The organism is Neobacillus sp. MER 74, from assembly GCF_023714155.1.
On record NZ_JAMAUV010000001.1, the window covers coordinates 575,999 to 633,669 of the forward strand.

General features: G+C 37.4%; 64 protein-coding genes and 1 tRNA gene (2 of these 65 running past the window's edge). 21 read left to right on the forward strand and 44 right to left on the reverse strand.

Features of this window, described 5'->3' with window-relative positions:
• A protein-coding gene (locus M3610_RS02800) for an alpha/beta fold hydrolase (protein ID WP_251456394.1) crosses the window boundary here: on the forward strand, window positions 1-520 show its 3' portion. Its footprint begins 284 nt before the window's first position; 520 of the gene's 804 nt are visible here — the last part of the coding sequence; its start codon lies off the left edge, out of view; it ends in the stop codon at window positions 518-520.
• A gap of 104 nt (window positions 521-624) precedes the next feature.
• Here M3610_RS02800 and M3610_RS02805 read toward each other — a convergent pair whose 3' ends face one another.
• The 7 genes from M3610_RS02805 to yknW all read right to left on the reverse strand — a co-directional run bounded on the left by M3610_RS02805 (window position 625) and on the right by yknW (window position 7,376).
• On the reverse strand, window positions 625-1,218 hold the full coding sequence (locus M3610_RS02805) for a YitT family protein (RefSeq protein WP_251456396.1): 594 nt from the start codon (window positions 1,216-1,218) through the stop codon (window positions 625-627).
• Window positions 1,219-1,413: 195 nt separating this feature from the next.
• The gene (locus M3610_RS02810) at window positions 1,414-2,292 is read right to left on the reverse strand and encodes a GNAT family N-acetyltransferase (protein ID WP_251456398.1); all 879 of its coding nucleotides are present in this window, start codon (window positions 2,290-2,292) and stop codon (window positions 1,414-1,416) included.
• Window positions 2,293-2,356: 64 nt separating this feature from the next.
• Window positions 2,357-3,523 (reverse strand): tryptophan synthase subunit beta, encoded by a 1,167-nt coding sequence (trpB, locus tag M3610_RS02815; RefSeq protein WP_251456745.1) that lies wholly within the window; start codon window positions 3,521-3,523, stop codon window positions 2,357-2,359.
• Window positions 3,524-3,704: 181 nt separating this feature from the next.
• Window positions 3,705-4,898: an ABC transporter permease gene (locus tag M3610_RS02820; protein ID WP_251456400.1), complete on the reverse strand. Its 1,194-nt coding sequence runs from the start codon at window positions 4,896-4,898 to the stop codon at window positions 3,705-3,707.
• On the reverse strand, window positions 4,895-5,587 hold the full coding sequence (locus tag M3610_RS02825) for an ABC transporter ATP-binding protein (protein WP_251456402.1): 693 nt from the start codon (window positions 5,585-5,587) through the stop codon (window positions 4,895-4,897). Before M3610_RS02825 ends, M3610_RS02820 begins: the two co-directional genes overlap by 4 nt.
• A complete protein-coding gene (locus tag M3610_RS02830; protein ID WP_251456404.1) occupies window positions 5,584-6,705 on the reverse strand; it encodes an efflux RND transporter periplasmic adaptor subunit in 1,122 nt (373 codons plus the stop codon). Before M3610_RS02830 ends, M3610_RS02825 begins: the two co-directional genes overlap by 4 nt.
• Window positions 6,705-7,376, reverse strand: a complete 672-nt coding sequence (gene yknW / locus M3610_RS02835) for a YknW family membrane protein (protein ID WP_251456406.1) — start codon at window positions 7,374-7,376, stop codon at window positions 6,705-6,707. Before yknW ends, M3610_RS02830 begins: the two co-directional genes overlap by 1 nt.
• 178 nt (window positions 7,377-7,554) lie before the next feature.
• Between yknW and M3610_RS02840 the strand changes: the two genes are divergently transcribed.
• Complete coding sequence (locus tag M3610_RS02840; protein WP_251456408.1) at window positions 7,555-7,758, forward strand: hypothetical protein; 204 nt, start codon at window positions 7,555-7,557, stop codon at window positions 7,756-7,758.
• Window positions 7,758-8,858: an AI-2E family transporter gene (locus M3610_RS02845; protein ID WP_251456410.1), complete on the forward strand. Its 1,101-nt coding sequence runs from the start codon at window positions 7,758-7,760 to the stop codon at window positions 8,856-8,858. Before M3610_RS02840 ends, M3610_RS02845 begins: the two co-directional genes overlap by 1 nt.
• A gap of 91 nt (window positions 8,859-8,949) precedes the next feature.
• Here M3610_RS02845 and M3610_RS02850 read toward each other — a convergent pair whose 3' ends face one another.
• The 7 genes from M3610_RS02850 to M3610_RS02880 form a co-directional block, all read right to left on the reverse strand.
• Window positions 8,950-9,507: a hypothetical protein gene (locus M3610_RS02850; protein ID WP_251456412.1), complete on the reverse strand. Its 558-nt coding sequence runs from the start codon at window positions 9,505-9,507 to the stop codon at window positions 8,950-8,952.
• Between the two features lie 2 nt (window positions 9,508-9,509).
• Entirely contained in the window at window positions 9,510-10,142 is a 633-nt protein-coding gene (locus M3610_RS02855; RefSeq protein ID WP_251456413.1) for an SCO family protein, read from the reverse strand.
• Between the two features lie 119 nt (window positions 10,143-10,261).
• Complete coding sequence (locus M3610_RS02860; protein WP_251456414.1) at window positions 10,262-11,941, reverse strand: cbb3-type cytochrome c oxidase subunit I; 1,680 nt, start codon at window positions 11,939-11,941, stop codon at window positions 10,262-10,264.
• A gap of 14 nt (window positions 11,942-11,955) precedes the next feature.
• Window positions 11,956-12,423, reverse strand: a complete 468-nt coding sequence (locus M3610_RS02865; RefSeq protein ID WP_251456415.1) for a cytochrome c oxidase subunit II — start codon at window positions 12,421-12,423, stop codon at window positions 11,956-11,958.
• A 12-nt stretch (window positions 12,424-12,435) separates the two neighbouring features.
• Window positions 12,436-12,585, reverse strand: coding sequence for a cytochrome c oxidase subunit 2A (locus M3610_RS02870; RefSeq protein WP_098572485.1), 150 nt, complete (start codon window positions 12,583-12,585; stop codon window positions 12,436-12,438).
• 195 nt (window positions 12,586-12,780) lie between these two features.
• A complete protein-coding gene (cyoE, locus tag M3610_RS02875) occupies window positions 12,781-13,725 on the reverse strand; it encodes a heme o synthase (RefSeq protein ID WP_285850887.1) in 945 nt (314 codons plus the stop codon).
• A 211-nt stretch (window positions 13,726-13,936) separates the two neighbouring features.
• The gene (locus M3610_RS02880; protein ID WP_251456749.1) at window positions 13,937-14,920 is read right to left on the reverse strand and encodes a 2-hydroxyacid dehydrogenase; all 984 of its coding nucleotides are present in this window, start codon (window positions 14,918-14,920) and stop codon (window positions 13,937-13,939) included.
• 175 nt (window positions 14,921-15,095) lie between these two features.
• Here M3610_RS02880 and M3610_RS02885 point away from each other — a divergent pair, with 175 nt between their 5' ends.
• A complete protein-coding gene (locus M3610_RS02885; RefSeq protein WP_251456416.1) occupies window positions 15,096-16,013 on the forward strand; it encodes a DNA-3-methyladenine glycosylase family protein in 918 nt (305 codons plus the stop codon).
• Between the two features lie 114 nt (window positions 16,014-16,127).
• Here the strand turns inward: M3610_RS02885 and M3610_RS02890 are convergent, their stop codons facing one another.
• From M3610_RS02890 to M3610_RS02910, 5 genes are all read right to left on the reverse strand, one after another.
• Entirely contained in the window at window positions 16,128-17,051 is a 924-nt protein-coding gene (locus M3610_RS02890; RefSeq protein WP_251456417.1) for a phytanoyl-CoA dioxygenase family protein, read from the reverse strand.
• Window positions 17,052-17,120: 69 nt separating this feature from the next.
• A complete protein-coding gene (locus M3610_RS02895; RefSeq protein ID WP_251456418.1) occupies window positions 17,121-18,044 on the reverse strand; it encodes a phytanoyl-CoA dioxygenase family protein in 924 nt (307 codons plus the stop codon).
• A gap of 34 nt (window positions 18,045-18,078) precedes the next feature.
• Window positions 18,079-19,029, reverse strand: coding sequence for a substrate-binding domain-containing protein (locus M3610_RS02900; RefSeq protein WP_251456420.1), 951 nt, complete (start codon window positions 19,027-19,029; stop codon window positions 18,079-18,081).
• A 28-nt stretch (window positions 19,030-19,057) separates the two neighbouring features.
• On the reverse strand, window positions 19,058-20,026 hold the full coding sequence (locus M3610_RS02905; protein ID WP_396953633.1) for an ABC transporter permease: 969 nt from the start codon (window positions 20,024-20,026) through the stop codon (window positions 19,058-19,060).
• A 35-nt stretch (window positions 20,027-20,061) separates the two neighbouring features.
• Window positions 20,062-21,585 carry a sugar ABC transporter ATP-binding protein gene (locus tag M3610_RS02910; RefSeq protein WP_251456423.1) on the reverse strand — a complete coding sequence of 508 codons (1,524 nt, stop codon included), beginning with the start codon at window positions 21,583-21,585 and terminating at the stop codon, window positions 20,062-20,064.
• Window positions 21,586-21,978: 393 nt separating this feature from the next.
• Here M3610_RS02910 and M3610_RS02915 point away from each other — a divergent pair, with 393 nt between their 5' ends.
• Window positions 21,979-22,866 carry an AraC family transcriptional regulator gene (locus M3610_RS02915; protein WP_251456425.1) on the forward strand — a complete coding sequence of 296 codons (888 nt, stop codon included), beginning with the start codon at window positions 21,979-21,981 and terminating at the stop codon, window positions 22,864-22,866.
• A gap of 160 nt (window positions 22,867-23,026) precedes the next feature.
• On the opposite strand, the gene M3610_RS02920 is transcribed toward M3610_RS02915, so the two are convergent.
• Window positions 23,027-23,959: a DMT family transporter gene (locus M3610_RS02920; protein ID WP_251456427.1), complete on the reverse strand. Its 933-nt coding sequence runs from the start codon at window positions 23,957-23,959 to the stop codon at window positions 23,027-23,029.
• Between the two features lie 208 nt (window positions 23,960-24,167).
• Between M3610_RS02920 and M3610_RS02925 the strand changes: the two genes are divergently transcribed.
• Genes M3610_RS02925 through M3610_RS02940 form a run of 4 tightly spaced genes read left to right on the forward strand, consistent with a single transcriptional unit; the run spans window position 24,168 to window position 28,301 of the window.
• Window positions 24,168-25,766 (forward strand): spore germination protein, encoded by a 1,599-nt coding sequence (locus tag M3610_RS02925; RefSeq protein WP_251456429.1) that lies wholly within the window; start codon window positions 24,168-24,170, stop codon window positions 25,764-25,766.
• Window positions 25,763-26,872, forward strand: coding sequence for a GerAB/ArcD/ProY family transporter (locus tag M3610_RS02930; protein ID WP_251456431.1), 1,110 nt, complete (start codon window positions 25,763-25,765; stop codon window positions 26,870-26,872). Before M3610_RS02925 ends, M3610_RS02930 begins: the two co-directional genes overlap by 4 nt.
• Window positions 26,869-28,080 (forward strand): Ger(x)C family spore germination protein, encoded by a 1,212-nt coding sequence (locus tag M3610_RS02935; RefSeq protein WP_285850889.1) that lies wholly within the window; start codon window positions 26,869-26,871, stop codon window positions 28,078-28,080. Before M3610_RS02930 ends, M3610_RS02935 begins: the two co-directional genes overlap by 4 nt.
• Window positions 28,077-28,301, forward strand: coding sequence for a hypothetical protein (locus M3610_RS02940; RefSeq protein ID WP_098572479.1), 225 nt, complete (start codon window positions 28,077-28,079; stop codon window positions 28,299-28,301). Before M3610_RS02935 ends, M3610_RS02940 begins: the two co-directional genes overlap by 4 nt.
• A 123-nt stretch (window positions 28,302-28,424) precedes the next feature.
• On the opposite strand, the gene M3610_RS02945 is transcribed toward M3610_RS02940, so the two are convergent.
• Window positions 28,425-28,496, reverse strand: a tRNA-Val gene (locus tag M3610_RS02945).
• A gap of 262 nt (window positions 28,497-28,758) precedes the next feature.
• Here M3610_RS02945 and M3610_RS02950 point away from each other — a divergent pair.
• The 6 genes from M3610_RS02950 to M3610_RS02975 all read left to right on the forward strand — a co-directional run bounded on the left by M3610_RS02950 (window position 28,759) and on the right by M3610_RS02975 (window position 33,492).
• Entirely contained in the window at window positions 28,759-28,968 is a 210-nt protein-coding gene (locus tag M3610_RS02950) for a hypothetical protein (RefSeq protein WP_251456433.1), read from the forward strand.
• Between the two features lie 111 nt (window positions 28,969-29,079).
• Window positions 29,080-29,802: an alpha/beta hydrolase gene (locus M3610_RS02955; protein ID WP_251456434.1), complete on the forward strand. Its 723-nt coding sequence runs from the start codon at window positions 29,080-29,082 to the stop codon at window positions 29,800-29,802.
• 111 nt (window positions 29,803-29,913) lie between these two features.
• Window positions 29,914-30,162, forward strand: a complete 249-nt coding sequence (locus M3610_RS02960) for a hypothetical protein (RefSeq protein ID WP_251456436.1) — start codon at window positions 29,914-29,916, stop codon at window positions 30,160-30,162.
• Entirely contained in the window at window positions 30,110-30,622 is a 513-nt protein-coding gene (locus M3610_RS02965) for a YjcG family protein (RefSeq protein ID WP_098572476.1), read from the forward strand. Before M3610_RS02960 ends, M3610_RS02965 begins: the two co-directional genes overlap by 53 nt.
• Before the next feature lie 5 nt (window positions 30,623-30,627).
• The gene (locus M3610_RS02970; protein WP_251456438.1) at window positions 30,628-31,050 is read left to right on the forward strand and encodes a GNAT family N-acetyltransferase; all 423 of its coding nucleotides are present in this window, start codon (window positions 30,628-30,630) and stop codon (window positions 31,048-31,050) included.
• Window positions 31,051-31,188: 138 nt separating this feature from the next.
• Window positions 31,189-33,492 (forward strand): UvrD-helicase domain-containing protein, encoded by a 2,304-nt coding sequence (locus M3610_RS02975; protein ID WP_251456440.1) that lies wholly within the window; start codon window positions 31,189-31,191, stop codon window positions 33,490-33,492.
• 24 nt (window positions 33,493-33,516) lie between these two features.
• Here M3610_RS02975 and spoVIF read toward each other — a convergent pair whose 3' ends face one another.
• From spoVIF to M3610_RS03015, 8 genes are all read right to left on the reverse strand, one after another.
• A complete protein-coding gene (gene spoVIF / locus M3610_RS02980) occupies window positions 33,517-33,771 on the reverse strand; it encodes a sporulation-specific transcription regulator SpoVIF (protein ID WP_251456753.1) in 255 nt (84 codons plus the stop codon).
• A gap of 169 nt (window positions 33,772-33,940) precedes the next feature.
• Window positions 33,941-34,060, reverse strand: a complete 120-nt coding sequence (locus M3610_RS02985; RefSeq protein WP_098572473.1) for a YjcZ family sporulation protein — start codon at window positions 34,058-34,060, stop codon at window positions 33,941-33,943.
• A 107-nt stretch (window positions 34,061-34,167) separates the two neighbouring features.
• Window positions 34,168-34,524: a stage V sporulation protein AE gene (spoVAE, locus tag M3610_RS02990; RefSeq protein ID WP_026566163.1), complete on the reverse strand. Its 357-nt coding sequence runs from the start codon at window positions 34,522-34,524 to the stop codon at window positions 34,168-34,170.
• A gap of 4 nt (window positions 34,525-34,528) precedes the next feature.
• Window positions 34,529-35,554 carry a stage V sporulation protein AD gene (gene spoVAD, locus M3610_RS02995; protein WP_098572472.1) on the reverse strand — a complete coding sequence of 342 codons (1,026 nt, stop codon included), beginning with the start codon at window positions 35,552-35,554 and terminating at the stop codon, window positions 34,529-34,531.
• Window positions 35,555-36,034, reverse strand: coding sequence for a stage V sporulation protein AC (gene spoVAC, locus M3610_RS03000; RefSeq protein WP_098572471.1), 480 nt, complete (start codon window positions 36,032-36,034; stop codon window positions 35,555-35,557).
• Window positions 36,035-36,050: 16 nt separating this feature from the next.
• Window positions 36,051-36,518, reverse strand: a complete 468-nt coding sequence (locus M3610_RS03005; protein ID WP_098572470.1) for a sporulation protein — start codon at window positions 36,516-36,518, stop codon at window positions 36,051-36,053.
• Window positions 36,519-36,665: 147 nt separating this feature from the next.
• On the reverse strand, window positions 36,666-36,809 hold the full coding sequence (locus tag M3610_RS03010; protein WP_180230021.1) for a hypothetical protein: 144 nt from the start codon (window positions 36,807-36,809) through the stop codon (window positions 36,666-36,668).
• A gap of 82 nt (window positions 36,810-36,891) precedes the next feature.
• Window positions 36,892-37,248 carry a DUF1360 domain-containing protein gene (locus M3610_RS03015; protein WP_098572469.1) on the reverse strand — a complete coding sequence of 119 codons (357 nt, stop codon included), beginning with the start codon at window positions 37,246-37,248 and terminating at the stop codon, window positions 36,892-36,894.
• A 131-nt stretch (window positions 37,249-37,379) separates the two neighbouring features.
• Here M3610_RS03015 and M3610_RS03020 point away from each other — a divergent pair, with 131 nt between their 5' ends.
• Window positions 37,380-37,889, forward strand: a complete 510-nt coding sequence (locus tag M3610_RS03020; RefSeq protein ID WP_098572468.1) for a CotY/CotZ family spore coat protein — start codon at window positions 37,380-37,382, stop codon at window positions 37,887-37,889.
• A gap of 44 nt (window positions 37,890-37,933) precedes the next feature.
• On the opposite strand, the gene M3610_RS03025 is transcribed toward M3610_RS03020, so the two are convergent.
• The 3 genes from M3610_RS03025 to M3610_RS03035 form a co-directional block, all read right to left on the reverse strand.
• Entirely contained in the window at window positions 37,934-38,446 is a 513-nt protein-coding gene (locus M3610_RS03025) for a CotO family spore coat protein (RefSeq protein WP_251456442.1), read from the reverse strand.
• 121 nt (window positions 38,447-38,567) lie between these two features.
• On the reverse strand, window positions 38,568-39,338 hold the full coding sequence (gene fabI, locus M3610_RS03030) for an enoyl-ACP reductase FabI (RefSeq protein WP_251456444.1): 771 nt from the start codon (window positions 39,336-39,338) through the stop codon (window positions 38,568-38,570).
• 100 nt (window positions 39,339-39,438) lie between these two features.
• A complete protein-coding gene (locus tag M3610_RS03035; protein ID WP_251456445.1) occupies window positions 39,439-41,295 on the reverse strand; it encodes a monovalent cation:proton antiporter family protein in 1,857 nt (618 codons plus the stop codon).
• An 89-nt stretch (window positions 41,296-41,384) separates the two neighbouring features.
• On the opposite strand from M3610_RS03035, the gene prpE reads away from it, so the two are divergent.
• The gene (prpE, locus tag M3610_RS03040) at window positions 41,385-42,122 is read left to right on the forward strand and encodes a bis(5'-nucleosyl)-tetraphosphatase PrpE (protein WP_098572464.1); all 738 of its coding nucleotides are present in this window, start codon (window positions 41,385-41,387) and stop codon (window positions 42,120-42,122) included.
• 32 nt (window positions 42,123-42,154) lie between these two features.
• Here prpE and M3610_RS03045 read toward each other — a convergent pair whose 3' ends face one another.
• The 4 genes from M3610_RS03045 to M3610_RS03060 are packed head-to-tail and all read right to left on the reverse strand — an operon-like array spanning window position 42,155 to window position 44,951.
• Complete coding sequence (locus M3610_RS03045) at window positions 42,155-43,060, reverse strand: RluA family pseudouridine synthase (RefSeq protein ID WP_251456447.1); 906 nt, start codon at window positions 43,058-43,060, stop codon at window positions 42,155-42,157.
• 18 nt (window positions 43,061-43,078) lie between these two features.
• Window positions 43,079-43,873, reverse strand: a complete 795-nt coding sequence (locus M3610_RS03050; protein ID WP_098572462.1) for an NAD kinase — start codon at window positions 43,871-43,873, stop codon at window positions 43,079-43,081.
• A 51-nt stretch (window positions 43,874-43,924) separates the two neighbouring features.
• Window positions 43,925-44,563 carry a GTP diphosphokinase gene (gene yjbM / locus M3610_RS03055; protein ID WP_098572461.1) on the reverse strand — a complete coding sequence of 213 codons (639 nt, stop codon included), beginning with the start codon at window positions 44,561-44,563 and terminating at the stop codon, window positions 43,925-43,927.
• A 25-nt stretch (window positions 44,564-44,588) separates the two neighbouring features.
• Window positions 44,589-44,951 carry a UPF0738 family protein gene (locus M3610_RS03060; protein WP_251456450.1) on the reverse strand — a complete coding sequence of 121 codons (363 nt, stop codon included), beginning with the start codon at window positions 44,949-44,951 and terminating at the stop codon, window positions 44,589-44,591.
• 120 nt (window positions 44,952-45,071) lie between these two features.
• Here M3610_RS03060 and M3610_RS03065 point away from each other — a divergent pair, with 120 nt between their 5' ends.
• The 3 genes from M3610_RS03065 to M3610_RS03075 all read left to right on the forward strand — a co-directional run bounded on the left by M3610_RS03065 (window position 45,072) and on the right by M3610_RS03075 (window position 47,136).
• Window positions 45,072-45,668, forward strand: a complete 597-nt coding sequence (locus M3610_RS03065; RefSeq protein WP_251456451.1) for a CYTH domain-containing protein — start codon at window positions 45,072-45,074, stop codon at window positions 45,666-45,668.
• Between the two features lie 201 nt (window positions 45,669-45,869).
• Window positions 45,870-46,280 (forward strand): globin domain-containing protein, encoded by a 411-nt coding sequence (locus M3610_RS03070; RefSeq protein ID WP_098572458.1) that lies wholly within the window; start codon window positions 45,870-45,872, stop codon window positions 46,278-46,280.
• Window positions 46,249-47,136: a ClpXP adapter SpxH family protein gene (locus tag M3610_RS03075; protein WP_098572457.1), complete on the forward strand. Its 888-nt coding sequence runs from the start codon at window positions 46,249-46,251 to the stop codon at window positions 47,134-47,136. The genes M3610_RS03070 and M3610_RS03075 overlap by 32 nt, the downstream gene beginning before the upstream one ends.
• 612 nt (window positions 47,137-47,748) lie before the next feature.
• Here M3610_RS03075 and pepF read toward each other — a convergent pair.
• From pepF to spxA, 5 genes are all read right to left on the reverse strand, one after another.
• Entirely contained in the window at window positions 47,749-49,572 is a 1,824-nt protein-coding gene (gene pepF / locus M3610_RS03080) for an oligoendopeptidase F (protein WP_251456453.1), read from the reverse strand.
• Between the two features lie 142 nt (window positions 49,573-49,714).
• Window positions 49,715-50,911: a competence protein CoiA gene (locus M3610_RS03085; protein ID WP_251456454.1), complete on the reverse strand. Its 1,197-nt coding sequence runs from the start codon at window positions 50,909-50,911 to the stop codon at window positions 49,715-49,717.
• 99 nt (window positions 50,912-51,010) lie between these two features.
• The gene (gene cls, locus M3610_RS03090) at window positions 51,011-52,525 is read right to left on the reverse strand and encodes a cardiolipin synthase (RefSeq protein WP_098572725.1); all 1,515 of its coding nucleotides are present in this window, start codon (window positions 52,523-52,525) and stop codon (window positions 51,011-51,013) included.
• A 79-nt stretch (window positions 52,526-52,604) separates the two neighbouring features.
• Window positions 52,605-53,276 (reverse strand): adaptor protein MecA, encoded by a 672-nt coding sequence (mecA, locus tag M3610_RS03095; protein ID WP_098572454.1) that lies wholly within the window; start codon window positions 53,274-53,276, stop codon window positions 52,605-52,607.
• Window positions 53,277-53,580: 304 nt separating this feature from the next.
• Window positions 53,581-53,976, reverse strand: coding sequence for a transcriptional regulator SpxA (gene spxA, locus M3610_RS03100; RefSeq protein ID WP_026566143.1), 396 nt, complete (start codon window positions 53,974-53,976; stop codon window positions 53,581-53,583).
• 562 nt (window positions 53,977-54,538) lie between these two features.
• Between spxA and M3610_RS03105 the strand changes: the two genes are divergently transcribed.
• Window positions 54,539-54,724, forward strand: a complete 186-nt coding sequence (locus M3610_RS03105; RefSeq protein WP_026566142.1) for a hypothetical protein — start codon at window positions 54,539-54,541, stop codon at window positions 54,722-54,724.
• A 68-nt stretch (window positions 54,725-54,792) separates the two neighbouring features.
• On the opposite strand, the gene M3610_RS03110 is transcribed toward M3610_RS03105, so the two are convergent.
• The 3 genes in view from M3610_RS03110 to opp3C are tightly spaced (at most 17 nt apart) and all read right to left on the reverse strand, a layout consistent with a single transcriptional unit that may run on beyond the window.
• Complete coding sequence (locus M3610_RS03110; protein WP_251456455.1) at window positions 54,793-55,731, reverse strand: ABC transporter ATP-binding protein; 939 nt, start codon at window positions 55,729-55,731, stop codon at window positions 54,793-54,795.
• The gene (locus M3610_RS03115) at window positions 55,732-56,829 is read right to left on the reverse strand and encodes an ABC transporter ATP-binding protein (RefSeq protein WP_251456456.1); all 1,098 of its coding nucleotides are present in this window, start codon (window positions 56,827-56,829) and stop codon (window positions 55,732-55,734) included.
• 17 nt (window positions 56,830-56,846) lie between these two features.
• Window positions 56,847-57,671, reverse strand: partial view of an oligopeptide ABC transporter permease gene (gene opp3C / locus M3610_RS03120; protein ID WP_098572451.1) — the 3' portion only. Its footprint extends 204 nt past the window's final position; 825 of the gene's 1,029 nt are visible here — the last part of the coding sequence; the start codon falls outside the window, past its right edge; it ends in the stop codon at window positions 56,847-56,849.

Consider the following 57,671-nt stretch of genomic DNA (forward strand, 5'->3'; position numbering starts at 1 on the left):
TGGGATGATTGCACAAAGATTATCACTATTGTATCCTTCTAGGGTCCGTTCTCTTGTGTTAGGTTGTACAACCTCTGGGGGTGCAACCCATGTCCAGCCTAGTGCAGAAGTCTCGATGCTAATGCTTTCAAGGGGTTCTGCGGTTGCAACACCAGAAGAAATGGCTTGGGCCACCGCTCCAATCCTATACAGTCAGTCATTTATAGAAAAACAACGTGAATTAGTAGCAGAGGACATACAAAGAAGAATAGAGATACCTGTTCTCCCTTACGCCTATATTCTTCAACTTCAAGCCTGCTTAGCTCACGATACCTCCAACGTGATTGACCAAATCGAATGTCCTGTCTTGGTTATCCATGGAGACGAAGACAAATTAGTTCCCTATCAAAATGGGGTAACCTTAGCTGAGAAAATTCCAAATGCTGAATTTTTGACAATTACCGGTGCTGGCCACATTTATATAACCGAGGCCAATGATTTAGTAAATGAAAGAGTAATAGAATTTTTAAAAAATCAATAATGATAAAAAAATGCCCGTTCGCTAATTGAATGGGCATTTCCTTAAATTTGGCGGATTCTATTTTAAGCTTTTATCTAGGAATCTTATCATCTCAAAATACTCTTCTAAGTAATTTGAATAGATAGATCGATCGTTCGATAGGCTACCAGAAAGGTTGCTAAGGAATAGATGGCCTCACTTAACCCAAAGATGAAAATGGAACTCCCGAAAATGAATACATTCAATAACAAGATAATTTGTCCGATTGAAAATGAAGAATGTTTACTTAAGAGGATAGCTATCACTTCTGTTCCATCAAAACAGCCACCGAATCGAATCGTTATGCCGACACCTAGTCCTAAACTTATTCCGCCAAGGACAATTACTAGGAGGGGGTTAGTGGTGAGGACCGGAAGTGAATCGAATATATAGGTTTCAAACGAAAGAATGAGGATGGCGAATATGCTGAGCATAAGAAACCTTCTTCCTAGAAACCGATAGGCAAGGAGGAAAAAAGGTGTGTTTAATACCAACAAAAACAATCCTATTTCTTCTTTTGTAATATGAGCTAGCAGGATACTTATGCCGATAATTCCTCCATCAATCACATGATTTTCCACCAAAAATAATTGTAAGGATAAGGTTACAAGCGTAGCACCAAAAAAAATGAACAATAGCCTTTTATAAAAAGAACATGCCTCTGCTCTGCTTAAATCCATATAAAAGTTCATCCTGTTACTTATCATACTTGTCCCCTTTATCAACCAAATTCCATAGATTATTTGTTTAAATATATTCAATAAACTCGAGAAACATTCTCTAACCCCCAGATATAAAAAAAGAACCGCTAATAGCAAATGGGTAATATGTACTAGCTGTTCTCTAATGGAGTTATCTAATGGTGTCAGGCACCATCATGCCTGTGAAGTAAGCGGGTGTTTGAATTCATTTGGTAACGTGACGTTTGTTTGATTCTTTATAAAAAGGACATTATCGGTTTTATATAGCTGTTTTTCATATCCTAATTCATGCTGATCGGGATGAAAATGGAAAAAGACTTTACTGCAATCCAGCGGGACAATCGCACTTAACACTGTTTGAAAATTTACCTTTCGAGAACTGACAATATCATAAAGGTGGATACAATCCCCCTCTCTTTGAAAGATCACCAGTGCGTTCTCATTCTCAAGATAGTAGAGGTCCTGGCTAAAAACCATAATACAATAAAACATGAGGAGCTCCTCACAATTTGAAGTTCCGAATACTTCCGACAAAACCTTACGATTCCTCGCTAAATTATAGATGTACTCTAAATCATCTGAATTGCTAACATCTAATTTTCTCATTTTAGAAGACGATGGAGGCATATGATGATAGTCCAATATAAATTGCACTTCATCTCTAGAAGAAAATCCAAATTTCGGGTAAAAGTCCAATACTGTTTGATTGGCAAACAAATAAATCATATCAACATGTTTATATTCGTCTAACACAATCTCCATCAAGCGTCTCGACAATCCCTTATTTCGATAATCAGGGTGTGTCATGACAGTACCGATTTGGATTGCTTGTTTAACATCCGCATTTACGACCAAGTTTACAAGATTAACGGATACATTAGCTACCACTCTATTATGAACAACAAATGAATACGGCAGATACTTATCTGTCCAATATCCATTTTTGTACCACGTTTCAAACTCTATTCCAAACGTATCAGTGGCCAATTGATTAAAGCTTTTCCTTAAATACTCATGATCTTTATAACCTTTTATTAATAATAAGTCTTTCAAAGAACTGCTCCCCCTAGAAACAAAAAAGGATGAGCCATTTATCGGCTTATCCTTATGTATATTATTATTTTTTCAACATCCTAAACACCTGCTCAACATCCTTATCACCGCGTCCTGATAGGTTAACAATTAGGACATCTTCGTTAGATAATTCTTTTGCAAGCTTAATAGCATATGCGACGGCATGTGAACTTTCTAACGCAGGGATTATTCCCTCCGTTTTGCTTAACAATTGGAATGCCTCTAGGGCCTCTTGCCCAGTCACTGTTACATACTCTGCTCGCCCGCTTGTTTTCAAATGGCTGTGCTCAGGACCAACACCAGGATAATCCAGCCCCGCAGCAATCGAGTACGTTGGTTTAGGCTCCCCGTTTTCATCAAGTAATGTTAAACATTTAAAGCCATGAATCACCGCTGGAATTCCTTCCGTCAAAGTTGGTGCCTCAGCTGGTTCGACCCCAATTAAGCGCACACCTTTTTCGTCAATATAATGGGCAAAAGCACCAATGGCATTGCTGCCACCTCCAGCACAAGCAATCACCGCTGTCGGCAGTTTTCCTTCTTTTTCAAGTATCTGCTTTTTCGATTCTTCGCTGATAATTGCCTGGAAGTGCTTGACCATGGTCGGATAAGGATGCGGTCCTACAGCCGAACCAAGTAAATAAAAGGTATTTTTATAGTTTTGCACCAAGTCACCCAAGGCTTCATCTACAGCATCCTTTAAACGCCCTTGGCCTTTATCAACAGGAACTACTTTCGCACCTAGTAATTCCATTCGGAAGACATTGAGCGCTTGGCGTTCCGTATCAAGTTTACCCATATAAATAATGCATTCCATCCCAAACATGGCACAGGCAGTTGCTGTGGCCACACCATGCTGTCCTGCACCTGTTTCAGCAATAATTCTCTTTGCTCCCATTCGTTTTGCTAAAAGAATCTGGCCAATGGCATTATTAATTTTGTGTGCACCCGTATGGTTTAAATCTTCTCGTTTCAGATATATTTTTGCCCCTTGATTTTGTTTGGTTAAATTTTCTGCAAACGTTAATGGATTTTCTCTACCAATATATTCTTTTAAGTAATACTTGAATTCCGATATAAATTCAGGGTCATCCTTATATCGATTAAATTGATCTTCTAATTCGTTCATTACCACTTGCAAATCCTCGGGAACAAAACTTCCGCCAAATTCCCCAAAATAACCTTTGCTCTCTACACTAAGTCTCTCCATGCTCATCTCGACTCCTTCTAAACTATTATTCTAAGTCAATCCTACCACGAATTATTATCTGAATATTCCTGTAATTATATTATCACATTACCCATAATCTGCAAACTGATAACTATACGGCAATAACAGGAAAAAGCCTACACCTTCGTGTAGACCCTTGATCTAGTTTCCTCATCTTTCCTTATTCATATCTTAGGGAATCAATCGGGTCAAGCTTAGAAGCCTTGTTTGCTGGAAGTAGTCCAAACACAATCCCAATAACCATTGAGAACAACATCCCACCTACTACCACCTGCCAAGACACTAAGGATGGCCAACCTGCAAAGAAACTAACAATGGTGGACGTACCCCAGCCAAGCAAAATCCCGAGCATACCTCCTATAAAAGTTAGTGTCATCGATTCAATTAAAAATTGAGTCAGCACTTGTCCTCGGGTAGCTCCAAGCGCCATACGAATCCCGATTTCCCTTGTCCTTTCGGTCACGGATACGAGCATGATATTCATAACACCGATTCCACCAACAAATAATGAGATTCCTGCTATACTCCCGATAATTAATGTCATGATTTTTGTGATTTGTCCTACCCCTTGAGCGATTTCTTCCATATTAATAACTTGGTAGGATTTATCCGTCCTATGCAGATTATTTAATAATTTAGCAGCCTTTTTACCTGCGACCTGCAGTTGTTCAGCTGACGCTGCTTGCAGGGTTACTTGGGTAAAATCACTGCTACCGTAAATCGTTTTCCACGTTTGGAAAGGCAGATAAACCTCCATTGACCCAAATGATAGAAGACCAGTTGGTTTCTCTAAAACCCCAATGATTTCAATCGGTTGATTGGCAACCATAACAACCTTTCCAACTGGATTTTTCCCTTTAAATAGTTCCTCTTGCAATTTATTACTGATTAATGCTGCACGGCGGCCGCCAAGAAAATCAGAGGTTGACAAGCTCCTTCCCTTTGCAACTTTCAACTCATTTAATTTTATATAGGCCTGATTAATTCCAGTTGAAGAGGCATCCACGGAATCTTTTTGAAATTTAACAGAAGACAATTGGGTGCTTGACGCAACAACACTTTTAATTTCCGTAATTTGTTCCAACGCTCTGATATCTTCCTGATTGAAGGGAGCTTGCTGAAATATATTGGGGTTCGCACGTATTTCTTCATCGGAAGGCTGATAAAATAACTCAATCGTATTCCCGGGCCCAGTAATTTGTGATTTCAGCATCGCTTCCCCGCCCTGTCCGATGGCTACGACGATAATAACAGCTCCCACCCCAATAATAATCCCAAGCATTGTTAGAATACTCCGCATTTTATGGGCCTTTAGTGAGCTTAATGCCATAATAAGATTTTCCATAAAACTCATCCTGCCGGCCCCCTAACACCATCAAAAGGCGACTGAATCATTCCATCCCTAACCATAATTGTTCTGTTCGCGTATTCAGCCACTTCTGATTCATGGGTAACAATAATAATCGTTACTCCTTCATTATTCAGTTCACTAAATTGTTCCATAATGTCCTTGCTTGTTTTTGAATCAAGGGCACCTGTGGGTTCATCCGCTAGAATAATCTTTGGTGTATTGACAATAGCTCTCGCTATGGCAACACGTTGCTTCTGTCCTCCAGATAGAGCATTAGGCAGATGGTTCATGCGGTCGGCAAGACCTACTTTCATTAATGCCTCTTCTGCACGAGCCTGGCGCTCTTTTTTGGAGATTCCTGCATAAATCATTGGTAATTCAACGTTTTTTAAGGCCGTCAAGCGCGGGAGCAAATGAAACTGCTGAAAGACAAAGCCAATCGATTGATTTCTAACCCTGGCCAATTCCTTGTCATTATAATGAGAGACATTTTCCCCGCCAAGATAATACTCACCCTCTGTCGGTTTATCCAAACAACCAATAATATTCATTAAGGTTGACTTTCCTGAGCCAGATGGACCCATGATGGCAGCAAATTCACCTTTATGAATGGATAGACTAATACCATTTAGGACAGGTACACTTTCTTTTCCCAACAAAAACGATCTTGAGATGGATTCTAGCTGGATCATTTAACGGTCACATCCAACCCATCTTTTAGTTTGTCAGGTCCATTAATGATGACTTTGTCTCCTTTTGTAACACCTTCAACGATTTCAATCTTCTTTCCTGATGTAATGCCAGTTTTGACATTTTGTTTTTGCGCTTTTCCATCCTTTACGAGATATACAAAGGGCTGATCCCCCTCATCAAATAACGCATCGAGCGGCAGGACCATCGCTGTCTTTTTATCTGTTTCTATCTCCATAATGACTTGGAAGCCTGGTTTCAACGTTTTTGTATCACCGGAAATCTTTACTGTGACAGGATACTGCACAGCCTGTGTACCATTTTGCAAACTCGCTTGGTTCTGCTCTGGCAAAATAGATGTCTTCGTGATTTCACCCAGCCACTCTTTGCCCGGCAATGCCTCTGATTTGATGATCACTCTTTGACCCTTGTTAACTTTAAGAGTATCGTATTCGGACAGTAGTCCTGATGCTGTCATCCCTGCTAATTTCCCAATATGTATAATAGGTTCGCTTGTTGCATCAAGTGATGTTGCTGGCTTTTTGGCTGTCAAAACAATTCCAGCCATTGTACTCTTAATCTCTAAATCATCCTGGCGTTTACTAATCAAGTCTTTTTGAAGTTCTGTTTGCTTAAGTTCGATGTTAGCTAGTTCCTTTTCCATCTCCAGCTGTTCAAATTCAGGAGAAAGCTGCTTTTTCGCTTCCTTTTTTCCAACCTGCTCACCTAAGGTCTTTTCTTTGTCTTCAAGTTGCTCCAATTTCTTATCGATTTGGTTTATTTTTAAATTAGCGGATTCGACCGCTAATTTATTCTGCTCAATCTCCAACTCAAGCTGTGGATTTTCTATTTGAGCCAAGACAGCACCTTTCTTGACTGTCTCTCCTTCCTTGACGAGCAGCTTCTTGATATCCCCTTTGTCTGGTGTCGCATAGACCATTTGTTCTTGAGGAAGCTTTACTGTTCCAGGAATCATTAATAGAGAGGAGATTTCTTCTTGGCTGATTTCCGTGGTCTTAACGGAATGCCCCTTTGCAAGGACCTGCCGGTAGACACTTACAGAAATCATTATGATAATTAATAATATTACACTAATGCTAATCCAAATTTTCTTCTTCATTATAGCTTCGGCGCTCCCTGTAAAAGAGTACCGACCAAAGCAAAGCCAATACTAACTACGAAGAAAATCACCGCAATTGTCCATGCCAGCCCTTTAGAAATTTGCGCTGTTTTATGAAGTCCCAAGGCAGTCAATATAGCAGACCAGATTCCAAATACTTCGATGGAACCTAAAACACCAGCTTTATCCTGATTGAGAAGCCCTGCCAAACTAGTAATATATATTTCTGGATCCCCGCCGATGGCATATCTGATTCCCATATTCAATATAAGTCCTGCTGCACCAATAATCATGATAAAAGTATTCATAGATAATAATTGTTTAAAAGAAACAGTGGAACTAGCAATCTTGACAATCGCTAATTGAATAGCATTGCTCACTAAAACACCAATAATAGGCGTAATGATGCCCGTAACTAATACTGTTACTTTTGTTATGGTTAACACCAAATCAACTTGATCTTCAGGCACTCCTTGAGCAATTAAAGTAGCAGCGTCTAGTGATAGAGCCATAAACGCCATACCAATGGCATAAAGGATACTAATAATAGTTAATGGTACCCAAATTTTCGGACTTTGCTTAATTCGCTCAAACTGCACTCCAGGACTCGTAAACATTCCTAATAACTTAGGACTCTCTTTTTGTATATTTACTTCTGTTTGCAATTCCAAATCCAACACCCCTTCTCTCCTCTTATGTAAATTATTCCATTTAAGTATACGACAAACTAAGCCGAAAGTTTCATTTTTTTTAATATCCCCATCTGGTGCCTGACACCAAAAGTAATACTATTATTTGTCTTCTATTCCAAGTTTTTGATATAATTTTAGTTAAACTAATTGAAAGGCTGTGTTAAACGTTAATGTTGATTTTAGCACTCTGTTGATTGGAGTGGAAGGCGCGAAGACTCCTGCGGGAGTACGGGGCAGGGGAGACCCCGCAGGCGCTGTAAGCGCCGAGGAGGCTCCCCGCAACGCCTGCGGAAAGCGAAGCGCCTGGAACGGAAATCAACAGACAAGTTTAACACAGCCAATTGAAAAAAGGGGAAAATAATGTCAAAAAGAAAATTCCAATATGGGTTAATCCAAATCCTTCTAATATTAACCATCATCTTTGTTTCAACAAAGATTTCATTTTTATTTATGCCGATCGGTATCTTTTTCTCTACTCTTTTTTTCCCAATTCTGATAACCGGATTTCTCTTTTTCTTACTAAATCCAATCGTTAATTTTCTTCAGCGCCAAAAAGTGCCAAGAATTCTTGCCATCCTAATAATTTATGTAGTGTTTATTGGTATTCTTGTTTTAGCGATTGGCAACTTGGTTCCTGCCATCACAGAGCAATTTACCGCACTTGCTAATGCACTTCCTGATTATGCCAACAAAACCTTGCAGTATTTTGATAAGCTTTCACGAAGTTCCGAATTCAAATGGATCATGGAGGAGCAAAATGATCTTTTGGAAACCGGTAAAGAAAAACTGATTGCCTATGCGAATACCTTGCCGGATAGGATCACTGGCGGTATTTCCAATATCCTTGGTGTGTTTGCCAATATTGCTGTCATCCTAGCTACCGTTCCGTTTTTACTGTTCTATATGTTTAAGGACGGACATAAGTTCCCTAAGGCTGTAACTAAATTCCTTCCTGTATCATATCGGGAAGCAGGATTGCTTATGTTGAAAGAGACGGGTGAAACACTTTCCTCCTATATACAAGGGCAAGTTATTGTTGCCCTATCAGTAGGAATACTTGCTTTTATTGGCTACCTGATTATCGATCTGCCATTTGCACTAGTTATGGCCGTAATTGTTGCGTTTACCAACATCATTCCATATGTCGGCCCCATTCTTGGCGGTGCACCCGCTGTAATTGTAGCTTTATTTGATTCACCCACAAAAGCTTTATTAGTTATTTTAATTATTGTGATAGCCCAGCAGGTGGAAGGGAATGTATTATCTCCGCTCATTCTTGGAAAATCACTTGATACCCACCCCGCGACAATCATTATCGTCTTGCTCGCTGCCGGAAATTTAGCTGGTATCTTGGGAATGGTTTTGGCAGTACCGTTTTATGCCGTAGTCAAGACCATTGTTTTAAATGTAATCAAGTTTCTGAAGGCTCGAAAGAGGGCAACCATAACAAACGAACCTTAGGATTCTTTAATAAATATCTAATTCAAAAAACTGTTAGGATCTTGGTTCCTAACAGTTTTTTATGTTTTTATGCTGGAAATCACAAAATACATTACTCGTATTTCTTAGGATCGACAAAAGCCTTATAGAGCAAATAAATGACCATACAGATTGCAGTTGTAATAAATCCCCAGCCTAGAGTAATTTGTTCAATAATTAAATAGTTGTTACATAATTGCACGGGGGAATATATATATAACCACCCCATTGCGGAAAACATGATAATAAAATAATAAAAAGTGATATGTTTACCAACAGGTCTAAGTTTTTTCCAGCTATCCCTTAGTGGGATCCCTGCCAATATAGGTAAACTAGTAAATTTAAACACTTCCATACTCTGTAAAGTTAATGCTTCATCCATTGACCTTGGCAGTGTCCAATAAGCGACGATGATGATAAACAATATGATTCCTGGTATTCCATTTCCGTTCCATTTTTCAAAAAATCGTGGGAATCGTAGTTGAAAAATACGGGCAAGGAGAAATCCGGTGAAAATTAACAGCGGCATTTGCATATGCATGTGAATAATCATGACAGATTCCATTAAGTTTGCCACAGGAGGCAGTGCAAGGAATAGGAGGATCAATAAGCCATATAGTGATTGCTTCATAACTATTCCCCCGCTTCCATGTCAAGAATCCCTGTAAGCCTTTTAGCAGCTTCATCCGTTTTTTTGTAGTCTAAAACATCTAGAAGTCTGCCTTTTTTATCAACAATATAAAAAGCTGAATTATGGGCAAAATTACCGTATTCATCGGGAATGACAATCACACCAAATGCTTTTAACAATGCATCTAATTCTGTTTTATTTGCAATTCTTGCCATCCTCCATGTTTCACCGTCACTATTAAAATAGCCTCTATATTTTTCCAACGTGGCTGGGTCATCCCTAGAAGGATCGAAGCTGATACTTAAAAAGACAATATCTTTGCCCATATATTTGCTTGGTACCTTATCATAAACTTTCGACATATTCATTTCTAATTGAGGACAAACCGTTGTACAGGACGTATACAAAAAGGTAATAAATACATATTTGCCTTCAAATTCAGAAATAGAATATTCCCTCCCTTTGCTGTCTTCTAAGGTTACATTAGGGAATTGGGGTTTATCGTCAATTAGTTCTTTTACCCGCGCAGTTTCTGCCGTGAAAGCTGTGAAACCATCTGTTCCGAAATAAAACAATGCACAGCCAAATAAGATAACAAGCAAACATGCAAATGTATGATGTCTATTTTTGATCATGAAGATCACTTCCTACATCTATTTTTTGAAGTGGAAAGAGATAGCCTTAGCCACCCGAGCTATCTCTCTCATTGAAAACCTTCCAGATAAAGCGCCTACTGGCTTTTAGCTTTTCGTAATCACCATGTTTTAAACGGTGGTGACCCCGGAGGGGCATTGACGATAAATTCCGTTAATGGGATAACATAGGCCATGGCTACAACTAATAGCATAACAACAATCCAAAGGCCCCAACGCTCTGTCCAGTATGGTGTTTTGGTTGCATTTTCTTCCTCTTCCGCAATCGGAAATTCTGTTTCACCTTTTGGCGCAAAGAACATCATATTGACAACAGCATACACTTGAAGAATAACACCGATAATTAATAGTGTTCCTCCCACAGCTAAGCACATTAAATACGGGTCCCAGCTTAATGCTGTTGCATTATCGCCGTAGGTTGTATAGGATGTTCTTCGAGGAGAACCAAGTAATCCAACCCAATGCATAGCACCTGACATAAATATCATACCAATTGTCCAGATCCAAGTTTGTATTACGCCTAATCTATTTATTTGTGGAGTTAGAACACGTTTTGAAATATAAGGAACTAACCAATAACTAATTCCAAAGAAAGTCATTACCACCGACATTCCGAGTGTTAAATGGAAATGCCCAACAATCCACATGGTATTATGAACAACTTGGTCTAGCTGGTTTGTACTTTGGGCAATCCCGCCTGCACCTGCTGGAATAAAGGCGACCATAGCAATAAATGGTGCTAGGAAACGAACATCCCCCCATGGCATTTTCTTATACCAGCCAATTAGACCTTTTCCACCTTGTTTCCTGGCAGTCCGCTCAAATACAGCAAACATAGCGAATGCGGTCATTAATGATGGGAAACCAATCGCCAAACTCATAAATACATGCATAAATTTAACTGCTTCAGAAATTCCGGGGTCAATAATCTGATGATGGAATCCACCAGTGATGTTCATTACAACTAAGGCAATAATAACCACACGGGTTAAGGTATCACTCCACCGTCTCCCACCGATAATTTTTGGTACAACAACATACCATGCAGACACGGCCGTTAAATACCAAATATTAACCAGCGTGTGTCCAAACGCCCAAAATAGTGTCCGAGCAACCATGACATTAATTGTTTCAACCCACCCAAAGGCCCATGGAATAATGGTTAAAACTTCAATTGCAACTGGAATTAGAGCAAAGAACAAAAGGATAAACACACCGGTTGCAAAGTAAGCAAGAATAGGCACATGTTGACCTTTGTTGTTTTTTCTCCAATTAGCGACATTGATAAACGCCCCAATGCAGCACATCCAAACGCCTAGGGCAATGAATACTAACCCGATATAGAAAGCCGGATGTGCTGCCATCGGCGGATAAAATGTATACATAACTGATGCTTCGTTCATTAGAATTGGCACTATGCATAGAATAAAGCCGACAATCTTCATTCCAAAACCAATCCAAGCTATCTTCCTTACTTTCGGCAGCAGTCCTCCTAAAGTATGGGAAAGTGATGCATAAAAGTATCCAATCGTAAAGAAGGCAGTTAAGACAACAACTAATAATAAACCATGTGCTGTTAATACTTGATAATAGTTAAGCCATGATGGCAATTCTAGAAGTCCTGACCTATTTAGTCCTTGCAGCAGTCCTAATATTCCGCCTAAAAGTAGTGCTGTAAATGCTACAATGATATATGTTTTTGTTAAAACGGCATCTTCCTTACTGATTCCCATTACTTTATTTGCTTGATCTTTTAGTGTAGGTGATTTTGCTGTTTGCATTTTCTTTCCCCCCTTTATTTAACCGTAATCGTTGTACTCATTGCTTGGTGACCAGCCCCACAGTATTCGTTACATAACACTAAGTAAGTGCCTGGTTTATCAAACTTTTGGGTGATTTTTTGAATATGTCCCGGCATTACCATTGCATTCACGTTTGTTCCAGCTACCTCAAAGCCGTGGACCACATCTTTGGAGGTTAGTGTAAAATGCACTGTAGAACCAGCAGGAACTTCAAAATTACCTGGATTAAAGCTAAATACTTGTAAAGTCATCACAACTTCATATTCATTTTCACCAATTTTAGTAACACCTGGTTTATCGAATGGTGCGATTTGGTCCACTTTTTGTGGATCAATAATTTCCTTATTGCTTGGTGGAGCCATATCCAAGGCAAATGCTTGATAGCCTGTGATAAACATAAAAATCATGATTATCCCAAAACTTAAGGTCAGCCAAATTTTTTCATCAAGATGCATCTTCATTCCAAATCCCCCCTAAACTCTAGACATGTAAAGTCCATATAATAAGAAATACGTAAGTAGAATGACTACTCCCACAACACTTACGGAAATCCATGTTCCTTTTAACGGTGCTTCTTGAACTTCGCCTGCCTTCTTTTTGTTGTTTCCTTTTGCAGCTCCCATTCCGAATCATCCCCTTTGTGATTTTCATACTTATATCATAGTTGGGAACCATTCTCAGTGTAGTGAACCGCATCACACATCTTCCCATTTAAAAAAATAAATACGTTTAAAAGATCCGATTAATAAAAAAAAAGTCCAATCGATTGTAGGCATTGTATTTGCCTACAGCGATGAGACTTTTTCATATAATTTCTTTTACCGATGGAAGATCGGTAAGGTAACCACAATCATCATGAGGAAGATAATGGTTATATAATTAACTGAGTATAAGAAATTCACTTGGGCCCATTTATGGTTATCTTTGATAAAAAAACCGCTGATACTTACCACCAACCACCCTGCGTTTAGCAAAGCAGCTATGACCATAAAGGTTGTTCCAAGTGAATCTAAAAAGAATGGCAATGGAAACAAGCAAGCAATATACATGACCATTTGCCGTTTAGTCACGGAGAGTCCACGAACAACGGGAAGCATCGCCACCCCAGCCGCTTTATATTCTTTATATTTCTTAATGGCTATCGCAAAGGTATGCGGCATTTGAAAAATAAACAAGATTAAAAACAAGATCATTGGTACCTTTTGAAATCCAGGTGCGATTGCTGTCCAGCCAATTAAAGGTGTAACCGCACCAGACACACTGCCAATTATGGTATTAAAGGTATACTTTCGTTTCGACCACATGGTATAGGGAAAACAATAAGTAAACCATCCGACGAAACCATATAACGCAGCTTCGAATGTCGTAAACAGTAATAAAATAAACCCAACTACGGTAAGTGAAATTCCAATGATTAATACTTGCTTAAGTGAGAAATTCCCAGTCACCGTTGGACGATTCTTTGTACGATCCATTACTGTATCAATATCAACATCGTACCAGTTATTGAGCGCAAGTGCCCCGGCAATCACCATTGTACTTCCGAAAATAGTCAAAAGTAATAAATCCACATTACTTGAGAGAGGGACATCCGTAAAATATAAAGCTAACCAGAATCCTGCAAAAACCGGCAGGACATTAGCGGTTAAAACATTTGCTTTAAATAGTAACTTTAGATCAGTCATTAAACTAGATAGATTTCGTTGATTTACTATAATAGACCTTCCATCCTTCTGTAGAGAAGGTACCTCATTATTACTCATATAATATCCTCTCCTAAGAAGTAATTCTAAACAAATTTAATACTATCATACCATATTTAGATTATCATAATAATTGGTGTCAGGCACCCGAAAATGATTGTTGTATATTACCAATTGTCCGAAACCTGATGGATTTTTGAGGATGTTCCCCTCATCTTAGATAAAAAAGGCGTAGAGAATCACTTTTTTAATGATTCTTTACGCCTTTTATTTATCGGACTTCGCTTAGCACCTCTTGATTTATTAAGGAAGGCGGCTGTTTTCCCTGGAGACCAAGCACTAGATTTTCAGCTGCAAGTTTAGCCATTTTCAATCGTGTTTCATAGGTTGCGGAACCAATATGCGGCAATGTGACTACGTTATCCATTTTCAACAGCGGGTGATCTGGGTTTACTGGTTCTTGTGTATACACGTCAAGTCCTGCAGCTAAAATCTCTCCGTTTTGAAGAGCCCAAACTAAGGCATCCTCGTCTATCGTAGCCCCGCGCGAACCATTGACAAAAATGGCTGATTTCTTCATTAATTTAAATTCCTTTTCCCCGATGAGTTTAACAGTGTTTGGAGTTAGCGGCGTCATTAAGCAAATGAAATCAGCTTGCTGACAAATTTCTTCAAGTGAACAATAGGTTGCATGAAAGGTTTGTTCGGCTTCTGGATTTCGCGTCCGATTATGATACAAAATAGGCATATCAAAGCCAAAATGAGCCCGTTTGGCAATAGCCGAACCTACTCCTCCCATTCCGATAATTCCTAATGTCTTATGATGAACATCTACGCCAAATTGCTCTTCACTAATTTTCGATGTCCACTTCCCTGACTTGACCAACTGGTTTAATTCTGGCATTCTTCTTGCTGTTGCTAGTAATAAGCCAAAAATGGTATCGGCAACACTATCATATAAAACACCAGGTGTATTGGTTGCCATAATTTTTCGTTTTGTTATTTTCTCAAGATCTAAATTATCGTAGCCAACTGAAATATTGCTTATTACTTTTAGGTTAGGGGCCTGCTCTAAAAACTTCTCATCAATTTTTAAGCTCGAGCCTAGAATTCCTTCTGCATCCTTTAATTCTTGGTAAAATTCAGGAAGTGTGTTTGCATCTAAGTCTTCAAAATAAATAACATCACAGGCTTTACGAACATACACCAAAACGGTTGGATCGACTTTTTTATAGACAATAACTTTTGGTTTCAACAATGATTCCTCACCTTCATTATTAGATCCTTCATAGAAGCTTTAATTACATAATCAATATACACTTATTCAAGTGGAAAATAATAGATTTTTGATTGTAGCATCAAGATAGAAACATTGTTTTCTACACTTTTATGATAAAAATAGATTATAGCAAAATGCCGGAGGAGATAAAGTGACGAATCCTAGAAATACCTATGAAGAGGAATCATCCAAAGTAATCATTCCGCTGCCTGAAGAATTTGACCTGAAAGCAAACCTTGGTTATCTAGAGCGGAATAAAAATGAATGTATGTATGAAGTTGAAAATGATACCATTACAAGGGTCATTGCAATTGATGAAATTCCAACCCTTGTCAGAATAAAAGTCAATGATTCAAATCAAATGGTTGTACACTTTTTAAAAGGTAAACCGCAGGAGACTATAGATGTCGTCCAATATATTCGAGAATGGTTTGACCTTGATAATGACTTAACTCCCTTTTATCAAATCGCAAAAACAGACCCATTCCTTAAAATGACTGTAGAAAAATTTTATGGATTACGTCTCATCGGAATCCCTGATTTGTTTGAGGCGCTCTGTTGGGGTGTCTTAGGGCAGCAAATTAACTTAAGCTTCGCCTACACATTAAAGAAGCAATTTGTAGAAAAATTCGGTGAGTCAATCGAATGGGAAGGCAAAAAATATTGGATCTTCCCCTCCTACAAAAGAATTGCTAAACTCACACCTATTGACCTGGCAGATATTAAAATGACTGTTAAAAAGAGTGAATATATTATTGGGATTGCGCAATTAATGGCCAGCGGTGAATTATCTAAAGAAAAATTAAGGGAAGCCGAAAACTTTATAGAGGTCGAAAAAAGCTTAATTAAAATACGTGGGATTGGTCCATGGACAGCTAATTATGTGCTGATGCGCTGCCTGCGCTTCCCTGCCGCCTTCCCTATCGATGATGCAGGTTTAATCAATGCCATTAAAACCATACTTAATATGGATAGAAAGCCAACCAAAGAAGAAATCTTAAAGTTTTCTATCCCATGGAGAAATTGGGAATCTTATGCAACCTTTTATTTATGGCGTGTTCTCTATTAAATCAAATAAACACCAGCACAAAAAAATGGCTGGTGTTTTTGTTTATTATGGCGCTCCCTCACTTATTTTATAGTCTTCATAACCACAATCATAGGTTTTTAAAGCGTCAATCATTTACCACTTTTTAAGTCCCAACAATTTCTCACCTAATTCAGTAAGTGCTGCTCGCGGGTATTTTTCTTTCTCCCAATTTCGAGGATCTCCTAGGAATGCAATTCCTTCTGGAATCTCCCTATCTCTCCACTGTGTAATTCTCCATTGTTTTAATTCTTCATTGTGTTCCTGTGCCGGGAACATCGAAATGTATTGATGAATATTTGGTGTACTCGAAACATTTCTACGTAAACCATGTGGCTGCATGACATGGAAGATTAACAAGTCTCCTGCTCTCAAAGTTACAGGTGTTGGTGTATAGCCTGTATAATCTGGATGATAAGGATCTCGATCTACCGGTTGAGTTTTTACCCATTCAGGAAAATCTCTAAATAACTCAGGAATGACATTCAATCCACCATTTTCTACATCCGTATCTGTTAAGAAAAGAATCCCTTGAATATTAACTGGAAGCGGGTTTAATGAAGTATCACCATCCCAGTGAATGAACCCTTCAAATTCAAAAGTTCCAGGCTTATTAGGGAAACTCAGGTTACATCGGTCAATACTAGTCCATAATTTCTCAGTTCCCCAAATATCTACAAAGGCATCGTATACTTTTTGATAGGATCGATTGTCCCATAAGTATTGATGGTTATATAACTCTACCATTCCAGCTCCACGTAACTCTGTCATTTGATGCTCACGACGTGGTGATCTGTACCAAGTAGAAGGATCACTAGGGTTTTGTTCTTCAAACTCCCAAATAAGATCCACAGTTCGTTCAATATTTTCTTTAGGGACAACATTTCGAACGACCACATAACCGTTTTCTCTCCAAAATTTAAATTCCTCTTCCGTTAACACTCGTAATGGTTCATTGTTAGGACGTTCATTCAATGGAATATCAATCTCAAGAATATTATTTACTTTTGTTTTAGCCATCTTTCAAATCCTCCTCTCAGGGTTTAGAAGTTTTTGTCATTTAATTATCTGACAATTAAAATTAGTGATTCACCATTTTTTTAAACCCAATAACTTTTCACCTAATTCGGTAAGCTGGGCTCTATCATATTTCACTTGTTCCCAATTTCGTGCGTCTCCTGGGAAAGCCTCGCCCTCAGGCTTAATCCTTTCTTGCCAAGATTGGATTCTCGCTTCTGTTAATTCCTGATTATTTTCTTGCGCTGGAAACATGGAGATATATTGTGCCAGCCGTGCTTTTTCAGAATAATTTGGACGTATTCCGTGTGGCTGCATGCTATTGAAAATTAACAAGTCACCGGCTTTTGTTACTACCTTTGTTGGGGTAAAGCCAGTTGTATCTGGTTTATGCGGATCTCGATCAACAGGCTGGGTTTTTACCCATTCGTCAAACGTTCTGTACAGCTCCGGAATACACTGAAACCCTCCCATATCGATATCCGTATCCACTAAAGACAATACCCCTTGGACATTTATAGGAATCGGGTCTAAAGAAGTATCCACATCCCAATGAATAAATCCTTTATATTCATGACCTGGTTTCATTGGAAGATTTAAATTGCATCGGTCAATACTCACCCATAATTTTTCAGTACCCCAAATATCCACAAACGCATTGTAAATTTTTTCGTACATACGGTTATCCCATAAATATTGATGGTTATACAACTCCACCATTCCGGTGTTCATCAGTTCTTTCATGGCTATTTCCCGTGCAGGACGAGAATACCATGTGGACGGATCATGAGGATCTTTTTCTTCAAATTCCCAGATCAAACCCACAAGCCGATCGATATGATCCTTTGGAATCGCTTCACGGATTACAACATAACCATTTTCTTTCCAAAACTTCCAGTCCTCTTCACTCAATACTCTTAAAGGTTCATTATTCAATCGTTCATTTAATGGCGTCACGATTTCCAGGATATTGTTCAACTTTTTTTCTGCTTTCATTTTATATTCCTCCTTCTCTTATCAAACCAAATAGTTATTTACTTTTAAAATTGCTGAGATTATCTTTTGTTACCAATTGGAAAGGAATCATGTTTTCTTTATCTACTTTCTCTCCCTTAGCTGCCTTAAACGCTACTTCGACTGCCATTTTCCCTTGTGCATCCACATCCTGGAATACAGTTGCGGTTAATTCACCTGATTGAATAGAATTCAAAGCATCTGGTATCGCATCAATGCCGATAACTTTTGTTTCGTTTAATTTTCCTGCTCCACTTAAAGCTTTAATGGCACCCAATGCCATTTCATCATTTTGCGCCACGATCGCATCCAGCTTTTGCGATTGTATCCAGTTTTCTGTTAATGCCAAGGCTTCTTCACGTGACCAATTCGCTGTTTGCTCTGCAGCAACTTTAATATTAGGCGAGTCTTTTAAAATTTCTTTATTTCCTTCTGTCCGGTTGACCTCTGCCGAATTTCCATTAGGACCATGAATAATGCCAATGGTACCCTTTCCACCTAATAATTCAACAACATGTTTCATTTCAATTTTTCCAGCTTCTACATCGTCAGATCCAACATGTGCAGTTGCTTTTTCTTCATTTGAAACCACGGCCAGTACCGTAATAAGTGGAATCTTTGCGGCAGCAGCCTTTTCGATCACCGCAGCACTTCCGTCCTTATCAGCTGGATTTAATATGATGGCATCAACTTGCTGATTTATAAGATTTTCTACTTGGCTGATTTGATTTTCAGCCTTACCTTCCCCATCTGATTCTATTAATTCAATACCTGAAGATTTAGCATATTTTCTGATTGAATCTTGTAAACCAACAATATATTCATTTTGTAAATTTTGGTATAAGACACCAATCTTTATTTTCCCATTTTCAGTTCCATTTGTTTTTTCTTCGGCTTTGCCAGAACAACCACTTAATATACCAATAATCATAATTAAAACAGCAGCAATTACTTTAACCTTTTTCATAAGCTCACCCCTATAATGTTATTATTTTTTAATGGTGATTCTTTTTATCAAGAAGAACAGCAATAACAATGATTGCTCCATTTAAAATTTGCTGGTAATAAGAGGACACATTCAATAAGTCAAGACCATTATTCATTACTCCAATAATCAATACCCCAACGACGGTTCCAATTATGCTTCCTACACCGCCAAAAAGACTTGTTCCTCCGATAACGACTGCTGCAATGGCATCTAGTTCATACCCCTGACCTAACACCGGGGATCCTGACATGATTCGAGACGAAAGAATCATCCCGCCGATTCCCGCTAGTAGTCCTGCAATCGCGTAAACGCTTATTTTGACGGAGGTAACACGAATCCCTGATAGTTTAGCAGACTGTTCGTTTCCTCCGGTCGCAAAAACATGCCTTCCAAATACCGTAAAATTAAGCATAAAAATACCGATAATAACAATACCAACAAAAGCGATCACGGGAAGTGGAAGTCCTAATATGTATCCGCTTCCAATATTGTTAAACGAATTGCTAAGTCCTATAACCGGTCGCCCATCCGTATAGACCATAGCAAGACCTCGTGCAGCGGTCATCATTCCAAGCGTTGCAATAAAGGGTGCTACCTTCCATTTTGCAACTAGGACACCATTAATTAGACCGCATGCTAAACCAACTGTTACCCCAGTTATAATTGGAATAAAAATAGAATAACTACTGTCAGCTTGGGCAAAGCTTGCAGCAACTACGGCTGATAGGGCCATAATGGAGCCGACTGAAAGGTCAATCCCTCCAGTAATAATAACGAAGGACATTCCAATCGCTACAATACCGATAATCGATACTTGCCGCAATATATTGATCATATTGGTAGCGGTTAAAAACGATTCTGAGGAGATCGATAGGATCATAAACAGGATGGCAAAAGCAATATAAATGCCATATTTAGCTAGAATCTTTCCGGTACTCCCTGACTTTATTACCAATTGCGAATTTACCATTCCCATTAAACTAAATCTTGCTGCTTCTTCTTTTTGAACATTCATCCGATTTTTTCTCCTTTCATAATTCCTGCACAGCACGCCATGATTTTTTCTTGATCAAACTCCTTCCGGGTAAACTCTCCAGTCAATTTCCCTTCACTCATGACTATTATCCGATCACAAATTCCAAACAGTTCAGGCATCTCTGAGGAAATAACAATGACAGACTTACCACTACTTGCAAAATCGGCAATAATTTTATAGATTTCAGCTTTAGCACCTATGTCGATTCCTCTAGTTGGTTCATCCAATATTAAAATATCTGGGTTATTAATAAGCCATTTAGCGATAACAATTTTTTGCTGATTACCTCCGCTTAGATTCTTTACCGCAATGTTACGGTTAGGAGTTTTTATTTTTAATGATTGGATTTGTTCATCTACCACATTGTTTTCTTTTTTTTGAGAAATGATATTTTTAAAGATTGAAAATTTTTGTAAATTAACTAAAGTTATATTATCTCTGACCGAACCTGTTAAATTTAAGCCTGTTTGTTTTCTATCCTCTGTTACTAAAGCGATTCCATTGTTGATAGCCTGTTTCGGGTGCTTATGGACTACCTTTTTTTGATTAATATATATTTCACCACTATGTGGAGGGGATACCCCAAAAATACTTTCCACCACTTCCGTTCGTCCTGCACCTACAAGACCTGCAATTCCAATCACTTCTCCCTTGTTAAGGGTGAATGAGATATTTTCAAAACTGCCTTTACGGCTAAGGTTTTTCACTTCCATGAAGACGGTTTTATTATTGGCCGTTTTTGATTGATAGACATTCTTTAATTCTCTTCCCACCATTAGTGAAATAAGTTGATCATGATTTAGCTCTGCAGCTGGTTTACTATCGATAAAACAGCCGTCTCTTAAAACAGTAATCTCATCAGCAATTTTAAAAATTTCATTCATTTTATGGGAAATATAAATAATAGATTTCCCTTGGGATGTGAGCATTTTGATAATCTCAAACAATTTTCCAACTTCTATTTCTGTAATTGCTGAAGTTGGTTCATCCATAACGATTATATCTGCATTATTCGAAACCGCTTTCACAATTTCAACCATTTGTCTATCTGAGACGGATAAAACAGACATCTTTTTATCTGGATCCAAATCAATCTTATATTGACTAAAAAGTTTAAGAGCTCTTACTGTCTGTTCCTTCTTGTTTATTATCTTAGACTTGCCCAAGCATGGTTCTCTTCCAAGAAAGAGATTATCCGCAACGGTTAGTTCGGAAATAAAACTTAACTCCTGATGAATCATACTGATTCCATAATGCAAAGCCTCTCTGGGATTGGCAAATCCCACTTTGTTCCCCTTTAAAAATAGCTCACCCGAATCCGGTTTATAAATTCCAGCAAGGATTTTCATAAGAGTGGATTTCCCTGCACCATTTTCTCCCATCAGTGCATGAACTGCCCCCTTTCTCACAAAAAGAGAGACATTATCAAGAGCTTTCACACCAGGGAAAGACTTGGAAATTCCTTTCATTTCAAGAGCGTATACCTTCTTTTCTTTCATTAAAAACTTTCACCTCTGCTTTAGTTTTTAAATTTTGCAATAACTCTGACTATTGAAATATTACTATCACCATAGTGTTAAAACAATTAACTATCGTGCTGAAATGTCAAAAAAACTATAATATCTTGCTACCCGGTTCAATTTCATTTCACTTTTGAAAGGGGTAAAAACGTGGTAACTATCATAAATAAGGGAAAGGGCCAAAGAAATTTCAAATAAGCTTCTATTTACAATTAAGCATATTGATATAAAATGATAAAAAAGCAAAGAATTCAAATCTACTAACCTGCAAAAATAATCTTCACTATATTGTTATTTACAACTGAAAAACTATAATATCTTGCTACAGACAAAAATTATTTTGGAAAAGTAAATAAGATAGGGGGGATGATCATGAAGAGCTCAAACAACAAAGATTATGATGTGGAGTATTTAAATACACCTTTAAAATTCAAGAAACCCCCAGTACTTGCATACGCTGGGCAGGTTGGTGGTAATCCTAATTGGAACTTTCCCAGCCACAAGCATGATGATTTAAGTGAAATTATTTATATTTGTGAAGGAGAGGGAACTTTTATTATTCATAATAAAAGTTATACTGCGAAAAAAGGAGATATTCTCGTATACAATGCGGGGATCATCCATGAGGAATACTCAAATCCTTCTAATCCCCTCATTACTTATTTTTGTGGGATTTCCAATTTAGCAATTGAGCAATTAAAAGAACTTTGTATCATCCCATTTCAATTCGAACCGGTGATTCGCAAAAATCAATACTCTGATCAAATTGGGAACTATTTTTCACATATATTTGAAGAATCCTCTCTCAAAGGTGATGGATATGAAATCATTTGCCAAGGTTTATTAACTTCTTCCATTGCTTTAATACACCGTGCTCTAAAATTGCAAAACTTTAAGAGTGAAACACAGGATTCCAATACACTTGCCCATCGAATTAAAGAATTTATTGATAAAAATTATAAAAAGAATTTAAAGCTAGAAGACATTGCCGACGCACTATTTATAAACAAGTATTATCTATCCCATGTATTCAAAGAGCAGATGCAGATGACGCCGATTAATTACCTGATCAATCGGCGAATCGGAGAAGCTAAGAACCTTTTGGTATCAACCGAGTTAAAAATAGGGGAAATTGCGAGGATTATGGGTTATGATAACACCAATTACTTTACGTTACTTTTTAAAAAGATGACTGGTGAAACACCCAGACAATTTAAAGAGAACCATAAAAAAAATCTATACTATCTTAAGAATCCTTAAAATATTCCTTCATACAATATGCCGTTACATCTGTCTAACGTCAGAAATTAATATAGTCCTGCTTATGTATGTAAAAAAACCGAAAATATAAAGTTTCGAAATGAAACTTTAATTTTTTCGGTTTTTTAAGTTATCGATTATTGGTCCTGCTATGGTTGTATCATACCGTGCTTTCCTCCTCTAAAATGGTATCAACGTGTTTCTTAGCCTTAGACCTTCCATCTGCGACAAGAATGGCTGAATACAAAACCAATGCAATTCCTAACACCTGCCATCCCCGTAGTTGTTCCCCCAGAAAAAGTACTCCAGTTCCTACTGCAATGATAGGTTCAATCGTTGCTAAAATGGACGCTTTACTAGCTTCTAAATACTTTAGTCCTGAAGTATACAAAACAAAAGCTGCAACCGTTGATACTAGAGCTAACAACACCGCTGCCACCCAAACATCAGCATATTGAAATTGATCAGTCTTTTTAATTATGTCACTTGTCAATAACATGAATATACTCGTATAAAGAAATGTGTACGTTGTAATGGTCCATGCAGAATACCTTTGGGTTACAGGTTTACTGAAAATACTGTACAACGCATAACAAAATCCAGATAAAATCCCCATGACCAAGGTTTTCATTTGTATACCTTCTTGGCCTAGTGGCAGCAGGCCTACAACAAAGGCACAACCTGTAATAGCAAGAGCAAGTGCCCACCCTTTACGAATAGTCAGGGACTCCTTAAAAAAGAGCCGAGACAGGATGGTTACAAACAGAGGACCTGTATATAAAAGTGTTACTGCAAGGGATAAACTCGATTGAGAAAAAACTTCAAAATAAAAAAAATTAAATAAAGCGACACTTAAAATTCCTGCACAAGCGAAAAAAATATGATCTTTTAATCTAGTACGTAATTGATCCCGATAAAATACTGTCATAACTAGGATTAGGATAACAAAGGTAAAAATACCACGAATGGCAACTACGTCCCAAGCCGTGAATCCGCGAGCATACAAAGGGGCAATAAATAAACCAATAAGTCCCCAACATACCGCACCTGCAATTGTAATAATGTAAACTCTTATACTCGATAGTTTTTCCATTTTTGCACCTCTTATTTCCCAAGGAAATGACTCCGATTAATCACTTCGCCGTTTACCCTGTCAAATCCTTTTAATAAACAATAATTGCAATTTACCTTTCCAAAAAGCCATTTCGATCAAATACTAAACGTATTAATTAAAGAAGATAGTGGAAAAATAAATCTTGTCTACCATATTTTGCATATAAACTAGGTTGCTAAAGAGGGAAATGATATTGGATTGGAAAAAACGAATGAGAAAAGTTCTTTTTAAAACCTCCGACAAGAAATTACCGCTGGAACAGACTGATGAAAAGGCACTTACCGCCCAAGATAATCTTTCCAATAGTTTACAGGAAAACATCAGTGCTCTGAAATCCATCTACAGCAAATGTCCAGATGTGATTTTCCGAACGTTTTTGATAGGAAATTCGCAAAAAGCTGTACTTATTTATATTGAAGGGCTATCAAATATTGAAGAAATGGATAAGAATGTGTTGTCCGCACTTATTAATCTTGAATCAGAAAATTGGTTAGATTATTCTGTTCTGGAAAATCTTCCGGTTTCAAATATAAAGCAAGTAAATAAGATTCAAGATGTGATTAATCAAATATCAACAGGAAACCCCGTTGTTTTAATTGATCAACATTCTCAGGGTGTCACGTTGGGATTAGCCAAATGGGAAAAACGTTCCATTGAAGAGCCTAGTGCCGAATCCGTTGTTCGTGGTCCGAGAGATGGTTTTACAGAAACTTTAAGTGTTAATATTTCACTTTTGCGTAGAAAATTAAAGAGCCCCGATTTAAAAATGTTCTCTATGAACATTGGACGTTACAGTCAAACTCAAGTTGTTGTTATGTATATTGACGGACTTGTGGACCAAACGCTGCTTGAAGAAATCAACAACCGATTAAGTCGTATCGATGTTGACGGTATATTGGAAAGTGGCTATATCGAAGAGTTTATTGAGGATTATCCTTTTTCTCCTTTTCCACAAGTTTTAAATACCGAACGACCAGATGTATCTTCTGCAAATTTGTTAGAAGGCAGAGTAGTTATTTTAGTTGATGGAACTCCATTCACAATTATTGCACCCATCACCTTTTATTCATTATTTCAAGCTGCAGAGGATTATTATCAACGTTTTTTGATGGGAACTTTAGTACGGTGGCTGCGATATGCATTTTTACTGATTGCTTTATTGCTGCCGTCTACATATGTGGCAATCCTTACTTTTCATCAAGAAATGGTCCCAACAACGCTATTGATAAGCGTTGCTAAATCAAGGGAAGAAATACCCTTCCCAGCCTTAATAGAAGCTCTTATTATGGAAGTTACATTCGAAGCATTACGTGAGGCGGGTCTCCGTTTACCAAAGCAAATTGGCTCTGCCGTTAGCATAGTTGGTGCATTGGTAATTGGACAGGCTGCCGTGTCAGCAGGACTCGTTTCAGCTCCGATGGTGATGGTGGTAGCAATCACAGGGATTGCCTCCTTTTCAATTCCCCGTTATAATGCAGCGATTGCCATACGCATGCTTCGTTTTCCCATCATGTTTATGGCAGGAACAATAGGACTGCTTGGGATCATGCTTAGTCTAATAACAATTATTATTCATTTAAGTACGATTCGTTCATTCGGAGTACCATATTTAGGACCGATGGCACCAATGAAAGGAAATGAGATGAAAGATGTTTTAATAAGGGCACCATGGTGGTCTTTGAAGAAGCGTCCTCGTTTAACAGGTTCCGGAAACACAAACCGCCAATCCTATGGACAAAAGCCAGGTCCCGCCCAAGAAGATGAACAGGAGATGAACAAGACATGATAGAAAAAGGAAAAATTTCTGGCTCTCAAATGGCAATTATGATGAATCCAGCTATTTTTGCAACAGTTTTACTATTAGTACCTGCCATTACCGCGAAACACGCAAAGCAGGATATGTGGTTATCACCGATTTGGTCATCTCTTATGGGATTTTTGGCTGTCTTTTTAGCTTATAAACTAAATAGGATATATCCCAAGAATACCCTTATCGAATATTGTGAACTTATTTTAGGAAAAGTCTTAGGAAAAATTCTTGGAGCTCTATACTTATTTTTTTATTTCCATATTACTGGCATTATTGTTCGTGAATATGGTGAATTTGTTTCGGGTACATTTCTTCCACATACTCCCATGCTTTTTATTTTTGGCACTATGATTTTGGTATGCTCTTTTGCGGTTTATGGTGGACTTGAAGTAATAGGCAGATGTTCTGAAATGATAGTCCCAGTTGTGCTTTTTTTGTATCTAGTGATTTTTATCATGCTTTTAAAAGATTTAGACATTCGGAATATGTTTCCACTTATGGCAAATGGATTAGCACCTTCTATTAAAGGGTCCATTGTTCCGCAAAGTTGGTTTAGCGAGTATATTCTCATTGCTTTCTTCTTACCTTATTTAACCAATCGAGAAAAAGGGTTGAAATGGGGATTAATCTCAGTCGCAAGTGTTATGTTCTTTATAGTTCTGACCAATTTTACTTCCCTTTTATTATTCGGAAATCTAACATCAACATTGACTTATCCAGTCATGATAGCGACACAATACATTAGTATTGCTGAATTTTTGGAACATCTGGAAGCGATTGTAATGGCTATTTGGGTTGCAGGAACATTTATCAAAATTACAGTCTTTTATTATGCTTTAACTCTAGGAACTGCCCAATGGCTTAAGTTATCAGATTTTCGCCCGCTTGTGTTTCCAATTGGATTTTTGTTAATTTCTTTTGGGGCATGGTCAGCACCTAGTTTACAAGAACTTTCTCATTTTCTTAGCACTTCAGCACCATTTTATTTACTTTCATTACAAATTATCGTTCCATTCATTCTCCTCATTATTGCTTTAATTCGCAATAAATTTCTGCGAAAAAAAGAGACGGCGACAGGATGAGCAACGAAAGTTTACAAACTATAAAGAAAATATTAGCTCTAGTTTTCATAAATATTATGGTTCTGCTTTTATCTGGCTGCTGGGATAGAAAAGAGGTAAATGACTTGGGGTTAGTAACGGCAGCAGGCATTGATAAAATATCAGATAAAACCATTGAGCTTTCTGTGCTTCTCTATATCCCTAAAAGTGCAGGCAGCGGACAAAGTATGAATGGAGGAAGCGAAGTAGGCGATGCCCAGACTTTAGTTAGGTCCGCAAAAGGGGTAACTATAGCTGAAGCCATGTCAAAACTTCAGGAAAAATTGCCACGTCATATTTTTTGGGGGCATACAGAAGTATTCATCTTCAATGAAAAGTTAGCAAAGAAGGGTCTTCTAAAACACGTTGATTTTATTATTCGGCATCCCCAACTACGTGAAAGGTCACAACTATTTATTTCTAAACAAAAAGCAAAAGAAGTATTGAGCTTGCTTCCACCTTTGGAACGGGACCTAGCATCTGTTCTTCGTGAATTAGAATCCCTAAAGGTAGGGATGGAAGTAACCGTCAAAGATTTTGCATTAATGGTGTTGAGTGAATCTGGAGATTCTGCTGTTCCTTGGATCAAGATGTTACCTCCCGAAGGAGGAAAAAAGAAAAAAGAAACGATTGCTTACATTGCAGGTACCGCTATATTCCAAAAAGATAAGATGGTTGGTAAAATTGATGATTCCATCACTAGAGGGGTTCTGTGGCTTCGAAATGATATTAGGCTGGCAACTGTAACCGTTAAACCAAAAGGAGCTAACGGATATGTCTCGTTGAGTTTACAGAATGCATCATCAAAATTAATCCCAAAGGTTGATAATGGAAAGTGGAAAGTGTTACTTAAAGCTAACGCAGAAGCTGATATCGTTCAAAATACAACTCAATTAGATATGACGAATATTGAAGTGATAAAAAACTTACAACACCTGTTAAAAAAGGAAGTTGAAAACAGAGTGAAACTCGCATTAGTTCATGTCCAGAAAGATATGAAAGCAGATATTTTTGGTTTTGGTGATACATTTAACAGAAAATACCCTGATTTGTGGAAAAGGGACAAATATCGTTGGAATGAAATCTTTCAAAATATTGAAGTAACAATTGACCTGGACATTAAAATACGCAGACAGGGAATGAACTCAGTGCTTTCTGCCATTATTCCAGAAGAGGTGAAACAAAAATGAGATGGGGTCCTTTATTTGGAAGTACGTTTATTGTTCTTTGTATGACGCTTTTCCAATGGAAAAAATTAAATCGCAATCAAAAAAAGGAGAAAGCAGCATTCGTCAGCTTGACGATTTTGGGATGGCTGCTAATGAATTTACTGTTCACTTTCCCAAATATCCCAGGACCTACTGAAATGATCGATTCCATATATAAACCTCTTGGGAATCTGTTGGAATAGAAAAAGCTAAACTTGACTGTATTGGTATTTAACCTGGCTTTAGAAACGCAAAATGGACTCCTAACGTGACCATTGTGTGACTTTCGCAAAAAAATCACCTTCATTTGAAGGTGATTTTTTCGATGATCTGGGTGGGGATTGAACCCACGACCCCTTGCCTGTCAAGCAAGTGCTCTCCCCCTGAGCTACCAAATCGTATTATAAAATTTTTCATGACCCCATCCCTGTCAAGGATGTATTCTCACACTGAACTTTCAGATCAATATATTAAGTACAAATATAATTATAATAAAATTTATAAGAATGTCAATATCTTTTTCTCTCCATTTGTAAAGAGCTACTCGCCACAATTAACCAAACAGAACATTAGTTCTACCAATCTTGAATAAAGAACAAACGTTTGGATATAATAATATTATAAACCAAGAAAGGCGTGATCCAGATGGAAGGACTGTTTATGCGTTCAATTGAGGAAAATATTCCATTAGAAATGATTTACCTTGCCGATAACCAAGAATTATCCCAACGGAAATTGATTGTGAAGGAAATGAATGACGAATATATTCGCGCCTTTTGTCTGCTTCGAAAACAAATGCGCACCTTCAAACGTGAAAATATCCTATCCATTATGCCTGAATCCCGTACTAACCACCGCTATCTTCACTAATTCTCAAACCCACATTCACACCATATTCCTCCCCCCTATTATTAAAAGCATTTCCACTTTAGTTTTGTTATAATGCAGTGGTAGAGATCGAATCACAGGGGGTTTTATCACATGGAGTTTCCAAAAGGAACCATCAAAGAACTTACCATTTATAGTGCAGAACTTGGAGAGGATGTTAAACTCCTTATTTATCTGCCAGCAAACTTCTCATCGTTATATAAATACTCGCTGTTAATCGCCCAGGATGGCCGAGACTATTTTCAGCTTGGTAGAATCGCGCGATTGGCAGACGAGTTTCTTTTTCAAAGAGAAATTGAAAATTTAATCATTGTCGGGGTACCCTATAAAGATGTAGAAGACCGCCGCAAGAAATATCATCCCAATGGCTCTCAGAATCAACAATACATCCGGTTCCTAGCACATGAATTAGTTCCATTTCTTGACCAAGAGTTTCCTACCTATCAAATGGGCTCAACAAGAGCACTAATCGGCGATTCCCTTGGCGGTGCTGTCTCTTTAATGACTGCGTTTCAATACCCGCATACATTTGGAAAAGTCCTTTTACACTCTCCATATGTGGATGATAGTATTTTGAGCGCCGTTAAAAACTTCTCAGAGGGACAGTTATTACAACTCTATCATGTAATCGGGAATCAAGAAACGGAAGTTCAGACAACAGACGGCAGTCTTAAAGATTTCCTAACCCCGAACAGGGAGCTTTCAAAAATAATTTCAGAGAAACCCATTACATATTTTTATGAAGAGTTTAGTGGTAATCATACCTGGACCTACTGGCAGCCTGATTTACGGCGCGCCCTTAAAATGTTGTTTTAATTAACCCCTATCAACATCTTGATAAGTCATTTAATATATTTTGAAAATTTGCTATAATATTAGGAAGGTTAATTTTTGTTTTTATTATAAAGGCTGTGTTAGAGGTTAAAGTTGATTTTTAGCACTCTGTTGATTGGAGTGGAAGGCACGAAGACTCCTGCGGGAGTACGGGGCAGGGGAGACCCCGCAGGAGCAAAGCGACGAGGAGGCTCCCCGGCACGCCCGCGGAAAGCGAAGTGCCTGGAACGGAAATCAACAGACAAGTTTAACACAGCCATTATAAGTTCATCTAAATGGAGGTATACGTATGAAATTTGGAGTTGTTATTTTTCCATCAAAAAAACTACAGGATTTAGCTAATTCCTATCGAAAACGTTATGACCCGCATTATGCTTTAATTACGCCGCATCTAACATTAAAAGATGCATTTGAGGCGTCCGAAGAAGAAGCGAAAGAATATGCTGATAAATTAAGAAGATTAGCTGCCCATCACCAGGCATTTACACTAAAAACTTCGAAAATCAGCTCATTTAAACCCGTAAACAATGTTATTTATTTTAAAGTTGAAAAATCGGACGAACTAACCGCTTTGCATAACGAAGTTAATCAAGAATTTACCGAGCAAAACTTAGAATATGCATTTGTTCCGCATATTACCATTGGTCAACAGCTTTCCAATGATGAACATTCTGATGTATTTGGCTCCCTCCGTATGACAGCGATTAACCATGAAGAAACGATTGACCGTTTCCATCTTCTTTATCAATTAGAAAATGGTTCCTGGACTGTTTATGAAACATTTCGTCTTGGAAAGGAATAGTTTAAGTGAATGTAAAGATTGTTGAAAATCAAAAAGAACTTGAAGATGCTTATTTTATTAGGAAAACTGTTTTCGTTGAAGAACAGGCTGTCCCACTTGAAGAGGAAATCGACTCCTTTGAAAACGATGCAAAACATTTTGTCATGTACCATGAAGGATCTCCAGTTGGTGCTGGCCGCTTTCGTTTCGTTGATGGCTATGGAAAAGTCGAACGAATCTGTGTCTTGAAAGAGGCAAGAAAAACAGGGGCCGGAAAAGCGATTATGAATAAGATTGAAGCCTATGCACGTGACAACGATATTCATCAATTAAAGCTTAATGCCCAAACCCAGGCCATTCCATTTTACTCGGGACTTGGTTACGAAGTTGTTTCAGAAGAATTTATGGATGCAGGAATTCCACATAAGACGATGGTGAAAAAAATATAACCTCATGAAGCACTTGACGCGGCAGCGTTAAGTGCTTTTTTGGTAATTCCATCAATGTCAAAGAACCTCTTTTAGTTCCTCCAAGGTTTTGATATGATAGAACATGTCTTGATTTTTGGATATAGAGGATAAAAAATTATGAAAACAGCGATTTATCAAAATCAGAATATTGTCCTTGAGCAATTAAGCAGGGAGCAATATCAGAAAATATTTCTTGCCGGAAAAAATGGTCATTTAAGTTGTCCAATCTGTAACGAAAACGTTCGCTTGTTTTTAGGTATACACAAGGAACCACATTTTTTCCATACACATTCACCTGAAAAACATTGTCCAGAGCCCGAAATCGTGATCGATGTCAAGGCTGATATACAACCAACCACTGAATTGAATGGATTTAGCATCCCAAAGGGTAGGACGATTACAATACCCCCGCAAAGCATTGACCAATTCAAAGCCGCTAAAACGATTGAATATTCTGTTCCATTTAACCTGCCAGATAAAAACAATCTGGAGGAACTCTCACCTTTTTTACAACAACTTGCAGGAAGTGGAGTTGTTCTTGATGAAAGTCAGGCTGCCGCTGTCAAAGAGACGGATGGCTCACTGTTGGTACTTGCTGGTGCCGGAAGTGGTAAAACTCGGGTATTAACAGTCCGAACAGCATTTATGCTGGCTGAAAAACTCATCGACCCGAAGACGATCATGCTTGTCACTTTCACATCAAAAGCGGCAGCAGAAATGAAGCATCGGCTGCTTTCCTATCCACAAATAAAACGCGATAAAATTAATCAACTTGTTACTGGTACTTTTCACAGTATTTTTTATCGCATCCTGATGTTCCACGACGCACATAATTGGTCATCAGACAAACTATTAAAAAAAGAATGGCAGCGTGACAAAATCCTGAAGGAAGCAGGAAAAGAACTTGATCTGTCTGAAAAAGAGTTTGCCTATGATTTAGCTCTTCAGCAAATCGGCCTATGGAAGAACTCTCTGTTAATGCCCGATGAAGTGAAGCCCAATTCTGATTGGGAAGAAAAAACCGCCTTTTTATATAAAAAATATGAGGCCTATAAGAAAAAAGAGGGACTGTTTGATTTTGATGATATGTTGATTGGCTGCTATCATCTGTTTATCTCATCCCCCTCCCTGCTTGACCAGTACCAAAATCGTTTTCATCATTTTTTAATTGATGAGTTTCAGGATATAAATAAGGTTCAATACGAACTCATTAAACTATTATCTGCAAAACATAAAAATGTTTGTGCAGTTGGAGATGATGATCAAGCCATTTATTCATTTAGAGGAAGTGACCCAAGTTATTTACTACAGTTTGAAAAGGATTTTCCCAATGCAAAAATGGTCACACTTGATCAAAATTATCGATCTTCACATGAAATTGTTTCCTCTGCTAACCAGATGATTGCGGCGAATAAAATCAGAAGAGCAAAGAAAATGAAGGCACAGTTTTCTTCAGAAGCACTTCCAAAGTTATTTTTTCCCTTTAATGAAGAGGAAGAAGCAACGATGGTTGTCACCGATATACAAGAGCGTATTTCTAATGGAGCAAACCCTTCCGACTTTGCCATTCTTTATCGAACAAATGCCGGCTCGCGTGCGGTGTTTGAAAGATTGGCCGGCTCTAACCTTCCATTTAAGATTGATCTAGATGCTGAAGCTTTTTACGATCGTTATATTGTTAGAAGCGCCCTTTCCTTTCTAAAGGTAAGCCTAAATGAGGATGACCCACAGGCTATGTCTGAGGTATTACCTTTGTTATTTCTAAGGCAAACGGTCCTTAAAGAATTAAAAGCACAAAGCATCTTGAAGGATTGCAGTCTGCTTGAAGCGCTTAGCCACTTAACTACCGCTCATGCTTTTCAAGAAAAAAAATTAAAAAAAGCGGTCACGATTATTCGGGGATTGAAGCATTCATCCCCACACTCAGCACTTGAAAAAGTCGAAAAAGATATAGGCTTCCTTGATTTTTTAAAAAAACGGGGTAACGAGTCAAATAAGCTTGAAAAAGGCTCTGACGATCTAAAAGACTTAAAAGTGGCTGCAAAAAGCTTCGATAAAATTGAAGCGTTCCTTGCTCATGCAGAACATATGTCGGCAATGAACAAAGAAATTAAAAATTTAAGTAAACATTTTCATGAAGCTATTAGTCTTAGTACGATTCACCGCTCAAAAGGTCTCGAATATAAAACGGTTTATATTGTCGGTGCTGTCGACGGCAGTTTACCGCACGATTTTGCACTGGAAGCGTATCGAAATGGCGACTTTACTGCACTTGAAGAAGAAAGAAGATTATTTTACGTAGCGATGACTCGAGCTAAAGATCAGCTTTTTATCTCCGTTCCAGAAAATAGACGAGGCAAAAAGGCACATCGCTCGCGCTTTATAGCGCCCCTTAATAAAAAGAAGAAGACCACTTCCTAATTTAGGAAGGAGGTCTTCTTCTTTTTATTTTTTATTAATCATATTAGAGATTGTATTAAGATCCAGTTGCTTTCCATCATTAATAATGGATTTAACAATTTGATCTTCCATTTCTTGACTTACCGGTTTATTTGCAATTTGAGAAACACGACGAATTACATTGCGGACAGTTTTTTCATCCTGAAAATTGGCGTTTTGTAATGAATTAGCTAATTCAAAGATATCTTTCATATTCACGCCTGTTTTCTTTTCAATGTTTTTAAAAAATCCATTATCCATATTCAAAGATCACGCTCCTTCATAAACTACTTCTATTGTATGAAGGATGGGTAATTTGGTGAATGAAATTGGAAAAGCGTACGTGCCTCTAGGCACTATTCAGTAAAAAAAGTGAAAGGGCTGGCTTCTTTTCCAGGCCAACCCATTTCCCTGCAGCAAGCACTACCTATTAATAGAAGCTTGCACCAACGATGATTAAAAGGATGAATAATACGACGATTAATACAAAAGTTGAACCGTAGCCAAATCCACCGCCGTAACCGTAACCACAGCCGCCATATCCAAACATAGAATGTCACCTCACTTCTGTAATCTCATTAATAACATATGAAATTACATTCTACTGTGTGTAGGCGCGCCATCTATTTCAGTAAATTGGATTCAAAAATGTTTAGTTTAACCCTTAGGTTTAAATATTAATGCACCGATAAATCCGAAAATAATCGCTGCTGAAACACCAGAGCTGGTCACTTGAAACATCCCAGTCAACACGCCAATTAGGCCATGTTTCTCTGCATCCTGCATGGCTCCATGAACTAAGGAATTACCAAAACTGGTAATTGGAATGGTAGCACCAGCCCCAGCAAAGTCAACGAGTGGTTCATAAAGTCCGAAACCATCTAATACAGCGCCAATTACCACGAGCAAACTCAGTGTATGACCAGGAGTAAGCTTTGCAACATCAAATAAAAGCTGCCCAATTACGCAGATTAGCCCGCCAATTACAAATGCCCAAAAAAACATTGCTAACATAGGATCACCCCTTATCTTCGTTCATTTCAATAGCAACCGCATGTGCAATACATGGAATGGATTCGTTTTGCTGAAAGCTGAGCGGGGACAGCAATGCACCTGTTGCGACTACTAAAATCCGTTTATATGTACCCTTTTTCAATTGGTTCAATAAATGTCCGTACAAGACTGTTGCTGAGCATCCAGCCCCACTTCCTCCAGACTGCACCGGCTGATCATCCTTATACATTAATAACCCGCAATCTTGGAATTGTCCTCGTTCTAATTCGAGTCCACTTTTGTTTATTAATTCAAAGGCTGTATCATGACCGACCCTGCCTAAGTCTCCTGTAACAATCAAATCATAATAGGAGGGGTCTAATTGCAAATCACGGAAATGAGCAATAATGGTATCGGCTGCGGCAGGAGCCATCGCCCCTCCCATATTAAAGGGATCTGTTAATCCCATATCAATCACTTTTCCGATCGTAGCCGCGGTTGTAACCGGAAATACCTGCCCAGGTTCATTAGGCTGCACAAGTGCCACGCCTGCTCCTGTTATCGTCCATTGTGCAGTCGGCGGTTTTTGACCTCCATACTCGGTTGGGTAGCGAAACTGTTTTTCTACCGCTGCATTATGGCTCGATGCACCTGTCAGGACGTAATTTGCTCCCTGGTAATTTACAACAAATGAAGCCAGGGCCAACCCTTCCATGGATGTAGAACATGCACCAAATAGACCGAAATAAGGAATCTGCATGGTTCTTGCGGCAAAACTTGTTGGTGTTATTTGATTAATTAAATCTCCAGCAAATAAAAATTGGATCTGTTCCTTTTCCATATTTCTTTTATTTAATGCTGTTTTAATCGCCTCTTCTAATAGTAACCGGTGTGCTTTTTCATATGTTTCCTTCCCCATCCATAAGTCTTCATATAGTAAATCGAAATCCTCTGCTAAATTACCATTGGCTTCAAACGGTCCACCAGTAACTCCGGTAGAAGTGATCATAGGCCGATTTGTAAAAATCCATGATTGGTGCCCTTTTAACAATTACAATACCCCCCAAATCACCAGCAGGGTCTTAATCAGTGCCACAACAAATGCCGAGAAAACACCGAAGAGTATGACTGACCCTGCAAGCTTAAACATATTTCCACCCACTCCTAAAACAAAGCCTTCTGTTCGATGCTCTATTGCTGCAGAGATTACTGCATTTCCGAAGCCTGTAACGGGCACAGCACTCCCTGCCCCTGCAAATTGTCCAAGTCGATCGTATACTCCAAATCCAGTTAGTAACATAGACAAAAATACCATGGTTGCTACCGTTGGATTTCCTACACTCTGTTCAGTAAAATCAAAATAATAAATATAAAAATAACTGATGGCTTGACCGATCACACATATTATACCGCCAACAAAAAATGCTTTTATACAGTTCTTCAGAACAGGTCGTTTAATTTCATGCTTCTGTTGAAGTTGTTGATAGTTGCGCTGCTGGGGTGTCATATTTTTTTGTTTACTCGTTGCCATCTATTTTCTTCCTTTCTTACTTCAATTCTTTTGTCATCTTAACGATTTCGTTAAAACGTTTTTCAGCTTTCTTGCCTGTATATTTTGAGGATTTCATTTTCTCATCAAGTCTGACTGTTTCTAGAAAAATTTTATAGTCACTTGAGATTGTAAAGTTTTCATCTGGATATTTTCGTTCCAGCATTTTGTTGATATTTTTTTCAATTTTTTTCATTTTAAATCGATATAAATGTTTAACTTTATAAACAACTAGTGTATCTTTCTTTCCTTCCACAACAGCCACATCATATAATTCTGGAAACGAGCTGACATCCTGCTCAATGTCTTTAATCTGATCTTTACTTTTATTCTTTTGTGTTACGATTGGACTAGGATTCGTTTTTTTCATAAGTGTTAATTGGCTATCCGTAACCTGTTGGTTTTGGTCACAGGAGGAAAGTAACATTAAACAAGCAAGTAAAACCCATCGATGAGTAGCTCTCATATGATTCCCATCCCTTGTTCCATTTTATATTTACCGCTACTATATAGTTTTTTCGACAATGATTAAAATTATGAGGAATAACTTTTATTTTATCTTTTGTTTAAGAAAAAATAAAAAACTGCCAGCTAATCTGACAGTTCCTCTTACTTACTTTGAAGTTTTTTTCCCGCAGCCACAACCTGTTCCTTTTTGCTTTATTGATTTTGATGGTTGATACATGTTAGTTGATTGTGACGATTGAATTGATTGTGAATACTCAGTTGATTGAGCTCTCCTTTTCTTTTGACTCATGATACTCTCTCCCTCGCTCTTAATACTATGTCCACTGCTATAGAATATGAACAACCTATAATCCTTGTCTCAGCGAAAAACACTATTTTTCGATAAAAAACTGCACAATCGACTCCATTATGGATGCACATCCCGCAACCGCCAAAATTAAGATAATTGGAAACGAAAAGTCCGGGAATAACATTGATAAACAAACAATTCCAATGGAAGTCCATATTCCTGTACACCAATAACAGCTAATAAGTTCTCCAAAAAATTTTTTAACTCCCTTATCTTTCGGTACGTAATAAACTTCCATTTCTCCGTACTCATTTTTTTCTTTTATTTCATTGAAAAACGGAACCCGAATAAACTCGGTAATCTTATCAAAAACAAGTAACCTTGTCAGCCTAAAGCTCGCCAGCGATAGTAGAAGTAAGTTTAATAAGGTTATTTTCATTTTAGAGGATCCTTTCAAAGAGCTTTTCTTAGCCTAATTTGCTTAAATAAGGCGATTGTCCGTGTCCCAAGAGTGCTCTGTGAAATATGTTAGTATTGTAAGATAAATATCGGAATAAGGAGGAAAAATAAATGGGTTGTGGAAATAATCATGATTTTCGTCACGGGAATTGCGTTTGTGAAGTCGTTCGTGCCATTAAGGACATCCAGGACAATGCAGTTGAAGAAGACGAATGCCCTGAGTGTTCCAGTTGTTTTGCTGAGCCCCTCGGGTCATTGGTGTCTCCCGTAAGGAGAGATCCTGTCGATACTCGCGTATTTGTATTAAGTACTGCAGATGGCTCTCCATTCCATGCATTCTTTAGTAACGAAAATAATGCATGTGTGTCTATCTACTTCCGTGTAGAAGATGTATTTGATAATTGTTGCGCTACACTTCGTGTGTTAGTACCAGGACGCCGCGAAGGTGGTACTTTCTGTCCAGTTAACTTGGTTTCAGGTGGAGATAAATGCTGTATCAACCTTGATAAAGTTTGTCAAGTTGAACGTTTCCGCGCAAGTAACGACTGTATTACAGTTGACTTAAGCTGCTTCTGTGCAGTGCAATGTATTGCTGATGTAAACTTAGGAATTTGTAACTAAAAATGTAGCCAGTCGGTAAAACGGCTGGCTTTTTTATGTTCCAACTATTTCCCTATCCCAATCAAGAGGATATTTGTAAGTTCATGTACGGGCACAGTTTTAGTTGTTTTATCATGAAAGCGAATGGTCACATCTTGACCATCGTAATCGATCAGATACCCTTGATAATTATTTTCCTCCGTAACAAAAACACATGGAGCAGGCGGGAGGACCTTCGGATAGTTCTTTAAATATTCTATGCGTTCTTCTATACTCATTTCTTTAAAAGGCTTAACCCGCTTAAAAGATGTAAGCTGCCTTTTTTGAGGTGGTTTAGATGCTGTACCCTGTGAATTCTTGTGTGGTTTTGTAGATGGATTCTCTATTTTAGATCCTATCTCTTTTTTTGCGAGAGAAATTTCTTTATTATTATTTTCTTCATTTAACGGCATTTCTTTCTCTATGTCCACTAGTAGTTCCTGTTTTGCAGTGAATATGTCCTGCATGTTCATGGCAGGAGTTCTTGAAAACGGTTGATGTATATAGAGTAGTGGTCCATTGCTCTTTTTTGTCGACATGCTCAGTACCTCCATTTACGTAATCCTACAATTATATTTATGCGGAATGCCTAATCGCGTTCATACGAAAACTAAGAAATTTCTACATAAAAAGGCCCGCATTATTTGCGGGCCTTCAAAATTATAGGATATGGTATCCAGAATCAACGTGAATGTTTTCTCCAGTAATTCCTCTTGATAGATCACTGAAAAGAAACACGGCAGTGTCTCCCACTTCTTCTGGAGTGGTTGCTCGGCGTAATGGAGCTCTTTCTTCAATTTCTTTTAAGATGGAATTAAAATCACTTATTCCTTTTGCGGATAAGGTACGAATTGGACCTGCAGAAATCGAATTAACACGAATGTTTTCTTTACCAAGGTCTGCAGCTAAGTAACGAACACTAGCATCAAGAGAAGCTTTAGCTACTCCCATAACATTATAGTTCTGGATGGCACGTTCTCCGCCTAAGTATGTCAATGTGACAATACTTCCTCCCTCAGTCATTAATCCTCTTGCTTCTTTCGCTACAGCTGTTAAGGAATATGAGCTGATATTGTGAGCGAGCAAAAAGCCCTCTCTAGTTGTGCTTAAATACTCCCCGCTAAGTTCTTCTTTATTTGCAAATGCGATGCAGTGTGCTACTCCATGAATGGAACCAACTGATTCTTTGATTTCAGCAAAGCATCTTGCAACTTCTTCATCGTTTGTTACATCACATGGTAAAACAATTGTCCCTTCGGCTTCTAACGAACCTGCCAGTTCTCGGACACTGCTTTCTAACCTTTCACCTGCATATGTAAAAATTAATCTTGCTCCTGCATTGTGCAATGAGCGGGCAATTCCCCACGCGATACTGCGTTTATTGGCTACACCCATTACTACGTATGTTTTTCCAGATAATGAAAGGTTCATATAAAAAAGTCCTCCTACAATTACACATGATATTAGTACTTGGTACTAATTTTACACTAATTTGTCATAAATGAAAAGTTTCCCTTTTTCAAAAATAAATTCAGGTTTCGCAGAATTCCAATTCTCTTTTCAACTCATCAACATATTCCTTCGAGCCTGTAACGATTAAACGGTCATTCATCTCTAGTTCTGTATCTCCATGCGGAACGATGGAATCCTTTCCCCGAAAAATTCGGACAAAAATAATATCGCCCGTAAACGGAAACCTCCTTATTGACATCCCATCAAATTGGCTATTCAGCATGACAATTTCATAAAGTCCTGTCTCTTGATTGGTAAGTATATTGATTAGGGTTGGAGATTCAATCAATGCCCGAAGTAATACTTTTGTCGACATAAATGTAGAAAATACCTCTACATTATGTCCTCGTAAGTTTTCCTCTACATCTGGACTTTCAATTCGCGCAATAACCCTAGATACTCCCCTTTCTTTCGCAACAACGGACAATGCTGCATTCACCTTCTCATCACCAGTTGATAATACGACAACTTCTGATTGAAAGACTTTTGTATTCTCCAACGTTTCGAGTGAATAATCTTGAATTTCAACGATATCAAATAGTGAATCGGCAATTTGTTTTTCTGATTTCTCCATTCGGGTATGATAAAGGATTGGATCATACAGTCCTGACTTTAATTCTCGTGAAACAGGCATTGTTGTCTGATTGGCACCTAAGAATGCTATACTAACTGTTTTATTTGCAACCACTTCTTTAGGAAATAACTTTTTAAAAACAATGGGTGTAAAAATAGAGGTGATTACTGCCACTAAAATTAGTGTTCCACTCATCTCCGCTGATATGACTTCTAGTCTTTCTCCAATTGTAGCAGCCGCAATGACCAGTGAAAGAGTAGAAGTAAGCAAAAAGCCAGACGCAATGACCGTTTTCAAATCATACCAAATTTTTAATAAGTAAACTGGTAAGAGTTTTGAAAAAAGCAACCCTACTAATAAAAGCGGTATTAATAACAAAAGCCTTTTTTCACTAAAAAGCGACCAAACATCTAAATTTACTCCTACCATCACAAAAAAGATAGGAATCAAGAAGCCATACCCAAAAGAATCTAACTTATGTATAAGCTCTTGGTTGGGTGCTAACAGGGATACAAGTACTCCTGCTAGAAAGGCTCCTAAGATATTTTCAGCACCCACGGTTTCAGAAAGCCCCACTAAAACAATAATTAGTGTAAAAACTGCCCTGGTTCCAATTTGGACGGTCCCCGTTGACAAAGATTCAATAAATGTACGATTTTTAAATCTTTTTCCAAGAAAATAAAGAACGATACCAGCCGCAAACAAAATAAGTAACAGCCACGTATTCCCATGTCCTGATTCATTTAACGAAACAAACACAGCGAGTAAAATCATGGTCACTAAATCTGCAATGACCGCAACCAATAAAATAATTTGGCCGATTACAGTTTTCATCAAATGGGCCTCTTTCAAGGTTGGAACCACTACACCCAAAGATATCGTCGAAATGATTAGCGTCATTAAAAAGGCATTTTCAATAAAACCTGCCATGACAAAGACAATGGATAGACCGAGAGAGAAGATAAAAACCCCTGAAAAGATTAGTGACGCCACAACAAATGAATTGGGCTCCTTTTTCCCATTTGGAAGCACCTTACGCTTATTTCCTCCAGCAAAAGCTTTAAAATCGATTTCAAGACCGCTTAAAAACATAAGAAAAATAAAACCAAGTGTTGATAAGGTGGAAAGCCAAATATCTTTATGAACTACATCGAAACCACTCTTCCCTATGACAAGTCCCATAATTATTTCAGCGACCACTACAGGGATAAAATTCAATTTAAATCGATGTAAAAAAATCGGGGTGATAAATGCCATTGTTACTACAATTAATAAAGAAATAACTGAAACATTTTGCTCCATATTATGACTCCCTTCATTCATTAGGTAGGAATTCTTTTTATAAAATCCAACGCTTCGACTAAAAATATGGTGGACAAGGAGTTGATCCAATGAAAATTGATGTAATCGGTGATATCCATGGATGTTTAGCAGAATTTAAGGAACTCACCTTAAAGCTTGGCTATAAATGGGAAAATGGAATCCCCCTTCACGAAAACAGAGTACTTGGTTTTTTAGGTGATTTAACAGACCGTGGACCTGCTTCACTACATGTAATCGAAATTGTTTGGCAGTTGGTGATGAAAGAAAAAAAGGCTTACTATACACCAGGGAATCATTGTAATAAGTTATATCGTTTCTTCCTAGGCAACAAAGTTCAGATTGCACATGGGCTAGAAACAACCGTTGCTGAGTATGAATCATTATATAAAAAAGAACAGCAATCCATTCGAAAAAAATTTATTGAACTCTACGAAAACGCTCCACTCTATTTAGTATTAGACAACAAGAAGCTTGTTATCGCGCATGCAGGGATTAAACAAGAATTTATCGGACAATCCCATGGAAAAGTTAAGGATTTTGTTCTTTACGGGGATATCACAGGGAAAAAGCACCCGGATGGTTCTCCAATTCGAAGGGATTGGGCAAAGGAGTATCATGGTGAGCCATGTATCATTTATGGTCATACGCCAGTTAAAGAGCCAAGGTACATAAATAATACGTACAATATTGATACTGGCGCTGTCTTTGGCGGAAAACTTACGGCCTTAAGATATCCCGAAATGGAATTGGTGTCAGTTACATCTACTATGCCATATGTGGAGGAAAAATTTAAACAATTTGATTAGGAGTATTTCTAATACACAAAAAAGGCTGCCTCTTAATCAAGCAGGTCAGCCTCTAATAAGTTCAACATATCTTTAGGTAATGGAGCAGTAAATATCATTTCATCGTTTAAAAATGGGTGAATAAAGGATATTTTTTTACAATGTAGTGCCTGACGATTTATTTGTGATACATCTCCTCCATATAAATCGTCTCCAAGTAAGGGATGCTTCAAAAAAGACAAATGAACTCTAATTTGATGGGTTCGCCCCGAGTCAAGCGTAAGTTCCAAATGCGTAAACCCATTATATCTCGCAAGAACCTGATAATGAGTACAAGCATATTTTCCATCCTTACGAACTTCCCTCTCAATGATACTGTCATCTTTACGGCCAATAGGAGCCACTATCGTATCATTATCTTGTTGCATTTCCCCCTCAGCGAAAGCCTCATATGTCCGCTTAACTTGACCGCTCTGCTGCATTAAACTAAACAAATGATGTACATGACGGTGTTTAGCAATCAGGACAATTCCTGAAGTATCCCTGTCGAGCCGTGTGACAATGTGCGTAGTAGCTTGTAGACCACAACGTTGATAATAGCCAATCAGCGCATTTGCCAAACTGCCTGCAGGATGTTCCCGCGACGGAATCGTGTTCATTCCTGCTGGTTTATTCACTACCAACAAATACTCATCTTCATAAAGAATCGGTAAAGGAATATTTTCACCAGAAAGCCCCTCGCTCGGACTTTCACTGGGAAAAATCACCGTTAATTTATCTCTCCATGCTAAACGATATCGGACGTTTACTTCTTTTCCATTTACTAGGATATTACCACCTTTGAACTTTATATCTGTTAAAGCTGTTCGAGAAATTTCTTTCTCTTTTAAAAATTCCCTAACCAATTTTCCTTCATTGCTCTCACCAATGACCCACTTCATTTGAAATTGCTGAGACATTACAACGACACCCGCCTCTTAATCTGAAATAAAAGAATCATGAACTCTTTTCCAAAAGGGAAATGGGCGGAAGCGAGCAAAGCGAATTTTTTCTTCTGGCACTCTAAATTGAATTGATTTAACATCTTTATGAAGCATTGTCAGATGGTCAATTGTTACCTGAAAATCTGATCGATTGACTGGCTTAAGCATACAATTATGGTGAGCTGGAAGAATTAGCGGCGAGCCAATCGTCCTAAAAACCTTGTTATTTATCGATGCCATCTCTGCAATTTGAAGGGCTGCTATTGATGGATGAATAATCGCCCCGCCAAGGGCCTTATTATAGGCCGTACTGCCTGAAGGGGTCGAAACACATAAGCCATCACCACGAAACCTTTCGAAATGCTGTCCACGAATCTCCACGTCCATAACCAGTGTTCCCTCGACACTTTTTACAGTTGATTCATTTAAGGCAAGATACCTTGATTCCTTCCCAGCATGAGAATAACGAATTATGACCTCTAACAGGGGGTATTCGACAACCTGATATGGTGTTTTCGCAATCGCAATCACTAGTTTCTCAATTTCATCCGGAATCCAATCCGCATAAAATCCTAGATGTCCGGTATGAATTCCAACAAAAGCAGTTTTATCTAAACGGCTGCTATAGCGATGGAATGCATAAAGAAGCGTGCCATCACCACCAATGGAAACAACTATATCAGGTTGGTCTTCATCGTATATAAGATCGAAATCAAGTAAATACGTCCTCATTTTGTGCATTAATATATTTGATTTTTGATCTCCTTTTGATGTAATCGCAAATTTCATAAATTATTGGCTCCTTATGCGAATGGCTTTTCAATCGACGATCGTATTTGCTCAATCCTTCTCTTCTTGTTTCAATTCTTTCTTCCTTGTAAAAAAGGCCTGGGCATCTTGAATTTCACCACGAATTAATGACATTTCCTCATCTAAACGAAATGCAGCTTCAGCTGCTCTCTGCAGCCGCATTTGAATGTCACTTGGAAATAGCCCTTTGTACTTATAGCTCAATGTATGTTCAATTGTCGCCCAAAAATTCATTGCAAGCGTTCGTATCTGAATTTCCGCAAGGATATTCTTTTCACCATGAATAGTTTGTACAGGGTAGCGAATAACAACATGATACGACCGATAACCGCTTGTCTTTTTATGTGAAATATAATCTCTAACTTCAACGATTTCAAAATCATTCCGATTTTGCAATAAATCGACTACAGTGTGAATATCATCAACAAATTGACACATAATGCGCATTCCCGCAATATCCTGCATTTCTTCTTCTAGTCTTTCAAGTGGTATCCCTTTTTGATTTGCCTTATCAAGGATACTTGCAATGGGTTTAACTCTTCCCGTAACGAATTCAATCGGTGAATGCGTAGCATCAAGTTCGAACTGACCTCTCATCCCCTTTAATTTTACTTTTAACTCTGAAACCGCCTGTTTATAGGGGGCTAGAAATTGGTCCCAATGCTTCATGATTTCACCTCTAAGACAAGTTATGTTAAGAAAATACGCTCTCTACTTTTGTAACCATTTCTTTCCCATAATTACTATTACCCGAAATATTAGTTAGCACATAATTAAATTCATCCTGGAAGTTTTCTAGTTCCTTTTTCTCTTCCTTGAAAGTAACCCAAACAGGTAATTGTTTTTCATTTGCAATCTTTAAGTGCGGCCAGAATTGTTCATGTAGAACGATATATGTATAATCATCTTTATCTTCCATTAAATAAATGAAAGAAAATTGGTCAGAATCTACAAGAATCTGCTCTCCAGGAACCAAATCAAGGATGCTCTCATTTGTTTCTAACATTAGTTTTTCTTCAATTATGTATGACTTTTCGATTAAAATTCTTTTCTTCATTGTTTATACCTCCATTATTCACCACCTTATTTTAGCATAATTCACGATTTCTCCCAAGGATGATGTTGAGGTTAGAAAAGAGCTAATAAAGATGATCCCTTTAGAAAGGTTGATGAAAACATGACGCAAAATATTGAAATTGAATTTAAAAATATCCTAACTAAAAATGAATATGAACGATTGCTTAGGTTTTTCAAGGTGGATAAAAATCAAATTTTCAAACAGGAAAACCATTACTTTGATACACCAAATTTTTCTTTAAAGAGTAAAGAGACTGCACTAAGGATTCGTAAAAAAGGTTTAAACTACGAAATGACTTTAAAACAGCCAGCAACGGTCGGTCTTCTAGAGACCAATCAGACAATCAGTGAAGATGATGCACAATTGGCCATTCGTACGGGAAAACTTCCAACAGGAATCATTCAACGTCTTATAGAAGAAAGTAAGGTCCCTTATTCAACAATTGAATACTTTGGTTCATTAATAACAGAACGAGTTGAATTTGAGTATCAGCAAGGATTATTGGTATTGGACCATAGTATCTATCTAGATACAGAAGACTATGAATTGGAATACGAGGTTGAAAACTATCAGAATGGAGAGAAACTCTTTATTGAACTTCTAGAACAATTTAAGATCCCTACTCGTTTAACAGAAAATAAAATTCGCCGTTTCTATTATCGAAAATACCTGCAATCAAATGGGAATGAATCTTAATTGTATTTAAATGTAGAAATAATTTAATTGGAGTTATTTTCAACTTCCTAATTCTTGCTTTTTCTATTAAGAATTGCTCATTTAACATACATTATAAATATGTTTAATTGACAAATTTCCATTTTCAAAGCAATTCATTTGAGATATGAAATATGCATTGATAAAATAAATCTACATACTACATTTAAGGGAGTTGGCAACATGATTGAAAGAAAGCTTTCACCATTTGAATCCATTGGTGAAGAAACATTACACCGTCTTGTGGACACTTTTTATGGCCTTGTTGCACAACATCCTGACCTAGCTCCAATATTCCCAAATCAATTTACAGAAATTGCTCGGAAACAAAAGCAATTCTTAACTCAATATTTAGGCGGTCCTTCATTGTATACTGAAGAACATGGCCATCCGATGATGCGTGCACGTCATTTGCCATTTCCAGTTACCCCTAAACGTGCCAAAGCCTGGCTTTCATGCATGTCACAAGCTATGGACAAAATAGGCTTGGAGGGTCCCTTAAGAGATGAATTTTTTTCACGACTTTATCTTACGGCACAACACATGATTAATACGCCTAACGATGGCGAGACAACAGGTGAAGATAGTGAATAGTTCAAAATCTTCGAGTGCAAAGCGGCAATGCAGTGATAAAAAGCCGATTGAGATTTACATGTTTATTGATCCTTTATGTCCTGAATGTTGGGCACTAGAGCCGATTTTAAAGAAGTTGCAAATCGAATATGGACGTTATTTTTCAATTAAGCATATTTTAAGTGGACGATTAGCCGATTTAAATATAAGTAAGAAAAAGAATTTTGAGAATATCGCTCAGGTGTGGGAGAAAACTGCTAGCAGGTCAGGAATGTCATGTGATGGAAGCCTATGGTTAGAGAATCCTGTCGATTCTCCCTACACTGTTTCCATTGCTTTAAAAGCAGCAGAATTACAAGGGCGACGGGCTGGACTCCGTTTTTTGCGGAGAATCCAAGAGGGATTATTTTTAGAGAAACTAAATGTTTCTAAACTTGAGGTGTTAAAAGATTGCGCTCGGAGCCTTGGTTTGGATGTAGAGGAATTCATGTATGATATCCATTCTGAAAGTGCAGCAAAAGCTTTCCAATGTGATCTGAAAATTACTTCAGAAATGGATGTACAAGAGATTCCTACCCTAGTATTTTTTAATGAAAATGTGGAGGATGAGGGAATTAAGATTACAGGTTCCTACCCATATGAGGTATATGTCCAAATCTTAGAAGAAATGCTTTCTGAAAAACCAATCCAATCTCCTCCGCCGCCTTTAGAAACGTTTTTGAAATTTTTTAAATTTGTAGCATCAAAAGAAATTGCTGTTGTTTATAATATGTCGATTTCACAAATTGAAAAGGAAATGAAAAAACTTCTTTTAAAGCAAGTGGTGGAACAAATTCCAGCCAAGTATGGTACATTTTGGAGATATATCGAACAATGAAGCATGCCGTATAACGGCGCGCTTTATTTGTTTCAATAGCTCTGTATAACTAACCTGTTTATTTCCGCGCCTTCCGATCCAATCAACAGGATGCCAAATAATAAACAATAAACTTTAACCTAGCCTTTTCTATAAACAAAAATGCCTTGCAGATTTTACTGCAAGGCATTTTTCTATTATACGAACAAAGGGGATGGGAGAAATTTGTCACTGTCAAACAAAGGGGTTTGTGTTTGTTGTGATCAACTTCATGTATATAATATAGCACGCTATTCTTAAGTACGGCAATAAGTTTGTGTTTTATTTCACATAATTGTCAAATTATCATAAATTCATGGAATAGACAATAGACATAGGAGTAAGAGTAATGAAAACTCACTTTTATGAGGGGAGCCTGTTTATATGAGAAAATTCCCTTTAATGCTTATGATTGTTTTTATTTTAATTGCCTTCTTTCTTCAAATCCTTGCTTTGTTAAAGATTTTCCCTTTATTGTTAAGTATCCCCATATTATTTGTTTCAATATTTATCTTCGTTAATTATCTTAACGATCGGAAAAAATTTAGAGGATTTTAAAAAGGGATGGCAGCCAGTTTGGCACCATCCCTTTCATTATGCTTGAGTTAATAATTGCTCTAATTCATTCAATTTTTCTTCAAAAACCTTACAAGCATTTTTTATTGGCTCTGCACTAGTCATATCAACTCCAGCTTTTTTCAAAACCTCAATCGGATAATCTGAGCTTCCTGCACTTAGGAAGTCAATATACCTTTTCACCGCAGGTTCGCCTTCTTCTAAAATTTGCTTGCTAAGGGCTGTAGCTGCACTAAAACCAGTTGCATACTGATAAACATAATAATTGTAATAAAAATGTGGAATTCTCGCCCATTCTAATCCGATTTCCTCATCAATCACAATATCTTCTTCGCCAAAATATTTTTTATTTAATGCGTAATAACTTTCAGTTAATGCCTCAGCAGTTAATGCTTCATTATTTTGTGCTTTTTGATGGATCATATGTTCAAACTCAGCAAACATTGTTTGACGGAACACGGTCCCTCTAAATCCTTCTAGGTAATGGTTGAGTAGGTATATACGTTTTTGTTCATCATCAATTGTTTTTAATAAATAGTCGTTTAAAAGTGCTTCATTACATGTCGAAGCCACCTCGGCAACGAAAATTGAATAATTGCCGTAAGGATACGGTTGTGATTTTCGAGTATAGTAACTGTGCACGGAATGGCCAAATTCATGGGCAAGCGTAAATAAGTTATTTACATTATCCTGCCAGTTCATTAGAATGTATGGATGTGTCCCATATGCTCCTGATGAATAGGCGCCGCTCCGTTTTCCTTTATTCTCATGTACATCAACCCAGCGGTTTTCAAAGCCCTCAGTTAATATTTTTGAATATTCCTCACCTAGTGGGGCTAATCCTTTAATGACTAAGTCCTTCGCTTCTTCGTATTTGATTTCCATTTTTACATCTTTAACAAGAGGTGTAAATAAATCATACATATGAAGTTCATCAAGTCCGAGTACTTTTTTTCGAAGCTTTATATATCGATGTAATAAATGAAGGTTGTCGGTTACCGTATTTACAAGGTTATCGTACACACTTTCTGGGATATTGTTAGCAGAAAGCGCAGCATGTCTAGCTGAATCATACTTTCTTACTCGTGCATTAAAATTATCCTTCTTCACATTGCCGCTTAATGTACTTGAAAATGTATTTTTAAAATCACCATAGGTCTTGTATACAGCTTTGAAGGCATCGTGTCTTACCCGCGGGTCTTCACTTTCCAAAAAGCGAATATAGCGGCCATGAGTAATTTCTACCTCAGTACCATTTTCATCTTTAATAGATGGAAATTCAAGGTCTGCATTATTCAACATCCCGAACGTATTACTAGAAGCATCCATTACCTCGCTGGCTTCTGCCAGCAATGCTTCCTGTTCTGCCGTGAGGACATGTGGTCTTTGCAGATTAATTTCAGCTAGTGCATGCTCATAGAGCTTTAATTCTGGTTTTTCACTTAAAAAACTAGTTACTTGGCTCTCATCTAAAGAAAGAATTTCAGGAACAATAAAAGCTAGTTGGCTGGCAGCTTGTGAATACATATTTTTCATTCTGTCATCCAGGCCTTGATAAAAAGAGTTTGTTGTATCCTGGTCATAGCGCATATGCGAATATGTATACAGCTTTCCAATTCGTTCTAACAGTTTATCTTGAAATTGAAGCGCCTTATATAGCGTCTCTGCACTTTCACCTAATTTCCCTTCAAATTCTTTAATTCCTGGGATTTGACTTTTTACTTCTTGAAATTCCTTTTCCCATTCCTGATCATTCGAAAAAATATCTTCTAATTTCCATGTATCTTGTTCAGGGATCTCACTTCTTGCAGGCAGTGATTTTATTGCAGTTTCATTTGCCATCCTTCATCCTCCATTCTATATTTACCTGTGATAGGAAGTATCATTACATAGTATTCTCCTTATCTTTCCAATCTCCTTTTAGCAATTCCCAGAAAGGAAACTATTTACACCTTTTATAGTATGCCCTTCTGTTAGTTTTCATTTATCTATTCGATAGGAAACGCTGATATTTTTGAAAAAATAAAACCTTTGCTTCTTCTTTTTCGCGATTTGTCCTAGGAATAAATATTTTCTGTTTCAATTGAAATGTGCTTGCTCCCATTTTCGTAATAATACCTAATTGCTCTAACAATAAAAGGTAATCAAGTATCACATATAACGATTTCCCTGTTTTAACTTGTGGTAAATTTCTTAAGACAATTTCTTTTCTACGGATCCTTTTATTGAAATGGAAGGATACTTCCTGCAGGGTTATTAAATCACCAATATTTTTGTTGTCAATACAATCAATAAATAAGTAGGTTTGCCATATAATCGGTGAAGTTTGAATGACTAACGAATGAGGGATTGGAAGGCCAATTTCAGGTGGCAGCAGGAAGAGATTAAGGTTTCTTTTATAAATTTCATGAAGAAATGAATGATGCTGTTTACTAGGATGTAAGGTCCAATTAAGAAGAAATTTTTCTATTTGCTTGTTCCAACTAGAAAAATCTATTTGTTTGTTGTTCTTTGGTTCTAATAATTCATTCATGTTCATTTTTCGGATTGGATAAAAAGTATGATGAGCGAAGGCATTTTTTATCGAGTAAGGGGAAATGGATCCAATAAAATGAAATTGCTGTTTTTCAGGGCAATAGGAAGGTATATAAAACATTCCTGCAGTAGATGTTCTTAAAAATAGGTATTGAAAGTTGGACAAAGTAACCATATTATTTCTTTTCGTATGGATTTGGCTGCTAGATATAATCCATATGGGATGATATCCGTTTTGAAGATATGAATTGGTCCTTTTGATAAGTGTACTTTCTGGAATCGTTGAACATTGATACTCTAATGCAAATTTCTCTCCATTAAACTTGAACATTATGTCAGGTCTCTGCTGAATCTCTTTATCATAGTACTCTAATATTGAAGGGATCTTTTGTTTCACCAGCCACTGATACAGTTGACGTTTGCCCTCCATGTGATAAATGGATTCATTCTCATAAAAATCATGACAAACTCCGCCTTGCTTATGGGCAAAATGAAATATGCGCTGATCGCCTAATTTGAGCAAAACGCTTTCCCCACAAACAGGGCAAAAAAATTCTTCCTTACTGCGAAGTTCTAAAAGAAAATCTTTTTTGTAATCAAGGCCAAGACAGATACATTCACCCATTTTTGTTTGAGCCGTTAACAATTATTCCACTCCTCCTTTCTCTATCTAAATTCGTCAAAATTCGATAAAAACCTTTTAAAGCATAAAAAAAAACTCGACAATTGACGAGTTTTTTATAGTTTAGAGTAACGGAGAAAGTAGTCTCGCCGTCGATTCCAGTACCTTAAAACCAAGATGTCTGCCATCAAAGGTTTCTTTATCCAATTGTTTGGAAAATTCAAGGTCATTTAAATATTCCTCAACCAGCTGTTGTGTGCTATTTGTACGGAATAAGAAAGCATTTACCTCGAAATTTAAATGGAAACTCCTCATATCCATATTGGATGTACCAATCGAGGCCAATTCATAATCAACAATGACAATCTTACTGTGCATAAACCCCCGCTCATATTCATAAACTTTAACCCCTGCGTCCAAAAGTTCTGGAAAGTAAGACCTTGATGCATGAAAGACAATCCGTTTATCCGGTTTATTTGGTACAAGAAGTCGTACATCAATGCCACTAAGTGCAGCTACTTTTATGGCTGAAAAAATGTCTTCATCAGGAATAAAATAAGGGGAGGCAATCCAAACTGATTTCTCTGCACTTGCAATCATGGAGAAAAAAATATTCTTAATCACACTCCACTCATTATCCGGTCCTCCAGCAATGAGCTGTACCCCGCCATGACTTTCATGATCAATCTGAGGTGATAGGTATTCGGCCGTTAAGAAACTGTGATTGGTCATATAATACCAGTCTTGTAAAAAAATTAACTGCAGCGTTCTTACTGCCTCTCCTCGAAGCATTAAATGAGTATCACGCCAGAACCCTATCTGTTTATTTCTCCCCAGATATTCATCTCCAATATTTAGCCCGCCTACAAAGCCGATATTTCCATCAATGATGATCATTTTACGGTGATTACGGAAATTAAATTTATTATTTAAAAACGGGAGTTTTACAGGTCCAAACGTGACCATTTCAATCCCCTCATTTTTGAGTTCACTAATATAAGATTTTGAAAGCTGCCAAGAACCCACTGCGTCGTATAAAAAACGTACCTTTACACCTTGATGGGCTTTTTCAATCAGTAGATTTTTAATTTCCTGCCCAATATGATCGTGACGAACAATATAATATTCCAGATGGATATGATGTCTAGCCTTTTTTAATTGCTCAATAATATGCTGAAAGGTTTCCTCACCGTTTGTTAATATTTTTGTAGCAGTGTCAAAGGAGATTGGGCTATTCCCTAGTTTTTGAGCCAAGTTAAATAATTTCCCTTGATGTTCACCCATTAAACTAAGTTTTTCATCATTTCTCGGATCTTCTTCCCCTTCGACAGTCAAAAAAGCTTGCTTATCTAGGAAATATTTTTTTCTAAACATCTTTTCCTTACGATAGTTTCTTCCAAAGAGGAGGTAAAAAATAAAACCAACCAACGGAAAGCTGCCTAATACGACTAACCATGTAATCGTTTGTGTTGGATGGCGGCGGTTTTCAAGGAAAATTACAAAGCCTATGAATATGACCGACAGTGTAACAAGTACACTCAGGATTCCAAATATTCCACTAGCTAAACGATCCTTAAAGAAAAACCAAAGTATGGATAATACCAACAAAAATAGAATAACCCTTACCGTGTTTTTCAGTGTCCTCACCTGCCAGAATTTATTTCCAAAATAATTAATGCTAAAAATACCGATTTCAAAATTGAAATCGGTTCATTAGTTAGCGGAAATGTTTTCGTAATTCAACAAAAACATTATCAGAAATTATCTCTTTCCCATACTCTTGAATTCGATGTATCGTAAGTTGTGTCTCAAAACCGTATTCAAGCAAAATACTTAATATATCATCAATTTCATCTTCTTCAAATAAGTCTTCAGGAAATTCTGTAAATAGATAATATTTCCCCTCAAAATGATAAAGCCTTGTGACTAAGTCATCTAAACCTGCCCGATTAGATAAACTAATGACATCCTCAAAATCTCTAAAACCGATAAGGAATTCTAAGGTCTCTTCCTCATGCAATATATCTTCCTCATCTGTATGATTAGGATTGAAATGATGATCCAGAATCTCATCAATGTGATCATCAACCGGAAGATCTTTTAGTTTGTCATTTGGAATGGGTAATTCAAACTTTTGACCATCCTTTGATAGTTGTGCTTTAGTAACCAGGATTTCTAACCCTTTATCAAGTGCTTGAACTTGGATCCATAGAGGGCCTTCAATAACAAACTCTTCTTCATCATGAACTTCATCCATCATTTCCCAAAAGAGTTCTTCACTTCGTTCCCGATTGTACCAGATTTCCTCACGGTCAAAGCCTCGTTCTTCTATATCACCATATGAAATGTAAAATTTTACTGTATTTTCATTAATGCGTTCAATCTCCATCTAAACCTCTCCCTTCCGTTTGCCAGATTGAAGGGACTAAATACCCCCAAGCAGATACTGCCTTAGCATTTACTTATATCTAAAAGAATTATCAAAGGGCTAAAAGTAAATACTCGTGTACTTTATTTTATGATAAAAGTACTAATAAGGGAAATAAAAAAGGCTAAAATCTAAAAACCGTGATAATGCCTAAAATTAGCAGTACGATATTCTTTTTATTGTAGCAAAGTCACACTGAAACTACAAATAATAACCTATAATTTTTAAATACAAAAAAAGACCTCCTATATGAAGGCCTATTTATTTAATTAACCATTCGCTGTGCTTCGCGCAGCTGGAACGTTCTGACTCTTCTTGGAAGGAACCGTCTGATTTCATCCTCGTTATACCCAACCTGTAATCGCTTTTCATCAATGATAATCGGGCGTCGTAATAGCCCTGGATTTTCTTTGATTAACCCAAATAAATCTTGTAACGGCATGGCATCCAGGTTAACGTCTAATTTTTGAAATGTCTTTGATCTAGTAGAAATAATTTCATCGGTACCATCTTCGGTCATTCGAAGAATCTCTTTAATCTCTTCCATGGTTAATGGTTCTGAGAAAATATTTCTCTCTGTGTATGGAATTTCATGTTCTTCTAACCACGATTTTGCTTTTCTACATGATGTACAACTTGGTGAAGTGTATAGTGTTACCATTCGATCTTCACACTCCTCTTTTAATTGAGACTATTATTTAATATCCATTATATTGAATCAAACGATTTGGTTATAATCAGGTAATACCAATTTCAATAATAATTATAAAAAAGTAATTTATATCATTGATTATACACCACTGTTTCTTAAAAGGGTATCCCTTTTTCCAAAAAATATTGTTAGAGCAAAACATTCAAAAATTTCGATTATACTATATTAGACGAATAATTCACCTAAAAGTTTCATATTTTTTAATTAATTTATCTGTATTTTTGCACTCATAATTATTCATCTGTTATAATGTTCGCCTACAATAATTGATAAAACGAGGGGCTTCATGAAATAAATTACTTATAAGATTGAGTTACCCTACTTTCAAGAGAATTAAACCATAAATTTATTCTCAATTATAAAATCGAAATGAAAACGCATTCATTTGATTATTGAAAACTTGTCGATGTAATTTAATTTCCTCTTTAAATCAACGGTAAGTTCTTTTACAATAAAGTAGGGGATATTAAATTTGCACCACAAATATCTAATTAATGGAGGGGTTATTACCATGGGCTCATACATATTGGATTTAACGATTGTTGCTTTATTAATTGTAGGAATCACAGCCTTAATGGGTGTTATTACGAACAGTTTTGGTGAAAAGGTATTCGGTGGTAAAAATCGAAGTGAATTTGTTGATGAAAGTGCCAAATACCAGACTGGATGGAAAACAGTTGGGGGAAATCGGAAATAAGAACCCTTAAATATTGCCATTAACAGATAAAAAAAAACGATCTCAAAAGCGAGATCGTTTTTTTATGATTATCTAGATTGTGCTTGGTATTGTTTGAATTCTTTCTCAGAACATAATACAAAGTGACCAGGTGTAACTTCTCTAAATTCCACTGGTTCATTAGGATCGTAATTATGACTTGCCGGGTCATACGATTTCCGTTTACGAGTCCGTTCACTGATTGGATCTGGTGATGGAATTGCTGATAAAAGTGATTGTGTATAAGGATGAAGTGGGTTTTTATAGAGATCATCCGCAGATGCAAGCTCGACCATTTTACCAAAATACATAACACCGATCCGATCACTAATGTATTTAACCATTGAAAGATCATGAGCAATAAACAGATAGGTCAAGCTCTTCTCTTTTTGCAGTTTTCTCATCAGGTTTACAACCTGAGCTTGGATAGAAACATCCAGTGCGGAAATCGGTTCATCAGCAATTATAAATTCAGGTTGAACAGCAAGGGCACGTGCAATTCCAATCCGTTGACGCTGACCACCACTAAACTCATGTGGATAACGGTTTGCATGCTCTCTATTCAAGCCCACAGTTTCTAGGAGCTCATATACTTGCTCCATCCTGTCTTCCTTAGACTTTGCTAAACCATGAATATCAATTCCCTCGGCAATAACATCTGCTATTTTTAATCTAGGATTTAAAGATGCATAAGGGTCTTGAAAGATCATTTGCATTTTTCGGTTGAATTCTTTTAATTGTTTCTTTGATTTTTTTCCATGAACATTTACTCCATCGTATAAAACTTCTCCGCCAGTAGCATCATACAAACGGATAATTGTACGTCCTGTTGTGGATTTACCACAGCCTGACTCACCAACAAGGCCCATTACTTCACCTTTATAAATATCAAAGGATACATTATCAACAGCTTTTACTTCATTTGTTTTACCTTCATTAAAATATTGCTTGAGATTTTTGATCTCAAGTAATTTTTCATTTACAGCCATTTATTTCCCCTCCTTATTTTCAGGGAATGAAGCTTGACCAGCATTTCCGACTTTGACTAAATCAGCATTACCAGAAAAAAATTGATTTTGCCGTCTTAGAACAGCAGCTGGCGGTTCGACTTTTGGTGCATCTGGATGCAGCAGCCATGTTGCAGCATAATGCGTATCCGACACTTTGAAGAACGGTGGTTCTTGCTCTAAATCTATCTTCATTACAAATGGATTACGTGGGGCAAACGAATCCCCTTTAGGTGGATCTAATAAATCTGGTGGTGTTCCCGGTATAGAGAATAGTTCATCATCTTGGGTATCCATATCAGGCATCGAACTAATTAATCCCCATGTATACGGATGCTTTGGATTGTAGAAAATCTCATCAGCAGTCCCAATTTCAACTATTTTTCCTCCGTACATAACAGCAACACGGTCAGCTACATTTGCCACCACACCGAGATCGTGTGTAATAAAAATAATTGATGTATCAATTTTCTTTTGCAAATCTTTCATTAATTCAAGTATTTGTGCTTGAATGGTTACGTCAAGTGCAGTTGTAGGTTCATCCGCAATGAGTACTTTCGGATTACATGCCAAAGCAATAGCGATAACAACCCTTTGTCTCATACCACCAGAGAACTGATGCGGATATTGATCCACACGTAACTCCGCCTTAGGAATACCAACTAGCTTTAATAATTCAATTGCTCTTTCCTTTGCTGCGTGTCTGCTCATGTTTTGGTGCTTAATAAGTGGTTCCATAATCTGGTTGCCAATTTTCATAGTTGGATTTAAAGATGTCATCGGATCCTGAAAAATCATTGATATATCTTTTCCTCGGATTTTTTGCATGTCTTTATCTTTTAATTTTGTTAAATCCTTACCACCAAATAAAATCTGTCCGCCTTTAATCTCTGAATTGTGCTCAGGAAGTAAACGCATGATTGATTTCGTGGTTACAGATTTACCTGAACCAGATTCACCTACAATAGCTAAGGTTTCACCATTATATAAATCAAAACTTACGCCACGGATAGCTTTAACTTCTCCTGAAAAAGTATGAAACGATATATTTAAGTCTTTAACTTCTAAAATTTTCTCCATTTACATCCACCTGCCTTCTAATCACGCATTTTTGGATCCAATGCATCACGTAATCCGTCTGCAACAAGGTTGAAGCATACCATGATTAACGCAATCATAATGGAAGGAATAATCATTTGATAAGGAAAAGCAATCATAGATTTAAATCCTGCATTTACTAATGTTCCAAGAGATGCATGAGGTTCCTGTAATCCTAACCCGATAAAACTTAAAAATGCTTCGAAGAAAATGGCATTCGGGATAGAAAACATCGTATTAATAATAATTACTCCAAACATATTTGGAATCATGTGTTTAAAAATGATAGACGAATTTGACGCACCTAAGGTTTTTGCTGCAAGTACAAATTCTTGACCTTTAAATTTTAATACTTGCGCACGTACCACACGAGCCATACTAGTCCATCCTGTAATGGTTAAGGCAATAATAATTGGGATAATACCTGGTTTTAACACGAGTATCATCAATACAACAACAATCAGGTTCGGAATACCCACAATAACCTCGATAATCCTCTGCATTACACTATCTATTCGTCCACCTAGATAACCCGATATGGCTCCATATGCAACCCCAATAGCCATATCGATTAACGCAGCCATAAAAGCGATAAATAACGATACTTGTGTACCTTTCCAAACACGTGCAAATTGATCTCGGCCTAAATTATCCGTACCGAACCAATAATAGGCATCCACTTTACGAACTTCATACGCGTTATAAACAGTACCATCTCTTCTTGACAATGTTCCATCAAAAGGAAGCCAGTGAACATCTTCTAAACCTTGAATTCGCGGTGGTAAATTATTATGTTTTGTGTTTTGCGTATCGTAAGAATATGG

Coding starts and splice junctions, on each gene's coding strand:
- M3610_RS02865 (WP_251456415.1), bottom strand. CDS start 12,423: ATGAAGATGCATCTTGATGAAAAAATTTGGCTGACCTTAAGTTTTGGG.
- M3610_RS03010 (WP_180230021.1), bottom strand. CDS start 36,809: ATGAGTCAAAAGAAAAGGAGAGCTCAATCAACTGAGTATTCACAATCA.
- M3610_RS02895 (WP_251456418.1), bottom strand. CDS start 18,044: ATGAAAGCAGAAAAAAAGTTGAACAATATCCTGGAAATCGTGACGCCA.
- M3610_RS02940 (WP_098572479.1), top strand. CDS start 28,077: ATGAGATGGGGTCCTTTATTTGGAAGTACGTTTATTGTTCTTTGTATG.
- M3610_RS02825 (WP_251456402.1), bottom strand. CDS start 5,587: ATGATCCAGCTAGAATCCATCTCAAGATCGTTTTTGTTGGGAAAAGAA.
- prpE (WP_098572464.1), top strand. CDS start 41,385: ATGAAAATTGATGTAATCGGTGATATCCATGGATGTTTAGCAGAATTT.
- M3610_RS02965 (WP_098572476.1), top strand. CDS start 30,110: ATGAAATTTGGAGTTGTTATTTTTCCATCAAAAAAACTACAGGATTTA.
- M3610_RS03035 (WP_251456445.1), bottom strand. CDS start 41,295: ATGGAGCAAAATGTTTCAGTTATTTCTTTATTAATTGTAGTAACAATG.
- spxA (WP_026566143.1), bottom strand. CDS start 53,976: ATGGTAACACTATACACTTCACCAAGTTGTACATCATGTAGAAAAGCA.
- mecA (WP_098572454.1), bottom strand. CDS start 53,276: ATGGAGATTGAACGCATTAATGAAAATACAGTAAAATTTTACATTTCA.
- M3610_RS02955 (WP_251456434.1), top strand. CDS start 29,080: ATGGAGTTTCCAAAAGGAACCATCAAAGAACTTACCATTTATAGTGCA.
- M3610_RS03005 (WP_098572470.1), bottom strand. CDS start 36,518: ATGAGAGCTACTCATCGATGGGTTTTACTTGCTTGTTTAATGTTACTT.
- M3610_RS02985 (WP_098572473.1), bottom strand. CDS start 34,060: ATGTTTGGATATGGCGGCTGTGGTTACGGTTACGGCGGTGGATTTGGC.
- spoVAE (WP_026566163.1), bottom strand. CDS start 34,524: ATGTTAGCAATGTTTTTTTGGGCATTTGTAATTGGCGGGCTAATCTGC.
- M3610_RS03060 (WP_251456450.1), bottom strand. CDS start 44,951: ATGAAGAAAAGAATTTTAATCGAAAAGTCATACATAATTGAAGAAAAA.
- M3610_RS03115 (WP_251456456.1), bottom strand. CDS start 56,829: ATGGAGAAAATTTTAGAAGTTAAAGACTTAAATATATCGTTTCATACT.
- M3610_RS02805 (WP_251456396.1), bottom strand. CDS start 1,218: ATGGATTTAAGCAGAGCAGAGGCATGTTCTTTTTATAAAAGGCTATTG.
- M3610_RS02910 (WP_251456423.1), bottom strand. CDS start 21,585: ATGAAAGAAAAGAAGGTATACGCTCTTGAAATGAAAGGAATTTCCAAG.
- M3610_RS03050 (WP_098572462.1), bottom strand. CDS start 43,873: ATGAAATTTGCGATTACATCAAAAGGAGATCAAAAATCAAATATATTA.
- trpB (WP_251456745.1), bottom strand. CDS start 3,523: ATGGAGAGACTTAGTGTAGAGAGCAAAGGTTATTTTGGGGAATTTGGC.
- M3610_RS02935 (WP_285850889.1), top strand. CDS start 26,869: ATGAGCAACGAAAGTTTACAAACTATAAAGAAAATATTAGCTCTAGTT.
- M3610_RS02890 (WP_251456417.1), bottom strand. CDS start 17,051: ATGGCTAAAACAAAAGTAAATAATATTCTTGAGATTGATATTCCATTG.
- M3610_RS03105 (WP_026566142.1), top strand. CDS start 54,539: ATGGGCTCATACATATTGGATTTAACGATTGTTGCTTTATTAATTGTA.
- pepF (WP_251456453.1), bottom strand. CDS start 49,572: ATGGCAAATGAAACTGCAATAAAATCACTGCCTGCAAGAAGTGAGATC.
- M3610_RS03020 (WP_098572468.1), top strand. CDS start 37,380: ATGGGTTGTGGAAATAATCATGATTTTCGTCACGGGAATTGCGTTTGT.
- spoVIF (WP_251456753.1), bottom strand. CDS start 33,771: ATGGATAATGGATTTTTTAAAAACATTGAAAAGAAAACAGGCGTGAAT.
- M3610_RS03075 (WP_098572457.1), top strand. CDS start 46,249: ATGGCGAGACAACAGGTGAAGATAGTGAATAGTTCAAAATCTTCGAGT.
- M3610_RS02850 (WP_251456412.1), bottom strand. CDS start 9,507: ATGAAGCAATCACTATATGGCTTATTGATCCTCCTATTCCTTGCACTG.
- M3610_RS02830 (WP_251456404.1), bottom strand. CDS start 6,705: ATGAAGAAGAAAATTTGGATTAGCATTAGTGTAATATTATTAATTATC.
- M3610_RS02920 (WP_251456427.1), bottom strand. CDS start 23,959: ATGGAAAAACTATCGAGTATAAGAGTTTACATTATTACAATTGCAGGT.
- M3610_RS02950 (WP_251456433.1), top strand. CDS start 28,759: ATGCGTTCAATTGAGGAAAATATTCCATTAGAAATGATTTACCTTGCC.
- M3610_RS02900 (WP_251456420.1), bottom strand. CDS start 19,029: ATGAAAAAGGTTAAAGTAATTGCTGCTGTTTTAATTATGATTATTGGT.
- M3610_RS02930 (WP_251456431.1), top strand. CDS start 25,763: ATGATAGAAAAAGGAAAAATTTCTGGCTCTCAAATGGCAATTATGATG.
- M3610_RS02860 (WP_251456414.1), bottom strand. CDS start 11,941: ATGCAAACAGCAAAATCACCTACACTAAAAGATCAAGCAAATAAAGTA.
- M3610_RS02905 (WP_396953633.1), bottom strand. CDS start 20,026: ATGGGAATGGTAAATTCGCAATTGGTAATAAAGTCAGGGAGTACCGGA.
- M3610_RS03065 (WP_251456451.1), top strand. CDS start 45,072: ATGACGCAAAATATTGAAATTGAATTTAAAAATATCCTAACTAAAAAT.
- M3610_RS02925 (WP_251456429.1), top strand. CDS start 24,168: ATGATATTGGATTGGAAAAAACGAATGAGAAAAGTTCTTTTTAAAACC.
- fabI (WP_251456444.1), bottom strand. CDS start 39,338: ATGAACCTTTCATTATCTGGAAAAACATACGTAGTAATGGGTGTAGCC.
- M3610_RS02870 (WP_098572485.1), bottom strand. CDS start 12,585: ATGGGAGCTGCAAAAGGAAACAACAAAAAGAAGGCAGGCGAAGTTCAA.
- M3610_RS03070 (WP_098572458.1), top strand. CDS start 45,870: ATGATTGAAAGAAAGCTTTCACCATTTGAATCCATTGGTGAAGAAACA.
- M3610_RS02975 (WP_251456440.1), top strand. CDS start 31,189: ATGAAAACAGCGATTTATCAAAATCAGAATATTGTCCTTGAGCAATTA.
- M3610_RS02915 (WP_251456425.1), top strand. CDS start 21,979: ATGAAGAGCTCAAACAACAAAGATTATGATGTGGAGTATTTAAATACA.
- yjbM (WP_098572461.1), bottom strand. CDS start 44,563: ATGAAGCATTGGGACCAATTTCTAGCCCCCTATAAACAGGCGGTTTCA.
- cyoE (WP_285850887.1), bottom strand. CDS start 13,725: ATGAGTAATAATGAGGTACCTTCTCTACAGAAGGATGGAAGGTCTATT.
- M3610_RS03045 (WP_251456447.1), bottom strand. CDS start 43,060: ATGTCTCAGCAATTTCAAATGAAGTGGGTCATTGGTGAGAGCAATGAA.
- M3610_RS03110 (WP_251456455.1), bottom strand. CDS start 55,731: ATGGCTGTAAATGAAAAATTACTTGAGATCAAAAATCTCAAGCAATAT.
- M3610_RS02845 (WP_251456410.1), top strand. CDS start 7,758: ATGTCAAAAAGAAAATTCCAATATGGGTTAATCCAAATCCTTCTAATA.
- M3610_RS02820 (WP_251456400.1), bottom strand. CDS start 4,898: ATGAGTTTTATGGAAAATCTTATTATGGCATTAAGCTCACTAAAGGCC.
- M3610_RS03025 (WP_251456442.1), bottom strand. CDS start 38,446: ATGTCGACAAAAAAGAGCAATGGACCACTACTCTATATACATCAACCG.
- M3610_RS03015 (WP_098572469.1), bottom strand. CDS start 37,248: ATGAAAATAACCTTATTAAACTTACTTCTACTATCGCTGGCGAGCTTT.
- M3610_RS02855 (WP_251456413.1), bottom strand. CDS start 10,142: ATGATCAAAAATAGACATCATACATTTGCATGTTTGCTTGTTATCTTA.
- spoVAC (WP_098572471.1), bottom strand. CDS start 36,034: ATGGCAACGAGTAAACAAAAAAATATGACACCCCAGCAGCGCAACTAT.